This window comes from Nocardia sp. NPDC004278 (assembly GCF_053602975.1).
Map to the genome: position 1 here is coordinate 1 of NZ_JBSGEQ010000039.1, position 57,671 is coordinate 57,671.

At 66.1% G+C, this 57,671-nt stretch carries 46 protein-coding genes and 1 pseudogene (1 of these 47 running past the window's edge); 22 read left to right on the forward strand and 25 right to left on the reverse strand.

Going from position 1 to position 57,671, the window contains the following annotated elements; genetic code table 11:
• Both ACWEO2_RS36840 and ACWEO2_RS36845 read left to right on the forward strand, forming a co-directional pair.
• The coding region (locus ACWEO2_RS36840) for a non-ribosomal peptide synthase/polyketide synthase (protein WP_452409591.1) at window positions 1–17,648 on the forward strand (17,648 nt) is incomplete at its 5' end.
• The gene (locus ACWEO2_RS36845; protein WP_452409592.1) at window positions 17,620–17,892 is read left to right on the forward strand and encodes an MbtH family protein; all 273 of its coding nucleotides are present in this window, start codon (window positions 17,620–17,622) and stop codon (window positions 17,890–17,892) included. The genes ACWEO2_RS36840 and ACWEO2_RS36845, both read left to right, overlap by 29 nt.
• A 54-nt stretch (window positions 17,893–17,946) precedes the next feature.
• On the opposite strand, the gene ACWEO2_RS36850 is transcribed toward ACWEO2_RS36845, so the two are convergent.
• Entirely contained in the window at window positions 17,947–19,245 is a 1,299-nt protein-coding gene (locus ACWEO2_RS36850; RefSeq protein ID WP_452409593.1) for a helix-turn-helix domain-containing protein, read from the reverse strand.
• Between the two features lie 571 nt (window positions 19,246–19,816).
• Window positions 19,817–20,599, reverse strand: coding sequence for a helix-turn-helix domain-containing protein (locus ACWEO2_RS36855; RefSeq protein WP_452409594.1), 783 nt, complete (start codon window positions 20,597–20,599; stop codon window positions 19,817–19,819).
• A 76-nt stretch (window positions 20,600–20,675) separates the two neighbouring features.
• On the opposite strand from ACWEO2_RS36855, the gene ACWEO2_RS36860 reads away from it, so the two are divergent.
• Window positions 20,676–21,836, forward strand: a complete 1,161-nt coding sequence (locus ACWEO2_RS36860; RefSeq protein WP_452409595.1) for an MFS transporter — start codon at window positions 20,676–20,678, stop codon at window positions 21,834–21,836.
• Between the two features lie 5 nt (window positions 21,837–21,841).
• Here ACWEO2_RS36860 and ACWEO2_RS36865 read toward each other — a convergent pair whose 3' ends face one another.
• The 3 genes from ACWEO2_RS36865 to ACWEO2_RS36875 form a co-directional block, all read right to left on the reverse strand.
• Window positions 21,842–22,642: a carboxymuconolactone decarboxylase family protein gene (locus tag ACWEO2_RS36865; RefSeq protein ID WP_452409596.1), complete on the reverse strand. Its 801-nt coding sequence runs from the start codon at window positions 22,640–22,642 to the stop codon at window positions 21,842–21,844.
• Between the two features lie 470 nt (window positions 22,643–23,112).
• Window positions 23,113–23,424, reverse strand: coding sequence for a hypothetical protein (locus tag ACWEO2_RS36870; RefSeq protein WP_452409597.1), 312 nt, complete (start codon window positions 23,422–23,424; stop codon window positions 23,113–23,115).
• A complete protein-coding gene (locus ACWEO2_RS36875) occupies window positions 23,424–23,621 on the reverse strand; it encodes a hypothetical protein (protein ID WP_452409598.1) in 198 nt (65 codons plus the stop codon). Before ACWEO2_RS36875 ends, ACWEO2_RS36870 begins: the two co-directional genes overlap by 1 nt.
• Before the next feature lie 236 nt (window positions 23,622–23,857).
• On the opposite strand from ACWEO2_RS36875, the gene ACWEO2_RS36880 reads away from it, so the two are divergent.
• Genes ACWEO2_RS36880 through ACWEO2_RS36890 form a run of 3 tightly spaced genes read left to right on the forward strand, consistent with a single transcriptional unit; the run spans window position 23,858 to window position 24,952 of the window.
• On the forward strand, window positions 23,858–24,610 hold the full coding sequence (locus tag ACWEO2_RS36880; RefSeq protein WP_452409599.1) for a helix-turn-helix domain-containing protein: 753 nt from the start codon (window positions 23,858–23,860) through the stop codon (window positions 24,608–24,610).
• Window positions 24,535–24,753, forward strand: coding sequence for a Scr1 family TA system antitoxin-like transcriptional regulator (locus ACWEO2_RS36885; RefSeq protein WP_452409600.1), 219 nt, complete (start codon window positions 24,535–24,537; stop codon window positions 24,751–24,753). The genes ACWEO2_RS36880 and ACWEO2_RS36885 overlap by 76 nt, the downstream gene beginning before the upstream one ends.
• Complete coding sequence (locus tag ACWEO2_RS36890; RefSeq protein WP_452409601.1) at window positions 24,743–24,952, forward strand: DUF397 domain-containing protein; 210 nt, start codon at window positions 24,743–24,745, stop codon at window positions 24,950–24,952. Before ACWEO2_RS36885 ends, ACWEO2_RS36890 begins: the two co-directional genes overlap by 11 nt.
• A 120-nt stretch (window positions 24,953–25,072) precedes the next feature.
• Here the strand turns inward: ACWEO2_RS36890 and ACWEO2_RS36895 are convergent, their stop codons facing one another.
• Window positions 25,073–25,750 carry a DUF6461 domain-containing protein gene (locus ACWEO2_RS36895; protein WP_452409602.1) on the reverse strand — a complete coding sequence of 226 codons (678 nt, stop codon included), beginning with the start codon at window positions 25,748–25,750 and terminating at the stop codon, window positions 25,073–25,075.
• A gap of 125 nt (window positions 25,751–25,875) precedes the next feature.
• Here ACWEO2_RS36895 and ACWEO2_RS36900 point away from each other — a divergent pair.
• The 3 genes and pseudogenes from ACWEO2_RS36900 to ACWEO2_RS36910 all read left to right on the forward strand — a co-directional run.
• Window positions 25,876–26,079: pseudogene (locus ACWEO2_RS36900) on the forward strand (DUF6973 domain-containing protein); the annotation flags it as partial.
• Window positions 26,034–26,207 (forward strand): hypothetical protein, encoded by a 174-nt coding sequence (locus ACWEO2_RS36905; protein WP_452409603.1) that lies wholly within the window; start codon window positions 26,034–26,036, stop codon window positions 26,205–26,207. The pseudogene ACWEO2_RS36900 and the gene ACWEO2_RS36905, both read left to right, overlap by 46 nt.
• A gap of 7 nt (window positions 26,208–26,214) precedes the next feature.
• A complete protein-coding gene (locus ACWEO2_RS36910) occupies window positions 26,215–26,769 on the forward strand; it encodes a hypothetical protein (protein ID WP_452409604.1) in 555 nt (184 codons plus the stop codon).
• A gap of 242 nt (window positions 26,770–27,011) precedes the next feature.
• Here ACWEO2_RS36910 and ACWEO2_RS36915 read toward each other — a convergent pair whose 3' ends face one another.
• Together ACWEO2_RS36915 and acpM are read right to left on the reverse strand one after the other, a co-directional pair.
• Window positions 27,012–27,455: an SRPBCC family protein gene (locus ACWEO2_RS36915; protein ID WP_452409605.1), complete on the reverse strand. Its 444-nt coding sequence runs from the start codon at window positions 27,453–27,455 to the stop codon at window positions 27,012–27,014.
• 42 nt (window positions 27,456–27,497) lie between these two features.
• Window positions 27,498–27,803, reverse strand: a complete 306-nt coding sequence (acpM, locus tag ACWEO2_RS36920) for a meromycolate extension acyl carrier protein AcpM (protein WP_354958936.1) — start codon at window positions 27,801–27,803, stop codon at window positions 27,498–27,500.
• A 121-nt stretch (window positions 27,804–27,924) separates the two neighbouring features.
• Between acpM and ACWEO2_RS36925 the strand changes: the two genes are divergently transcribed.
• Entirely contained in the window at window positions 27,925–28,884 is a 960-nt protein-coding gene (locus ACWEO2_RS36925) for a MerR family transcriptional regulator (protein WP_452409606.1), read from the forward strand.
• A 175-nt stretch (window positions 28,885–29,059) separates the two neighbouring features.
• On the opposite strand, the gene ACWEO2_RS36930 is transcribed toward ACWEO2_RS36925, so the two are convergent.
• On the reverse strand, window positions 29,060–29,536 hold the full coding sequence (locus tag ACWEO2_RS36930; protein WP_452409607.1) for a winged helix-turn-helix transcriptional regulator: 477 nt from the start codon (window positions 29,534–29,536) through the stop codon (window positions 29,060–29,062).
• Between the two features lie 60 nt (window positions 29,537–29,596).
• Between ACWEO2_RS36930 and ACWEO2_RS36935 the strand changes: the two genes are divergently transcribed.
• Window positions 29,597–30,460 (forward strand): SRPBCC domain-containing protein, encoded by an 864-nt coding sequence (locus ACWEO2_RS36935; protein ID WP_452409608.1) that lies wholly within the window; start codon window positions 29,597–29,599, stop codon window positions 30,458–30,460.
• Here ACWEO2_RS36935 and ACWEO2_RS36940 read toward each other — a convergent pair.
• Window positions 30,433–30,801, reverse strand: a complete 369-nt coding sequence (locus ACWEO2_RS36940) for a hypothetical protein (RefSeq protein ID WP_452409609.1) — start codon at window positions 30,799–30,801, stop codon at window positions 30,433–30,435. The two genes, ACWEO2_RS36935 and ACWEO2_RS36940, sit on opposite strands and share 28 nt — an antisense overlap.
• 244 nt (window positions 30,802–31,045) lie before the next feature.
• On the opposite strand from ACWEO2_RS36940, the gene ACWEO2_RS36945 reads away from it, so the two are divergent.
• Window positions 31,046–31,465 (forward strand): SRPBCC family protein, encoded by a 420-nt coding sequence (locus tag ACWEO2_RS36945; RefSeq protein WP_452409610.1) that lies wholly within the window; start codon window positions 31,046–31,048, stop codon window positions 31,463–31,465.
• A 471-nt stretch (window positions 31,466–31,936) separates the two neighbouring features.
• Here the strand turns inward: ACWEO2_RS36945 and ACWEO2_RS36950 are convergent, their stop codons facing one another.
• Entirely contained in the window at window positions 31,937–32,839 is a 903-nt protein-coding gene (locus ACWEO2_RS36950; RefSeq protein WP_452409611.1) for a LysR family transcriptional regulator, read from the reverse strand.
• 188 nt (window positions 32,840–33,027) lie between these two features.
• Here ACWEO2_RS36950 and ACWEO2_RS36955 point away from each other — a divergent pair, with 188 nt between their 5' ends.
• From ACWEO2_RS36955 to ACWEO2_RS36965, 3 genes are all read left to right on the forward strand, one after another.
• Window positions 33,028–33,321: a DUF1330 domain-containing protein gene (locus ACWEO2_RS36955; protein ID WP_355184981.1), complete on the forward strand. Its 294-nt coding sequence runs from the start codon at window positions 33,028–33,030 to the stop codon at window positions 33,319–33,321.
• Entirely contained in the window at window positions 33,215–33,724 is a 510-nt protein-coding gene (locus ACWEO2_RS36960; RefSeq protein ID WP_452409612.1) for a zinc finger domain-containing protein, read from the forward strand. Before ACWEO2_RS36955 ends, ACWEO2_RS36960 begins: the two co-directional genes overlap by 107 nt.
• Window positions 33,725–34,072: 348 nt before the next feature.
• Window positions 34,073–34,753: a DUF3558 domain-containing protein gene (locus ACWEO2_RS36965; protein WP_452409645.1), complete on the forward strand. Its 681-nt coding sequence runs from the start codon at window positions 34,073–34,075 to the stop codon at window positions 34,751–34,753.
• A 282-nt stretch (window positions 34,754–35,035) separates the two neighbouring features.
• Here ACWEO2_RS36965 and ACWEO2_RS36970 read toward each other — a convergent pair whose 3' ends face one another.
• The gene (locus ACWEO2_RS36970; protein ID WP_452409613.1) at window positions 35,036–35,518 is read right to left on the reverse strand and encodes a hypothetical protein; all 483 of its coding nucleotides are present in this window, start codon (window positions 35,516–35,518) and stop codon (window positions 35,036–35,038) included.
• Window positions 35,515–35,949: a MarR family winged helix-turn-helix transcriptional regulator gene (locus ACWEO2_RS36975; protein ID WP_452409614.1), complete on the reverse strand. Its 435-nt coding sequence runs from the start codon at window positions 35,947–35,949 to the stop codon at window positions 35,515–35,517. Before ACWEO2_RS36975 ends, ACWEO2_RS36970 begins: the two co-directional genes overlap by 4 nt.
• Before the next feature lie 336 nt (window positions 35,950–36,285).
• Between ACWEO2_RS36975 and ACWEO2_RS36980 the strand changes: the two genes are divergently transcribed.
• From ACWEO2_RS36980 to ACWEO2_RS36990, 3 genes are all read left to right on the forward strand, one after another.
• Window positions 36,286–37,410 (forward strand): serine hydrolase domain-containing protein, encoded by a 1,125-nt coding sequence (locus ACWEO2_RS36980; protein WP_452409615.1) that lies wholly within the window; start codon window positions 36,286–36,288, stop codon window positions 37,408–37,410.
• A gap of 391 nt (window positions 37,411–37,801) precedes the next feature.
• A complete protein-coding gene (locus ACWEO2_RS36985; RefSeq protein WP_452409616.1) occupies window positions 37,802–39,556 on the forward strand; it encodes a hydroxysqualene dehydroxylase in 1,755 nt (584 codons plus the stop codon).
• Window positions 39,557–39,721: 165 nt separating this feature from the next.
• A complete protein-coding gene (locus tag ACWEO2_RS36990) occupies window positions 39,722–40,606 on the forward strand; it encodes a type IV toxin-antitoxin system AbiEi family antitoxin domain-containing protein (RefSeq protein ID WP_452409617.1) in 885 nt (294 codons plus the stop codon).
• 40 nt (window positions 40,607–40,646) lie between these two features.
• Here ACWEO2_RS36990 and ACWEO2_RS36995 read toward each other — a convergent pair whose 3' ends face one another.
• From ACWEO2_RS36995 to ACWEO2_RS37040, 10 genes are all read right to left on the reverse strand, one after another.
• Complete coding sequence (locus ACWEO2_RS36995; protein WP_452409618.1) at window positions 40,647–41,906, reverse strand: TetR/AcrR family transcriptional regulator; 1,260 nt, start codon at window positions 41,904–41,906, stop codon at window positions 40,647–40,649.
• A gap of 176 nt (window positions 41,907–42,082) precedes the next feature.
• Complete coding sequence (locus tag ACWEO2_RS37000) at window positions 42,083–43,369, reverse strand: TetR/AcrR family transcriptional regulator (RefSeq protein WP_452409619.1); 1,287 nt, start codon at window positions 43,367–43,369, stop codon at window positions 42,083–42,085.
• 159 nt (window positions 43,370–43,528) lie between these two features.
• Window positions 43,529–43,969 carry a type II toxin-antitoxin system VapC family toxin gene (locus ACWEO2_RS37005; RefSeq protein WP_452409620.1) on the reverse strand — a complete coding sequence of 147 codons (441 nt, stop codon included), beginning with the start codon at window positions 43,967–43,969 and terminating at the stop codon, window positions 43,529–43,531.
• Window positions 43,966–44,220 (reverse strand): type II toxin-antitoxin system Phd/YefM family antitoxin, encoded by a 255-nt coding sequence (locus ACWEO2_RS37010; protein WP_452409621.1) that lies wholly within the window; start codon window positions 44,218–44,220, stop codon window positions 43,966–43,968. The genes ACWEO2_RS37005 and ACWEO2_RS37010 overlap by 4 nt, the downstream gene beginning before the upstream one ends.
• A gap of 119 nt (window positions 44,221–44,339) precedes the next feature.
• Window positions 44,340–46,280: an acetoacetate--CoA ligase gene (locus ACWEO2_RS37015; RefSeq protein ID WP_452409622.1), complete on the reverse strand. Its 1,941-nt coding sequence runs from the start codon at window positions 46,278–46,280 to the stop codon at window positions 44,340–44,342.
• 33 nt (window positions 46,281–46,313) lie between these two features.
• Window positions 46,314–47,126, reverse strand: coding sequence for an HpcH/HpaI aldolase/citrate lyase family protein (locus ACWEO2_RS37020; protein ID WP_452409623.1), 813 nt, complete (start codon window positions 47,124–47,126; stop codon window positions 46,314–46,316).
• Window positions 47,123–47,617 carry a MaoC family dehydratase gene (locus ACWEO2_RS37025; RefSeq protein ID WP_354960534.1) on the reverse strand — a complete coding sequence of 165 codons (495 nt, stop codon included), beginning with the start codon at window positions 47,615–47,617 and terminating at the stop codon, window positions 47,123–47,125. The genes ACWEO2_RS37020 and ACWEO2_RS37025 overlap by 4 nt, the downstream gene beginning before the upstream one ends.
• Window positions 47,614–48,774 (reverse strand): acyl-CoA dehydrogenase family protein, encoded by a 1,161-nt coding sequence (locus tag ACWEO2_RS37030; RefSeq protein WP_452409624.1) that lies wholly within the window; start codon window positions 48,772–48,774, stop codon window positions 47,614–47,616. The genes ACWEO2_RS37025 and ACWEO2_RS37030 overlap by 4 nt, the downstream gene beginning before the upstream one ends.
• Window positions 48,771–50,813 (reverse strand): acetyl/propionyl/methylcrotonyl-CoA carboxylase subunit alpha, encoded by a 2,043-nt coding sequence (locus ACWEO2_RS37035; RefSeq protein WP_452409625.1) that lies wholly within the window; start codon window positions 50,811–50,813, stop codon window positions 48,771–48,773. Before ACWEO2_RS37035 ends, ACWEO2_RS37030 begins: the two co-directional genes overlap by 4 nt.
• Window positions 50,814–50,818: 5 nt before the next feature.
• Window positions 50,819–52,420, reverse strand: coding sequence for a carboxyl transferase domain-containing protein (locus ACWEO2_RS37040; RefSeq protein WP_452409626.1), 1,602 nt, complete (start codon window positions 52,418–52,420; stop codon window positions 50,819–50,821).
• Between the two features lie 93 nt (window positions 52,421–52,513).
• On the opposite strand from ACWEO2_RS37040, the gene ACWEO2_RS37045 reads away from it, so the two are divergent.
• Window positions 52,514–53,107 (forward strand): SACE_7040 family transcriptional regulator, encoded by a 594-nt coding sequence (locus ACWEO2_RS37045; RefSeq protein WP_452409627.1) that lies wholly within the window; start codon window positions 52,514–52,516, stop codon window positions 53,105–53,107.
• 26 nt (window positions 53,108–53,133) lie between these two features.
• Here ACWEO2_RS37045 and ACWEO2_RS37050 read toward each other — a convergent pair whose 3' ends face one another.
• Both ACWEO2_RS37050 and ACWEO2_RS37055 read right to left on the reverse strand, forming a co-directional pair.
• Entirely contained in the window at window positions 53,134–53,880 is a 747-nt protein-coding gene (locus tag ACWEO2_RS37050; protein ID WP_452409628.1) for a 3-hydroxybutyrate dehydrogenase, read from the reverse strand.
• The gene (locus tag ACWEO2_RS37055) at window positions 53,877–55,295 is read right to left on the reverse strand and encodes an MFS transporter (protein WP_452409629.1); all 1,419 of its coding nucleotides are present in this window, start codon (window positions 55,293–55,295) and stop codon (window positions 53,877–53,879) included. Before ACWEO2_RS37055 ends, ACWEO2_RS37050 begins: the two co-directional genes overlap by 4 nt.
• Window positions 55,296–55,435: 140 nt before the next feature.
• Between ACWEO2_RS37055 and ACWEO2_RS37060 the strand changes: the two genes are divergently transcribed.
• The 3 genes from ACWEO2_RS37060 to ACWEO2_RS37070 form a co-directional block, all read left to right on the forward strand.
• Window positions 55,436–56,350, forward strand: coding sequence for a LysR family transcriptional regulator (locus ACWEO2_RS37060; RefSeq protein WP_452409630.1), 915 nt, complete (start codon window positions 55,436–55,438; stop codon window positions 56,348–56,350).
• A 282-nt stretch (window positions 56,351–56,632) separates the two neighbouring features.
• Window positions 56,633–57,370 carry a hypothetical protein gene (locus ACWEO2_RS37065; protein ID WP_452409631.1) on the forward strand — a complete coding sequence of 246 codons (738 nt, stop codon included), beginning with the start codon at window positions 56,633–56,635 and terminating at the stop codon, window positions 57,368–57,370.
• Window positions 57,371–57,381: 11 nt separating this feature from the next.
• Window positions 57,382–57,671, forward strand: partial view of a hypothetical protein gene (locus ACWEO2_RS37070; RefSeq protein ID WP_452409632.1) — the start only. It continues 328 nt past the right edge of the window; the window shows 290 of its 618 coding nt (coding positions 1–290); its start codon is at window positions 57,382–57,384; its stop codon lies beyond the right edge, outside the window.

A 57,671-nucleotide genomic window follows, 5' to 3' on the forward strand; every position in this document is an offset into this window, starting at 1 on the left:
TAAGTTCGGTGCCGATCGGCGCCCCGGTGTTCAACACCCAGGTGTACGTGCTGGATTCGCGGTTGCGTCCGGTACCGGCCGGTGTTCCGGGTGAGTTGTATCTGGCGGGTGCGCAGTTGGCGCACGGTTATGTTGGTCGCCCCGATTTGACTACTGAGCGGTTTGTTGCGAATCCGTTCGGCACTGCCGAGCGTATGTACCGCACCGGTGACCTGGTCGTGTGGACCGCGCGTGGTGAGTTGGAGTATTTGGGCCGCACCGATTTCCAGGTGAAGTTGCGTGGTCTGCGTATCGAACTCGGGGAGATCGAATCGGCGCTGACCGCGCAGGACGCGGTGGCGCAGGCAGTCGTGCTGGCCCGAGACGATTACGGCACGGGCGATCAGCTGGTCGCTTATCTGGTGGCAGATGGTGGAGTCGATACCGATGTCGTCCGAGCCGAGCTGGTGCGGCGGCTGCCCGCCTACATGGTGCCGTCCGCCTTTGTCGTGCTCGACGATTTCCCGGTTACCGTCTCCGGCAAGCTGGACCGAAAAGCCCTGCCCGCACCGGCTTTGGTCGCCACCGAGTTCCACGCACCGAGTGGGCCGGCGCAAACCCTGGTCGCCGAGACCTTCACCGCCCTGCTCAATGTGGAGACCGTCGGTGCGGACGACGACTTCTTCGCCCTCGGCGGCAATTCGCTGATCGCCACCCAGCTCGCCGCCCGGCTCACCAGGGCGACCGGCGTGGATGTCCCGGTGCGCACCATTTTCGACGCCCCGACGGTGCGCGAACTGTCCCGCCGGATCACCATCACCCGCCCGGACGATATCGAAACCGCGCCACCGGCGGTGCCGCCATTGACCGCCCAGGAGCGCCGCGAGCCGATTCCGCTGTCCATCGCCCAGCAGCGCATGTGGTTCCTGAACCGATTCGATACGGCCAGTGGCGGATACAACATTCCGTTCGCGCTGAGCCTGACCGGTGTCCTGAATGTGCCAGCGCTGGAACGTGCCATTGCCGATGTCATCGCCAAGCACGAGACGCTGCGCACCATCTATCCCGAACACGATGGCGCCGCGACGCAGGTGGTGCTGCCCGCCGGAACCAAGCTGGTGGAGCTCGTGGCCCGCTCGGTACCGGCGGCCGAGCTGCCCGGACTCATCGCCACGGTGGCCCAGACCGGATTCGATGTCACGACCGAGGTGCCGCTGCGGGTGCGGCTGCTGCGCATCGACGACGAATCGGTGGCGTCGCAGTGCACCCCCGCCAAACAGGTGCACGTGCTGCTGTTCGTCGTGCACCATATCGCCGCGGACGGCTGGTCGTTCGCACCGCTGACCCGCGATCTGGCCACCGCCTATGTGGCCCGCTGTGCCGGTGTCGCCCCGTCCTCGGGCCCGCTCCCGGTGCAGTACGCGGACTTCGCGATCTGGCAGCGCGCCGCACTCGGCCGGGCCGACGAGCCGGGTTCGCTGCTCGCCCATCAACTGAAGTACTGGACCAAGCGGCTGGCCGGCGTCGCCGAGGTGCTGACCCTGCCCGCGGACCGGCAGCGGCCCGCGGTGGCCTCCAACCGCGGCGGCGCCATAACCGGCCGCCTGCACCGCGATCTGCACCAGGGCATCCAGGAGTTGGCGGCCACGCACCGGGTCACCCCGTTCATGGTGCTGCACACCGCACTCGCCGTACTGCTGAGCCGTCTGAGCGCGAGCAATGACATCGTGATCGGCACACCGGTCGCCGGTCGCGGCGACGAAGCCCTGGACGATCTGGTCGGCATGTTCGTCAATACCTTGGTGCTGCGCACCGAGGTGCGTGCCGAGGCCACGCTCGCCGACCTGCTCGCCACGGTCCGCACGGCCGACCTGGCCGCCTTCGATCATGCCGCCGTACCCTTCGAACAGCTCGTCGATGTGGTGAATCCGGTTCGTTCGCAGGCACATGCGCCGCTGTACCAGGTGGCCCTGACGCTGCAGAACCAGTCCAAGCCGGACTTCCAGCTGCACCGATTGACCATTGCCGCACTCGATATCGGTCCCGCGCCGATCCAGCTGGATCTGGACTGGACGCTGACCGACCGCTACGCCGCCGACGGTTCAGCCGACGGCATCGATATCCATGTGCACTACGCGCTGGACCTTTTCGACGAGGACACCGTCAGCGGGTTCCGCTCCGGTTTCGAACGGGTACTGCGCGCGATGGTCCGCGATATGCGCACACCCGTCGGCAATGTCGAGCTGATGTCGGTGGCCGAACGCGGACTGCTGCTCGCGGATCGCAATGCCACCGCCCGGTCGCTGCCGTCGGCGACCCTGGACGATCTGCTGACCGCCCGGGTGGCCGCGACCCCCGACGCCGTCGCGGTGCGTTTCGAGGACACCGCGGTGACCTACGCCGAATTCGAGTCCCGGGTGAACCGCCTGGCCCGGTGGCTGATTTCGGCGGATGTGCGACCGGAGACGATCGTCGGCCTTGCCGCGCTGCGGTCGGTCGACATGCTCGTGGCGATATACGCGATCGTGCGCGCGGGCGGTGCCTACCTGCCCTTGGATCCGACCCATCCGGCCGACCGGCTCGCGCAGGTGATCGACAGCGCCGCACCGGCTCTGGTGCTGGCGGTCGGCGGTGCGGCGCTGCCCGAACTCGATGGCGTGCGCGTGGTCGACCTCGCCGACCTCGACCTCACCGGCTTCGATGCCAGGACGCTTCCGGAGCGCCGCGCGCCACTGCGCCGGGACAATACGGCGTACGTGCTGTTCACATCCGGTTCGACCGGCCGCCCCAAGGGGGTCGCGGTCACCCACCGCGCCATCATGAATCAGCTGCGGTGGCTCGAATTCCGCTACGGCGTCAGCACGGATGACCGGATTCTGCAGCGGGCTCCGCTCACCTTCGACGTCTCGGTCTGGGAATGCTTCCTGCCCATCGCGGTCGGCGCACCACTGGTGATCGCCCGCCCGAGCGGCCATCTCGACCTGGCCTACTTCGCCGGACTATTGCGCGAGCACGGCATCACCATCGCCGAATATGTGCCGTCGGTACTCGCGGCGCTGATCGGTGAGGGCATGGGGGATGCGCTGGGTTCCTTCCGACACCTGCACTGCGGCGGTGAGGCGCTCACGCCGGATCTGCTCGCCGCGATTCGCGAACACGTCGGTGGGGCGGTGCACAATGCGTACGGCCCCACCGAGGCGGCGATTTCGGCGGTCTATCACGAATTCACCGATGCCGACGCCGAATCCGGCCGTGATGTCGCCATCGGCCGTCCGTGCTGGAATACCCGCGCCTATGTGCTGGATGCGCGGCTGCGACCGGTGCCGATCGGTGTGGCGGGTGAGCTGTATCTCGCGGGCGATCAATTGGCCCGCGGCTATCACGGACGGGCCGGGCTGACCGCCGAGCGGTTCGTGGCCGATCCGTTCGGGGTGCCCGGCAGATTGATGTATCGCACCGGTGATCTGGTGCGCTGGAATCGCGGGGGCGACCTGGTCTATCTGGGCCGCAATGATTTCCAGGTCAAGCTGCGCGGTCAGCGCATCGAACTCGGCGAGATCGAGTCCGCGCTGACCGCCGTTGCGGGCGTGACGAATGCCGCGGTGGTGCTGGTTCAGGACACCTCCGGCTACGACTGTTTGGTCGGTTATGTCACCGGGGCGCAGCTGTCGGCGGAGGCGGTGCTCGCCGAGGTGCGTGACCACCTGCCCGCGTATATGGTGCCCGCGCATCTGGTGGTGCTCGACGAGATGCCGCTCACCACGGTCGGCAAGCTCGATCGCGCCGCCCTGCCCGCCGTCGAAGTGTCCAGTACTACAACGGAATTCCGGGCACCCGGCGAAGGCGCCGAATCGGTGCTCGCCGTGCTCATCGCCGATCTCATCGGCGGTGGTGTGCGGATCGGTGCGGATGACGACTTCTTCGCCCGCGGCGGGAATTCGCTGCTGGCCATGCGTCTGGTCGCCCGCGCCAATGCCGCATTCGGGTGCGCATTGACCGTGCGCGAGATCTTCGAGGCTCCGACGGTGGCCGCATTGGCTCTTCGGGTGACCGATTCCGATAGCGCGAACGCCACCCGCCCCGCACTGGTGGCCAGGGCGCGTTCGGGCCGCATTCCCTTGTCGCTGGCCCAGACTCGGATGTGGCTGCTGAACCGACTCGATCCGGACTCGGCCGTCTACAACATTCCGATCACCATTCGCCTTACCGGCGCACTGGACGAGCGGGCGCTGCACCTGGCGCTGGGTGATGTCGTGACCCGGCACGAGTCGCTGCGCACCGTATTCCCCGATGACGGCACCGGTCCCGTACAGGTGGTGCTGGCCGAGGGCACCGGGCTGGCGCTGCCGCGCGTCGATATCGCCGAATCCGAACTCGCCGCAGCGGTTGTCGGCGTCGCGGCCGTCGGATTCGATTTGCGCACGCGAATGCCACTGCGCGCCGACCTGTTCCGGGTCGCGCCCGACGACCATGTGCTCGTCGTGGTGGTGCACCACATTGCCGCCGACGGCGTCTCGACGGCCCCGCTGGCCCGGGATCTGATGGTGGCCTATAGCGCCCGCACCGCGGGGGAAGCACCGCTGTGGCGGCCGCTGCCGGTCCAGTACGCGGACTTCACGCTGTGGCAGCACGATGTGCTCGGTTCGGCCGATGATCCGGAATCCGTGCTGGCCCGCCAGATCGCGCATTGGCGCACCGAACTCGACGGACTCGCCCCGGTCCTGGAACTGCCCGCCGATCGGCCGCGTCCGGCGGTCGCATCCGGGCGCGGGGCCGCGGTCGAGTTCGCGATCACCGCCGAGCTGACCGCCGCCATCGCGGAGCTGGCGCACAAGCACGGGGTCTCGTCGTTCATGGTCCTGCACGCCGCCTATGCGACCCTGCTGGCCCGCCTGGCGCGCGTGGACGATGTGGCGATCGGTACCCCGGTTGCCGGTCGGGCCGAAGAGGCGCTGGACGATCTCGTCGGCATGTTCGTCAACACCCTGGTACTGCGCACCGAGGTGGCGGCCGAGACAACCTTCGCCGAACTGCTTGGCCGGGTGCGGGCCACCGATATCCGCGCCTTCGCGCATGCCGATCTGCCATTCGAGCGGCTCGTCGATGAGCTGAATCCGATGCGTTCGCAGGCCCATGCACCGATCGTGCAGACGCTGCTGACCTACGAGCACCGCGACGATACGGTGTTGCGCCTGCCCGGTTTGGAGGTTGCCGCCTACCCGATCGACAACCAGGTCGCGCAATTCGACCTCGCGCTGGAACTCGCCGAGCACGCGGCGGGCGCTGGCACCGCATTGCGCGCGGTCATGCGCTATGCGACGGATCTGTTCGACCCGACGACGGTGGAATCGTTCGCGGCCCGCCTGGTGCGGTTGCTCGAGACGGTCGTGGTCGATGCCACCGTCCGCGTCGGCGATATCGAACTGCTCGATCACGCCGAGCGCGCGCTGGTGCTCGAACGGTGGAACGATACGTCGTTCCCGGTAGACGGCACGCAGACCCTGGTATCGCTGTTCGAGGAACAGGTGCTGCGGACACCCGACGCCATCGCGGTGACCTTCGAGGGACGCAGTCCTGCCGCCCCGTCGCCCGACGACCACCGCTCGACGCTGGCCCACCCGTCGCCCGACCACCATCCCTCAACGAGTCGCTCCGCGACGCTGACATATGCCGAATTCGCCGATCGGGTGCACCGACTGGCGCGCTGGCTGGTCGGCCAGGGCGTCGGACCGGATGCGATTGTCGCGCTCGGCATGCGGCGGTCGCTGGACCTGGTGGTCGGCATGTACGCGGTGACGGTTGCCGGTGGCGCGTACCTGCCGCTGGATCCCGACCACCCGGCGGATCGCATCGAATACGTACTGGAGACCGCGCGGCCGGTATTGGTGCTCACCGCGGGACAAGACCTGGAAGTCGGTGTGGCGCCGCAGGTCCGGATCGATCGACTCGATCTGACCCGATACTCGCCAGCACCGCTGACCACGGTGGATCGGCTCGGTGTGCTGGCGCCGGGGCACGCGGCGTATGTCATCTTCACCTCCGGATCGACGGGACGTCCGAAGGGGGTCGCGGTATCGCATGCCGCGATCGTCAATCGGCTGGTCTGGATGCAGGCGCAGTACGGTCTGGGCGCCGAGGACGCGGTATTGCAGAAGACCCCGGCGACCTTCGACGTTTCGGTCTGGGAGTTCTTCTGGCCGTTGCGGGTCGGCGCGCGTCTGGTGCTCGCGCGGCCCGACGGCCATCGTGATCCGGCCTATCTGGCTCGATTGATCGACGATGAGCGGATTACCGTCGCGCATTTCGTACCGTCGATGTTGGCGGTATTCCTCGCCGAACCGCGGGTGCGCGAATGTCGGACGCTGCGTGCGGTATTCGCCTCCGGTGAGGCGCTGCCCGCGACGATCGCGCAGCGGACCCGGGAACTGACCGGCGCCCGCATGCACAATCTGTACGGGCCGACCGAGGCCGCGGTCGATGTCAGCTTCCATGAGGTGACCGACGTCGATACGGTGTCGGTGCCGATCGGCAGGCCGGTGTTCAATACCCGGCTGCTGGTGCTGGATGCGCGCATGCGTCCGGCGCCGGTCGGCGTCCCCGGCGAGCTGTATCTGGCCGGTGCGCAATTGGCGCTCGGCTATGTGGCCAGGCCGGAATTGACCGCTGACCGGTTCGTTGCGAATCCGCATGGTGCCGCGGGCGAGCGGATGTATCGCACGGGTGATCTCGTCCGGTGGCATGCCGATGGCGAGCTGGAATACCTGGGCCGCACCGACTTCCAGGTGAAGGTGCGCGGGTTGCGGATCGAGCTCGGCGAGATCGAAGCCGTGCTCACCGCACTGGATGCGGTCGACCAGGCCGTTGTCGTCGTCCGATCCGACGATCGTCTCGGCGATCAGCTGGTGGGGTATCTGGTCGGCGGGTCTGTCGATATCGACGCGGTGCGTGTGGAGCTGGCGGCCGAGCTGCCCGCCTATATGGTGCCTTCGGCCTTCGTCGTGCTGGCTGCCTTCCCGCTCAATGCCTCCGGCAAGCTCGACCGCACCGCCCTGCCCGCACCGGTATTCGAGGTCGCCGCCTACCGGGCACCCGCGACCGAGACCGAGCAGACCGTCGCCGAGATCATCGGCGATCTGCTCGGCGTCGAGCGGATCGGCCTCGATGACAACTTCTTCGCCCTCGGCGGCAATTCGCTGCTCGCCACCCAGGTGGCGGCCCGGCTCGGCGCGGCACTGGATGCCGAAGTCCCCGTGCGGATGCTGTTCGAAGCCCCGAATGTTGCCGGATTGGCCGTGCGCGCCGCACGGCTCACCGGCACCGGCGGCCGTCCGCGACTGACCGCGCGACCACGTCCCGACCTGATCCCGCTCTCGCCAGCGCAGCAGCGCATGTGGTTCCTCAACCGGTTCGATCCGGGCGAGACGGTGAACAATATTCCGGTCGCCATCCGGCTCACCGGAGATCTCGATACCGGCGCGCTGCAGGCCGCCATCGCCGATGTGATCGCCAGGCATGAAACGCTGCGCACCATTTATCCGGATGTCGACGGCACCGGCTACCAACAGGTTCTGGACCGCACACAGGTGCCGGACATCGTTCGACTGGATCCGTCGAATATCGCTGCCACACTGGTCGATCTGGTCGCGACACCCTTCGACGTGAGCACCGAGGTACCGCTGCGCATCGGCCTGGCCACGCTGTCGAATCGGGAACACCTGCTCGCCCTGGTGGTGCATCACATTGCGGCGGACGGCTTTTCGATGACGCCGCTGGCCCGCGATATCGCCGTCGCGTACGCGGCGCGCGCCACCGGAACCACGCCCACCTGGACCGAGTTGGGTGTGCAGTACGCGGATTACGCACTCTGGCAACGAGAAGTCCTCGGTGCCGAGGACGATCCGGAATCGGTGGCCGCACGGCAACTGCGCTACTGGAAGGACGCGCTCGGCGGGCTGCCCGCACAACTGGATCTGCCATCGGATCGGCCGCGTCCCGCCGTCGCCAGCCATGCCGCCGCGAGCATCACCATCGGGCTCGATGCGGCGGTCCGCGACGGAATTGCCGCCGTCGCAACGCAATACGACGCCAGTCCGTTCATGGTGGTGCATGCCGCGCTGGCCGCCGTGCTCGCGCGCCTGTCCGGCACGGCCGATATCGCCATCGGCGCGCCCATCGCCGGTCGTGGCGCGGCGGCGCTCGATGATCTCGTCGGCATGTTCGTCAACACCCTGGTGCTGCGCACTCGGGTGCCCGGCGCCGACTCCTTCGCATCGGTATTGCGTCGCGTCCGCAATGGTGACCTCGATGCCTTCGCCAATGCCGATGTGCCGTTCGAGCGGCTGGTGGAGGTGCTGGATCCACCGCGCTCCGAGGCGCGCCATCCGCTGTTCCAGATCGCGCTGTTCTTCCAGAATCTCGCACCGGTATCGGTGGCGATGGCGGGCGTCGCGGTCACCGAATACGACATCGATTACGAGACGACCCGATTCGATCTGCAGTTGACCGTCACCGATGACGCGCTGCGGTTCACCTACGCCACCGACCTGTTCGACGAGACGACCATCGCGACCTTCGGCGCCCGCTTCACCCGGCTGCTCACCGCGGTGATCGGCGATCCGGAGCAGGTTGTCGGCGATATCGATCTGTTCGAATCCGGTGAGCTGGACCGGGTGGTGACCGCGTGGAACGACTCCGCGCATACCGCATTCGTCGCGGAGATGCTGCTCGACGAGTTCGAGGCGCAGGCCGCCGCGACACCAGAGGACACCGCGTTGGTCTTCGCGGCCGATGACGCGGGCACCGGCCACACCATGTCATACGGCGAATTGGACCGCAGGACCAATCAGCTGGCCCGGCATCTCATCGCGATCGGTGTCGGCCCGGAGTCACTGGTGGCCTTGGCGATTCGGCGTTCGACGGATCTGGTTGTCGCGATGTACGCGGTGCTCAAGGCGGGCGGTGCGTATGTGCCGATCGACCCGGATCATCCGGTGCAGCGCATTGCGCACATTATCGATACCGCGGCACCGGCCGTGCTGCTCACCACCGAGCGCGATCGCGCGGATTTCGGCTACACCGGTGCGACGGTGCTCGTCGATACCGTCGCACTCGACGGCTACACCGACGATCCGATCGCGGTGCACGAGCGCACCGCGCCGATCCACCCGTGCAACCCGGCCTATGTCATCTTCACCTCCGGCTCCACCGGAAAGCCCAAAGGCGTCAGCGTCTCCCATGCCGCGATCGTCAACCAGATGACGTGGATGCAGTCGGAGTACCGGCTCACTGCCGAAGATGTGTATCTGCAGAAGACGGCGACCACCTTCGATGTCTCGCTCTGGGGCTACTTCCTGCCGCTGCGCATCGGAGCGAGCCTGGTGCTGGCTACCCCGGACGGCCACCGCGATCCCGGCTACCTGAGCGCGGTGATCGGCGAATACGGCATTACCGTCACCGATTTCGTGCCATCGATGTTGAGCGCGTTCGCCGGGCATATCGGAACCGCCGGAGTGCGCGCTGATCTCGACACACTGCGGACGGTATTCGTCATCGGTGAGGCGCTGCCCGGCGAGACCGTGCGTGCCTTCGATGCGGTGAGCGACGCCCGTCTGCACAACCTGTACGGCCCGACGGAGGCGGCGGTGAGCATCACCTACCGCGATGTCACCGGCGATATCGACCGTGCCGTCCTGCCGATCGGCAATCCGGAGTGGAACAGCCGGGTATACGTGTTGGATTCCAGGCTCCGGCCGACCTTGCCGGGTGTGGCGGGGGAGTTGTACCTTGCGGGGACGCAGCTCGCCCGTGGCTATCACGGCAGGCCGGATCTGACGGCGGATCGCTTCGTCGCCAACCCGTTCGGCCCGGCGGGCGAGCGCATGTACCGCACGGGCGACCTGGTGCGCTGGGATACCAGCGGTGTCACCCCGGAACTGGTGTACCTGGGCCGCACCGATTTCCAGGTGAAATTCCGCGGCCAGCGCATCGAACTCGGCGAGATCGAGGCGGTACTCGCTGCAGTGCGCGGTGTTTCACAGGCGGCCGCCCGCGTCGTCGCCACGGATACCGGCGATCAGCTCGTCGGCTATGTCATCGGTACCGCGCCGGATGCGGACGGTCTCCGTGCCGCCGCCTCGGCCGCCGCGGCGGATGCGTTGCCGTCGTACATGATTCCGTCGGCAATCATTGTGCTCGCCGAATTCCCGCTGAATGCCTCCGGCAAGCTGGACCGAAATGCACTGCCCGAACCGGTATTCGACCGAGTTACCTACCGCGCGCCGGTCACCCCGGCCGAGCGACTGGTGACCGAGGCCTTCGCGACGGTCCTGGCGCGGACGCCGATCGGCGCCGACGACAACTTCTTCGACCTGGGCGGCAACTCACTGATCGCCACCCGGGTGCTGGCCAGGTTGAGCGAGCGGCTCGGTCGCCGCGTGCCGGTGCGGGTGCTGTTCGAGGCACCCACCGTGCACGCATTCGCCGCCCGGCTGGCCGCCGATGCCGACGCACACGAGCAGGTGCTGCCATTGCTCGCCGGACCACGCCCGGAGCTGATTCCGCTGGCGCCGGTGCAGCGCGGCATGTGGTTCCTCAACCGGCTCGATCCGGATTCGGCCGCGCACAATATCCCGGTCGCGGTGCGGCTCGGCGGTGACCTGGACGCGGCGGCGCTGTGTGCCGCGTTCGCGGATGTGGTCGCACGTCATGAGGTGCTGCGCACGGTGTATCCGGCCGATGCGGGCGGCACCGGCCACCAGGTGATCCTGCCCGCCGAATCGGCTCCGGTGCGGCTGACGGTCGAGACCCCGGACGGTCCGGTGGACCAGCGGATCGCCGAATTCCTCACTGCGGGCTTCGATGTCACCGCCGAGGTGCCGATGCGCGCGGTGCTGCTGCGTGAACATGCGACCAGCCATGTGCTCGTCGCGGTGCTGCACCATATCGCCGCGGACGGCTATTCGATGCAACCGCTGCTGCGAGATCTGTTGTCGGCCTATCTGTCCCGAGCGCTCGGCCGTACTCCCGGCTGGCCGGAACTCGCCGCGCAGTACGCCGACTACGCGCTGTGGCAGACGGCCGAGCTGGACGCGGTCGTGGCTCCGCAGCTCGCGTACTGGACCGAGGCGCTGCGCGATCTGCCGGATGAGCTGGCGCTGCCGACCGACCGGCCCCGCCCGGCCATTGCATCCAAGCGCGGCGGCAATGTGCACGCCCGGATCGGCGGCGGTGTCGGCGCCCGGGTGCACGAACTCGCGCTGCGGCACAACGCGACCCCGTTCATGGTCGTGCATGCCGCGCTGGCCGTACTGCTGGCCCGGCTCTCGGGTTCGGCCGATATCGCCATCGGCACCCCGGTCGCGGGACGCGGCGCCGCGGCGCTGGACGATCTGGTCGGCATGTTCGTCAATACCCTGGTGCTGCGCACGCATCCGGATCCGGAACGTTCGTTCGCCGATCTGCTCGCCGAGACCAGAACGGTCGATCTGGCCGCGTTCGCCCATGCCACCGTCCCCTTCGAACGCGTCGCCGACGAACTCGGCATCGAGCGCTCGCAGTCCAGGCATCCGCTGTTCACGGTGGCGCTGAGCTATCTGAATACCGGCGCGGAGGCATTCACGCTGTCCGGTCTGGAGCTGGCGGCCGTCGCCTTCGACGAGCCGGTGGCCCGGTTCGATCTGCAATTCACCGTCGCGGCCGAACTCGATGCCGACGGTCACCTCGCGGTGGAACTCAATTACGCCACCGACCTGTTCGACGCGGCCACCGCCGCTGCGCTGCTGCGTCGATTCGGCCGGGTCCTGGGCACACTCACCGCGGATCCGTCCGCGCCGGTCGGCACGACCGATGTGCTGGCTCCGGCCGAACGCGCCGAACTGCTCGGCAGGCGCGGCGACGCACCGGTCCCGCCGCGCACCCTCGCCGAGTTGATGGCCGAGGCCGTCGCAATGAATCCCGATGCGCTCGCACTGATTTCGGAGGATCGGGAACTCAGCTACCGCGCCTTGGACGAGCAGTCGTCCCGACTGGCGCGGATGCTCATCGGGCACGGCATCGGCGCCGAGGATTTCGTCGCCGTGGCGATCCCGCGTTCGGCCGAGTCCATCCTCGCGGTATGGGCGGTGGCCAAGACCGGTGCGGCCTTCGTACCGGTCGATCCCACCTATCCGGCCGACCGGATCGCGCATATGCTGTCCGATTCCGGTGCGACCGTCGGTCTTACCCTGACCGCCTGCCGATCGGCACTGCCGGAGACCGTGGAATGGCTGGTTCTCGACGCACCCGGCACGGCAGCGCGCATGCGGCATACGAGTGCGGCCCCACTCAGCGCGACGGAGCCGACGCGTCCGGTGCGGGTGGCCAATCCCGCCTGGATGATCTACACCTCGGGTTCCACCGGCATACCGAAGGGCGTGCTCGCCACGCACGGCGGAGTCGCGGGAGTGGCACGGGCACAACGGGATCGGTACGAGGTCACCGCGACGTCGCGAGTCCTGCATGTGGCATCGCCCAGCTTCGACGCGTCCATGCTCGAACTGCTCCTCGCACTGTCCGCAGGTGCCGCGCTGGTGATCGCGCCCGCCGGTGTCTACGGCGGGGCGGAATTGACCGCGCTGATCCGGGACCAGCGGGTCAGTCATGCGTTCATAACTCCCGCTGTGCTGCAGACATTGGATCCCGGCGAGCTGCCCGAACTGAAGCAGCTGATCGTCGGCGGCGAGTCCTACGGCCCGGATGTGGTGCAGCGCTGGGGGAGCGGGCGGGCCTTCCACAACGCCTACGGGCCGACCGAAACCACCATCATCACCAATATCAGCGCACCGCTGCGACCGGGCCGGTTCGATATCGGCACCACGATCCACGGCATGTCCGCGGTGGTGCTCGATACCCGGTTGCAGCCGGTCCCGAACGGGGTGACCGGCGAGTTGTATCTGCGCGGGCCGGGTCTGGCCCGCGGATACCACGCGCGGCCGGGACTTTCGGCGGATCGGTTCGTCGCCGATCCGTACGGCCCGGCGGGTGGGCGGTTGTATCGGACCGGTGATCTGGTGCGCTGGACCGCGACCGGCGCGATCCAGTACGTCGGACGCGCCGACTATCAGGTGAAGGTGCGCGGCCTGCGCATCGAACTCGGTGAGATCGACGCGGTGCTCTCGGCCCATGACACCGTCGAATTCGCGGTGACCGTCGGACATACCGACGCCGCTGGCACCGTCTCGCTGGTCGCGTATGTGGTCGCCGCGGCGGGCCGGACGATCGACACCGCCGAGCTGACCGCTTTCGCCGGACGCGCGCTCGCCGCGTATATGGTGCCCGCCGCCATCATGGTCCTGGACGAACTCCCGCTGACCCCCGTCGGCAAGCTGGATCGAAAGGCACTGCCTGAGCCGCAGTTCCGTATCGCGGCCTTCCGCACGCCGCAGACGGCGGCCGAACGGATCGTGGCCGAGGTCTTCGCCGATGTGCTCGGCCTGGACACCGTCGGTGCCGACGACGACTTCTTCGCCGTCGGCGGAAACTCGCTGACCGCAACACAATTGGCCGCGCGACTGGCTGCGCGCCTCGATGTGTCGGTCGGCGTGCGGCTGGTCTTCGAGAACTCGACGGTATCGGCCCTGGCTGCCGCCCTCGATACCGTCGCCACCGATCCGGCCGCGGTGCGCGCACGTCCGGCACTGACCCGGCGCACCGGAACCGATCCGGTGCCGCTATCGCTCGCCCAGCAGCGCATGTGGTTCCTGAACCGCCTCGACCGGCAGTCCACCGCCTACAACATTCCGCTCGCGGTGCGGCTCACTGGTGATCTGGATATCGCGGCGCTGAATGCGGCCATCACCGACGTGGTGCAGCGCCACGAGGTGCTGCGCACCGTCTACCCGCAGCGCGAGAGCGGTCCGGTGCAGGTGGTGCTGCCCATGGCGGAGGCGCAAGTGCCGGTGCTGGTGCCGATTCCGGTGCCGGTCGACGATATGACCTCGGCGGTGGTGGACTTCGTCGGCGGCGGATTCGATGTCACCGAGGCGGTTCCGGTGCGCGCCCGGCTGTTCCGTCCGGTCGAGGGGCCGACCGACCTCGGTGCGCATGTGCTCGTCGTGGTCGTGCACCACATCGCCGCGGATGGTTCGTCACTGGTCCCGCTGGCCCGTGACGTGATGGTCGCCTATGCCGCACGCAAACAGGGTGGGCAGCCCGGGTGGGCGCCACTGCCGGTGCAGTACGCGGATTACAGCCGCTGGCAGCGGGATCTGCTCGGCAGCGAGGACGATCCGGATTCGCTGCTCGCCCAGCAACTCCGGTTCTGGATCGACACCCTGACCGGACTACCCGCGCAACTCACCCTGCCGACCGACCGGCCGCGACCCGCCATCGTCTCCACCCGCGGCCGACATGTCGATTTCACCATCGACGCCGAAATGCAGGCGGCGCTGGCCGATCTGGGGCGCGGCACCGGCGCGACGCTGTTCATGGTGCTGCACGCCGCATTCGCGGTACTGCTGGCACGTCTGTCCGGAGCCGCCGATATCGCCGTCGGCACTCCGGTCGCGGGCCGGGGCGCGGCCGAACTCGATGATGTGGTCGGCATGTTCGTCAACACATTGGTGCTGCGCACGCCGGTCGATGCGGGCGCGGGCTTCACCGAACTGCTGGATCTGGTGCGTGCCGCGGACGTCGCCGCCTTCTCACATGCCGATGTGCCGTTCGAGCGGTTGGTGGAGGTGCTGAATCCGGAGCGCTCCACCGCCCGGCACCCGCTGTTCCAGGTCGGCTTCTCCTTCCACAACCAGGCCGAGGCCGCGTTCACACTGGACGGATTGACCGCTACCGCAGCCGATTTCGATTCCGAGATATCGCAATTCGATCTGCATCTGGTGGTGACCGACCGCTACGACGCGGATGGGGATCCGGCGGGGATGGCCGCATCGATCACCTACGCGACCGCACTGTTCGACGAATCGACCGTCGCCGGTTTCGCGGGTCGCCTGCAACGCCTGCTGGCCGCGATCTGTGCCGCACCGCAGGTGCCGGTCGGCGATCTCGACCTGCTCGACCCGGCCGAACGCGAACGCATGCTGGTGACCTGGAATCGAAGCGAGCACGAGGTGGCACCGGCCACGCTCATCGCGGCATTCCAGGCGCAGGCCGTGCGGACCCCCGATGCGGTGGCAATCGTCGACGACGGCGCGACGATCACCTACGGTCAGTTCGCCGCCCGGGTGAACCGGCTGGCCCGCGCACTGATCGGGCGCGGTATCGGCCCGGAATCGCTGGTAGCCCTGGCCATTCCGCGCAGTGTCGAGCTGCTGGCCGCAATGTACGCGGTGGTTACCGCTGGCGGTGCGTATGTACCGTTGGATCCGACCCATCCGTTGGACCGGACCGCGAGCGTACTCGCCGCCGCGAGCCCGGCGCTGGTGCTGACCTCGGCCGAGCGGCCGATGCTGCCCGATGGCGTGGCGGATCACGATGTGGTGCTGGATATCTCGATCGCGGCCGGTGTTCTCGACAGCAGTCCGGTGCGTGCCGAGGAACGGGTGACGCCGCTGACCCCGGCGAATACCGCCTATGTCATCTTCACCTCGGGTTCGACCGGAACGCCGAAGGGCGTGGCGGTCCCGCACGCCGCGGTGGCGCACCAATTGGACTGGCTGCAATCGGAATACGCACTCGACGCCGACGACGCCACCCTGCTGATGACCTCCGCCGCCTTCGATCTGTCGGTATGGGAATTCTGGCTGGCCTTGCGCACCGGTGCCCGCATTGTGCTGGCACCGCAGGGCGCGCAGCGTGATCCGGCGGGGGTACTGGATCTGATCCGGCGCGCCTCGGTGACCACCGTGACGCTGGTGCCATCGCTATTGGCCATGCTGGCGGAGGTCGGCGAGGACCGGCGGTTGCCGAGATCGCTGCGCCGGTTGCTCGTCATCGGTGAGGCACTGCCTGCAGACACCGTCGATCGCATTCGGGCGCTTACTGCGGCCCGGATCGATAATCTATACGGCCCCACCGAGGCCGCGGTCTCGGTGACCCGATTCCGTACCGGCCCGGCCCTTCGGCACGCGGTGGTCCCGATCGGCACACCGGAGGCGGGGAACCAGGTCTATGTGCTCGACGACCGGATGCATCCGGTCCCGGCCGGGGTGACCGGTGAGCTGTATCTCGGCGGTGCGCAACTGGCCCGCGGCTATTACGGCAGACCCGACCTGAGCGCGGAACGCTTCGTGGCCTCTCCGTTCGGCGCCCCGGGCACGCGAATCTATCGGACCGGCGATATGGTCCGCTGGGGTGCGGATGGCAATCTCGAATATGTGCAGCGCCGCGATTTCCAGGTGAAGGTGCGCGGCTATCGCATCGAACTCGCCGAGATCGAGCACGCGCTGCGTTCCCGTCCGATGGTGTCCGAGGCCATCGTCGTCGCCCATGAAGGTGGCGATAACGCCATGCTCGTCGGGTATTTCACCGCTACCGAGCCGGTCGATCCGACGGCGCTGCGCACCGCGCTGACCGAGGTGCTACCGAGCTATATGGTGCCAACGGTGCTGATGCGGTTGGAAACTCTGCCGCTCAATGTGAATGGCAAGGTCGATCGGACCGCGCTGCCCCGGCCCGAGCTGGGCACCCGGGAATTCCGCGCTCCGGAAACAGAATTGGAGCAGCTGGTCTGCACCGCCTTTGCCGAGGTGCTGGCGGCCGAGCGCATCGGTATGGACGACAACTTCTTCGAACGCGGCGGCAATTCGCTGCTCGCCACTCGACTGTCGACCCAACTGAGTTCGGCTCTCGCCGAGCAGATCCCGGTGGTGTGGCTGTTTGCCGCACCGACACCCGCCGATCTCATTACCCAACTCGAACTGCACCGCTCCGGTCGCGGCCGCGTCGACGCACAGGCCGCCTTCGATGTGCTACTTCCGTTGCGGCCCGGCGGGTCCCGCGAGCCGCTGTTCTGTATCCATCCGGTCGGCGGCGTCGCCTGGTCGTTCGCGGGTCTGGCCGCGCATATCGATCCCGAGCGCCCCATCTACGGTATTCAGTCCCCGGTATTGAATTCCACGGCGGCGCTGCCGGATTCGATCGAGAACTGGGCCGGGCACTATGTCCGCGAGATCCGCGCGGTACAGCCGGAAGGCCCCTACCACCTGCTGGGCTGGTCGCTCGGCGGTGTGCTCGCGCACGCCGTCGCGAACCAATTGCAGGACCAGGGCCAGCAGGTCGCGATATTGGCCATGATGGACAGTTCACTGCACGTCACGGTGGACGAGACGGCGACGGTCCCGGTGGCCGATCTGCTCGGCGGACTACTCGGCGAACAGGCCGACGAAACCGATACCGAACTCGACCGCACCCAACTCGCCCGCCGCATTGCCGATCTCCCGGAACCGTTCGCCTCCTTCGGCTTCGATCGACTCGGCCGCGTGCTCGATGCGGGTACCCATTCCCTGGAGCTCATCACCCGCTACCGCCCACGGCCCTATAAGGGCAATCTCGTCTATTTCACCGCCGCACTCGACGATCCGACCGGGGCCACCGGCGCGGCCAGCTGGTCCGACGCCATCGACGGCACCGTGCACAACCACGCCGTGCAGGCCTCGCACTGGCGCATGACCTCCGAATCCGCCCTCGCCCGCATCGGCCACGTCCTGACCAATGTCTTGGCGCACGCCGACCGGACCTGAACCCCTACCAGGAAGGCCAATTCCCGTGACCAACCCCTTCGACGACGATAACGCCCAGTTCTACGTCCTGATCAACGATGAGGGCGAGCACTCACTGTGGCCGATCTTCGCCGCCGTCCCCGGCGGCTGGACCATCGCCCACGGCGCGGCCCCCCGCCACTCCTGCCTCGACTACGTCGAATCCCACTGGCTCGATATGCGCCCGAATTCCCTGATCGCCGCAATGCACCCCGAAGCCAACTGAATAGGTGGGGCGCGCCGGTCCACATCCCCCCTGCCGACCGGTGCGCCCCGCCCCTCAAACTCGGGTGCGGGGGGAGTTGATGATCATTCGTGCTTGTTGGCGCCAGTCGGCGACGGCGCGGCCCTGGAAGGTCGACAGTGCAGAGTCGAATTGCTGGGCGCGCTTGGTGACGGTGAGGCCGACGTAGGTGTGGCCGTTGGTGATCGCGCGGGTGGCCACCGCACAGGCCTCGTCCACCTCGCCGGAGCCGAGCAGGGCGGTGGCGTGTTCGAACCGGACCAGCGCAGGCTCCATGGTCTCGCTGGGGTCGTAGAGTTCGATAGCTCGCGCGGCGGCGCGGGCGGTCTCCGCGGTGCGGCCCAGGCGGGAGTAGCCGATGGCCTGATAGAAGGCCAGCTTCTCCGGGCGGAAGGAAAAGATGCCGATCGAGAGTTGGTCTGCCGGAACATTTTCCAGCGCCTGCTCCGATCTTGCGATACTGCGGGCGAAGCCGTCGAAATTGCCGAGACTGGCGTGCGCGCGGGCCGCCATTCCCCACAGCCAGGCCGCCGCCGGACCATGGCCCGGATTTTCTTCGAGGCGCGGGCCGAGCAGGTTCAAAACTTCCTTCGGATTATCGCTATAGGTAGGTAAATACGCCAATCCCGCCAGTGCGATGTCCTCGGAATAGCGGTCGCCGATGTCCTGGGCGGCATGAATTGCGGTGGTGTACCACATTCGCGCCTGCCCGAAATGACCCTCATTGAACAGAATTTCGCCGACGACATTCGCCAGGCGGCCCGCGGTACGGACCAGTCGGATTTGATGGTGCGTGGCCTGGCGTTCCGCGAGACTGCCACGGACCGCGCGGAACTGGTCGAGCGTGAGTTGCAGCAACTCGTGCGGTGGCACCTGCACCACCCGGGCGCCGAGGGCTTCGACGGATTGCTCGAAGAAGCCGAGCCGCCGCTCGCTCATCGACCCGGCGTCCAGGGTCGCGAGCATCTTCTCCGGTTCGCTGGCGACCATATCGGCCGCCTGCCCCGCCAGGCCCGCGCCGATGCAGGCCAGCAGTAATCGCCTTCTCACGTCGTCATCCTCGACTTCCTTGTCGAGCCCGATGTCCCTACCGAGCTGTATCCGATCGAGCGCCGCGCTCGCATCTCCGATATCACGGGTTGTCAGTGGGTCTGGCGCGATCGCGCGTTCGAATCGCGCGATGACGACCGAATCGGCCTCCGATAGCACTCGATCGAGCAAACGTCGGCTTGCGGCATGCATCCGGGTTGTCCGGCCGTTCTCCCACAAGATCACGGTGCGCGGGGTGACGCCCACCAAGCGCGCGAACTCATAGCGACTTCGCTTCATCGCCATGCGAAGAGCGTGTACGTCTTCGCCGGTCCAGTCGACCTCAACCATAGGTCCCGCTTCCTCGTACCAGGCTGATTCAATCGGAAATTACTCGCATTTACCGCATTCGGCTCTGTTATCGATCGAATCGCAACGTGCACGCTGAAGCAGTACCCGGCACCGGGTTTGTGCCCCAAACCCTTTCGGGGGCGCTGACTCTGGCGTGGCCCGACGCACGGTCCCGACGCTGCTCCGATCCAACAGCGTTGAAGGCGGGCTTCGGCGGGGTTGCCGGTGCCGGGTGCACTTATCTTTTCGCGGAGGTGAACAATGGACGTTTTGCATTCGGATATCCGGGAATTGTGGCTGGTGCAGAGCCGTGATTGCGGTCAAGAACCAGTGGGTCTCAGCGACGACCGGGCCCGTTTCATCCTGTCTGTCCACGCTGGCCACGGCGCCCGCTGCCGGCAGTACCTGGCCGCGTCCGCACACTGCTTCCGGCGCACCGCCGAGAAGTAGCCCGATGCCCTGATGAGGGGTTCCGGTGCGGCGCTCAATTATTGAGCGCCGCACCGAGATCGGGCGCGCAGCATGCTCAGTGGCGTCGTTGGTAGGCGCCGGGCGTATGCCCGAGCGTGCGACGGTAGACATCGATAAAGGCGCTGGCGCTGGCCCAGCCGCAGCGGTGCGCGACGGCGGTGACCGGAAGTGATTCGGCCAGCAGCTGCACCGCGCGGTGCAGGCGCAGCTGGGTGCGCCATTGCGGATAGGTCATGGCGAGTTCGGTGCGGAACAGGCGGGCGAGGGTGCGTTCACTCGCACCGACGTGTCTGCCGAGCTCGGCCAGTGTCCACACCGTGGTGAGGTCGCGCTCCACCAATGTGCAGGCCCGGCGCAGTCGGGCGTCCTCGGCGGCGGGTAGGCGCAGGGGTTGTGCGGAGCTGCGGTGTATGCGGTCGAGTAGCACCTGGCGCAGGCGGGCGAGTTCGTCGGCGGGCAGGTCCTCGGGGGTCGAGCAGGCGATGATCAGTTCGCGCAGCAGCGGGTTCACCGCTATGACCGCGGCATCGCGCGGCGATTCGGCGACGGGTGGTCGGATGCCCGGTTGGTCCGCAGGGGTGATCTGGTCGGGTTGGAAAGCGACGCAATGGAATCGGGTGGGGCCGTAGAAGCGATGTTCGTGCCAGCATCCGGCCGGTATCCAGATGGCGCGGTCCGCGGGTGCGATCCAGCTGCCCGCGTCGGTGCGGACCTCCGCGACGCCCGCGCTCGGGTACACGATCTGATGTTCGGTGTGCCGATGCCGGTCGATCTGTGATCCGCCGGGCAGATCGCCGGTCGCCGTCGGCGCGCCCAGACTATGGCTGATAAGCGACACATTTTGGCACTTTATTGGAAGTCTGCCGCACCCGACCGTTCTTACGCTGACTGCGGACGACGAGAGGGGACAGGTCATGGTGGAGACCGTCGAGGCCGCACCGGCGGTATCGGACTGGCGGCGCATGCGGCACTGGGCCATCGCGCATATGGTCGACGATTTCTATCAGGGGCTGGTGCCCGCCAGCATTCCGTTCTTCGTGCTGGAACGGGACTACAGCTACGTCGCGGCCTCCGGTCTCGCATTGGCCGCGACACTGGGAAGTGCACTGCCGCAACCCATTCTGGGCGTGCTTGCCGATCGATGGCGCTTGTTGTGGTTGGCACCGGCCGGGGTATCGGTGGCCGGACTCGGGGCGGGCCTGGCCGGGTTGGCGCCGACCTATCCGCTGGTGTGGGCGCTGCTGCTGCTTTCCGGACTCGGTGTGGCCGCATTCCATCCGGCCGCCGGACGCGATGCGCGCGCGGCGGCGGGTGACAGTGCCCGCGCCATGAGCTTCTTCGCGGCGGGCGGCAGCGCCGGATTCTTCCTCGCACCCGCGCTGGCGACACCGGCACTGGTATCACTCGGTGTCGGGGCTACCGCGCTGTTCATCCCGCCAGCGGTTTTGATGGGGTTCGTGCTGTGGCGGCACCAGCAGCGACGCACGCGAAACACCTTGACGCCGAGGCGAATCGATGGACGTGACCGCTGGGTGCCGTTCTTCGTGCTGACCGCGGTAGAGGTCGTCCGCTCGGCCACGTACTCCGGTATGAACACCTTCATCGCGCTGTACTGGATCAATCATCTCGGGGCGTCGCGGACGCTCGGGGGCGTCGCCCTGGCCGCATTTCTGGTCGGCGGTCTCGCGGGAACGCTGGTCGGCGGCCGGATCGCCGATCGCATCGGCATGCTGCGCACTGTCCAAATCGGCAGTGCGGCAGCGATTCCCGCAATGATCGTGCTACGCATATGCCCGAATCCAGCACTCGGATCGATCGCCGCGGCCCTCGCCGGTATTGCTGTGAACATGCCGTTCGCGGTATTCGTCAAGCTGGGGCAGGACTATCTGCCGACGCGGCCGGGAACCGCCGCGGGCGTGACATTGGGTCTGGCGGTCAGCGCGGGCGGGCTGTTCGTGCCGGTGCTCGGGGCCATTGCCGATCGCCATGGTCCCCAAGCCGTCCTCACCACACTGTGTTTCATACCCGCCGTCGCGATCGCGTTGGCCGCTTTGCTGCCGGAACCAGCTCGCTGATGGCGTCAGTCGCGCTCGGCGAAAACCGCACGCGCCACGGCGATTCCGTTCAGCGCGGCGGGAAATCCGGCGTAACCCACCATCTGCGTGATGATTTCGACGACCTCGGTCTCGGTGCCGCCGACATTCAGCAGTCCGTGGATGTGCACGCCCAGTTGCGGCGCGACGGTGCCGAGTGCGGTGCACATGGCGATGGTGACCATTTCGCGGGTCTTCAGGTCCAGGCCCGGGCGCGAGTAGATATCGCCGAAGCTGTACTCGATGATGTAGCGCCCCAGATCCGGTGCGATATCGCGCAGCGAGTCGATAACTTGTTCGCCCGCGTGCCCATCGATCTCGGCGAGCTTCGCGCGCCCGCGCTCGAACCGGTCACCCGCCGGGGCGGGTGCCGGTTCGGCCGGTGCCGGGAGATCGGTGCGGGCGTCGAACACTTCGCGCGCCGCCGCCAGCCCGTTGAGCGCGGCAGGGAACCCCGCATACACGCTGACATGGATGAGCGTCTCGACGATCTCCTCCCGCGTGCACCCCACATTCAGCGCCCCGTCGATGTGGAACCGCAACTGTGGCGCCGCATTTCCCATCGCCGCCAGCGCCGACACGGTCGCCAACTGCCGCTGCCGCAAGGTCAGTCCGGGCCGCGACAGAATGTCGCCATACCCGAATTCGACGGTCAGCCGCCCCAGGTCCGGTGCGATATCCGCGAGGCTGTCCAGCACCGCGGGCCGCTCCTTTCCGCCGACCTGCCGAAGCAGCTCCAGTCCGCGCTCGAAGCGATCATTGCTGGTAGAGGCCTGTGTGTTCGTCATGCCCCGAACTCTAAAAGTTGGAGTGCACTCCAACGCAAGTGCTGATCCGCCCCGGCTGGCCGGGAGCCCTGACATGGCCCAGTCATCACCGACCGCAATCCCCAGATCTAGGCGACCGCAATCCCCAGATCTAAGCCACCGCGTGGCCCAGATCTCAGCCCCAGCGGCGGCTGTCGCACAAGCAGTGGCATCCCCGCACAAGTAGTGACGACCTCGGACAAACTGCAACTTATGCGAGGTGTGCAGTCGATCAGCGCGACGTTAATCCATTGGAGCAGGACGAGTTTCGTTGTATTCGATGGGCCAGCCGTCTTCGCCGACCTCGTATAGAGAGCCGTCTGCACTGTGGCACAGCGGGCGGCTGTCTGTCGGGGCGAGTTCGAGCTTGAACCAGGTTTCGCGGTGGAAGGCGACGAGCAGCGCTCTGACTGAAGGGGCGATTTCCTTTCGCGGTGGCCGAGACATATGCGTTACGGCTCCAACGAGTTCGGGACATCGGCCCAGCTCAAGAGGGCGGCCCAGTAGCCGTCGCGCAGGACGTTCCACAGATCCTCGTGTTGGGGAAGTAGTTCCCGGGCGTCGGCCAGGTCGGGGTAGGGATCGAAGATGATCGTGCCGGGTTGAGCGCTCGGCAGCGTCGTGCGCGATGGCAGACGGTAGGCGGTGAACGACGCACGGGGAAGCTGTAGCCGCAGGACACGCGCGGAACTGCCGATCAACTGCCAGACCGCGACCTTGCGGCCGTCCTGGGTTTGTGTGGTGCGCAAGGCATCTCGACGCATTACGAAACCTCGCCGATGGTGCGCCCGATGCCGGGGGAGTCGTCACCCCGGCACCAGGACGATTCGGTGGGTACGGGCTGGACCGCCCACTCACGTACCGCATCCGCGAACCGTTCGACCACATCGGATGGCGCACCGCGGTAGGCGGCTGGCGGGCCGATGAACGGATCTCGCTGCGGCAGTTCTCGATTCGGCACGTGCCGACCTCCGGGACTTCGACGGTGGTAGGTGCGCCCGAGCCTCGAAAACAACTCCTGATCTGGGAAAAGTTCTCTCCGAGCGCATGTTGAGCACACCATCGGGCGCATACCTGCTCGAGTGAAATCTGAATGTTCAGACGAACTCGCCGAAAGCCCCTGGACAGGATGCGAATGCGCTGTTAAACCGTGTTCGGAATTCGAGCGCAAGTGCATTCACTGTGGGGAGGAATTCGATGTCCGACGAATCGCCGACACTGCTGCGTCGCCAGCTGGGCCGTTTCCTGCGCGAGAAGCGCGAGGGGCGGGGCTTCGCGATTCAAGATGCTGCCAGGGCAGTTCAATTGAGTTACAACGGATTACAGCGCCTAGAGACGGGGCGCACCGTCAAACCGCGACGACAAGATGTGCGCGAGTTGTGTTCGCTGTACGAGGTGGACGACGGCGAGACGAAGCAGGCCGTCGATCTGGCCTTTCGTGCCGCTACTGCCAAGGACGAGGACGGCGTTACGTCTCTCGGCGGGATGTTCTCGGATGCGTTCAACATGTATGTCGGCTTGGAACGGTCGGCACGCAAGCTCTTGTCGTATCAAGTGCAGGTACCAGGCCTGCTGCAAACTGCGGACTACGCGCGTGCGTTGATCGGCGCGTTCCTTCATGACGGGACTCGCGACGAAATCGAGCGTCGGGTGGCGGTGCGTTTGCGCCGCCAAGTGCTTGTCACCCGAAAGACCACCCCGCTTGCGCTCGAAATACTGCTCGACGAGTCGGCTTTGCATCGGATCGTCGGAGGACCGAGGGTGATGGCCGCGCAGCTCCGGCAGCTTGCCGAGGTCAGCAAGCTCGACAATGTCTCCCTCCGAATCCATCCCTACTCGGCAGGTTTTCCCGTGGCATCCTGCAAAGTTCGTTCGTGCTCCTCGACTTCGGTACGGACAGCAAGGGACAGCCGATCGAACCGCCTGTGGTCTACCTCGACGGTGGCATGAGTAGCGACCTTTACTTCGAGAAGCCAGAGCTGGTACAGCGATACACTGAAATGGCTGAGTTCATCCAACGGATAGCACTGGATGAGAAGAGCACGCGAGACCTGCTGCGACAGGTAGCGAAGGAGAAGTACGGTGACCGTTGACCTATCCGAAGCGCGTTGGTTCAAGAGCAGCTACAGCGAGTCCAATGGTCAGTGCGTGGAGGTCGCCTTCCTCAGTGGCGGCAGGGTCGGTGTCCGCGATTCCAAGAACCCCACTGGCCCGGCGTTGGTCTTCACGCCCGGCGAATGGGCTGCCTTCACCGCGGGCGTCACGCACGGAGAGTTCGACCGCCACGCCTGAGCCTCGCGCAACACTGTAGGGTCTCAGAACTCGTGACGGAATCTCAGAATGAGTGGCGGTGATGTGGCGGATCCACCATGGTTGTGAGATTCCGTACTCGTCGCTGCGGCTACTGGACGATCACCTGTACGCGACGGGTCCGACGAGCATCGCGCGATCGAGGATTTCCGGGATGAACCGCACTTGGGTGAGCTTCGCGGCCAAGGCGAAAGCACTCGGCAGGGCAGAGAAGTAGTCGCTCTCGGCCCTGTCGTCCTCGTCGTCCCAGTCGTACTCGTCGTCGCGATCGTTCTCGTCGTCCCGCATGTCCAGCGTCATGCCGAGTTCCCGCATGAACCCGTTGAGCCGGTCGGGCTCGGAGCCGTGTCGAAGGTGGGGGCACTCCAAGGGGTTGTAGCCCGTGACAATCGTGCCGTCGATCGCGTACGCGAGGCTGTCCTCGGCGTAGTCGTGCCGAGTGATGGCCAGTACCGCACAATCACGCGACAATTCGGCCAGGACATCGGGGAGCGTGGCCATCCACCCGATCGGCTCGATGGCCACGCTCCACTCACCGACCTGCACGACACCCACGGTGCCTCCCCCGGATCCTCCGCCGGTTTTGATGGAGAACTCGCTGGCCTGCTCCATGAGCTCGTCGAAGCCCGATTCCTGGCCGTGGTCCTCGCCGCGGCTGAAGCGGCGCACCACCTCCGACGGGTCGAGCCCGCGGAAGAAGGCTACGGTGAAGATCTCGCCCAGCAGGCAGTCACCGCCGTGGAGCCACTGGAATGGGGCCAAGGGGTCGGAAGTCGTCATAGCGTGCATGATGGCAGGTGTTACCGACAGCCGGCGGCCTCGTTTCTTCCTTCGCCAGAGGACAATTCGAGCCCCGCGCTCATTACGGCTTGGCCTTGGCGTAGAGGTCGACGGCCTGTTTCGCTCTCATGTCGCAGCAATTCGGTGAGGACTGGGCGCAAACGTACGCCACGGCCCACGAAAAGACCGGCGGCAATACACCGCAACGCGAAGCAATGGACCTCTACAACAATGAAATCGGGCGCGCGATCGGGCAGCCAACCCCAAAGCCACTCCGGAGGAATTGGCCGCGCTGGTCGGACAGCAGATCAAAGATGGCAAAGCAGTAGTGATTCAGACTTCGAATGCCGATGGCAGTCAACTGCCCGCCCCGCAGATCACCTGGAGCAATCGAGTGATCGAGGCGATGACGGGATCACCAGCTGGCGTCGGTATTCCGCTACCCGGGAGCAAGTGATCATCTGATGAGAATCGGAACCCTGGCCCTCGCCGCCGGTTTGGTACCGGTGCTGCTGGCTGCCGGATGTGGACCGGACCGCTCCGCTGATAATCAGGAGACGGCAAGTACCGACTGTCGCGCTTCGTTCGACGCGCGGTCGGACGGATCATCGCCGAGTGGCGGTTTCACTCTTCTGACCGCCGCGAGGCACGCGGCTTCGGGTGAGGTGCCGGTCAAGATGGTGGAAATCACCCGAGCCGCCGGTCTCCAGGACGAATGGGACACCATGGTGGTCGTTACCCCGGGCATGAAAGCCGAAAAGTTGAACGAGCTCGCGAATATCCCCGGAATGTGCTGGCAGAACTTGCCCGGTCCGTACAGCGACGACAAGCCGACGACGGCCTACTATCTGTTCCTTCGTGGTGGGAATCCCTTTCGAGCTGCGACCTGGTGGTTCCCCACCGATGACGAACTGGACTTCCGTTGGACCAGTACGAAAGTCGTGTACCCGGACACTGTGCTCACCCCGCTCCACTCACCTGGAGCCGATCCCAAACTCCGTGTGGCACCCGCGAATTGAGCCGCTAGTGCCTTCAGAAAGTTTCAGCGCCCCACCGTGTCGTAGTCGCTCGTTTCCTCGCGGCCAGGCCAACATTCGTCACGCTCGAACCATGTCGTCCTGCAGCGCCTCACTGAGGCGGGGCGGGCGGAGCTGTTTCTGACGGTCGGCTCGAGCACAGTAGGTCCGACCGCCCTGTAATGTCGAATTCCGTGCATTCTGCGGGACAGTCAGGGTGCGTCGGCACAATCTCTGTACTCAGGTTAGTGGTGGATGACCTCACCGAGCCGCGGCAGGACGAGTCGCTTCCAACTGCGCTCCGTAGCATTGCGCACCATCTTCTGTCGACGATCTTCGATGTCGAAACCTGTCTGCGTCAACAGAAGTCGTGTGCCACGCCCCTGCGGCTGCAGTGTCCAGTCGACAGTCCACCGGGCGGGATGCTCAGCCTGCAGATACATCCAGCTGTACGTCAACTGCCTGCACGGCCGGGCCGCCAGTACCTCGCAGGTGATTTCGTTGATCGATGAGTCCGGGATGGTGAATCGGAAGTGGGTTCCGACCGAGGCGGCGAACCCGGTCGGTCGAAGCAGCCATCGCTCCAGCAGCTCCGGCTCCGTCAACGCGCGCCATACAGCGTCCGGTGGCTGTCGGAAGAAGCTGCCGAGCTCGACTGCGGCGGGATTCAACTGTGGATCAGCAATCACCGGCTCACCACCTCAACGCGGGGCGAGACTGCCCAGTGCTGCTCAATTCGCCTGGCCTTCCTTGTATTTCGCTTCCATCTCCGCGGCGAGTTGCGGCTGTTCGGCCTCCATCTTCTGGACGTAGGCGACCGCATCGCCGACGGTTCGCAGACTCGCCAGGTCCTCGTCGGGGATCTTCACCTCGTACTTGTCCTCCAACTGCACCGCGATCTCCACCAGCGACAGCGAGTCGATGTCCAGATCGTCGACGAAGGACTTCTCGAGCACCACCTCTGCAGCGTCGATGCCGGTAACCTCCTCGACGATCTCCGCTATGCCGGCGACGATTTCTTCCTGCGTGGTAGCCACGAATCACCCTTTCCTCGGTGCAATCACCTATCCGCATCGGCCGGAGGCCCGGTGCCTCGGTGGGGTCGAGCGGCAGTCCCAGTACGCTAAAAGTTCCAGTGGGGTGGAGGTGCAATAGGTTGTGACGGACGACACGCAATCCCGTGTACTGGTGAGCATCGGGGAGTTGGCGCGCAGCACCGGGCTCGCGGTGCGAACGATCCGGTTCTACTGCGACGAAGGCATTGTGGAATCCCAGCGCAGCGCAGGCGGGCATCGGATGTTCGACGCCGACAGCGCCACCGAACGGCTGCTATTGGTGCGGCGGTTGCGCGCGCTGGGTCTCGGGCTGAGTTCGATCATCGATGTGCTGCACGGCGAACGGTCGGTCGCCGAAGCCATTGCTGCCGAAAGTGCGCGGCTCGATATCGAATTCAGGTCGCTGGCGTGGCGGCGGGCGTCATTGCGGGCTATCGAGACGGCTACCCCGACGCAGCGGGCCGAGCGGCTCGCGTTGCTGGCCGCCGCGCAGGACGGTGGCGTCGTGCACGATTGCCTCGTCCAGTTCTGGCGGCGCATCCTCGCACCGATACCCCGGCGCGACATCGACATGTGGTTGTACTGGAATGTCCCGGAGCCGCCTGCTGATCCGTCCATCGACGAGGTCGTCGCGTATGCCGAGTTGGCTGCTCTTGTCGCCGATCCAGGCATGAATGGTGCTGTACGACAGCAATACTGGCGAAATCAGTCGGAGCTGATCCGCGACTGTCGCGGACTGTACACCGACGTAGACGACGTGTTGAGGGACGTGGTGCCACTCGTATCGGAGGGCGTGCGACCGCACGCCGGAAGCGAACTCGATCGGTTCGTCGACGCCCATGCTCACGCGCGAGGGGCACGTGATTCCCCGCGTTTCCGCGAGCAGTTGCTGATCAACGCAACCGATTCCGACCACCGGATTCACCGTTACTGGGCTGTGACAGAACAGTTCTTCGGAACTCGTGTCACTGTAGGACGAGCCCACGACTGGTTGTACAACGCGCTGGCTCACTCCACCAACCTCGCCGATGCACAGCACTCCAACCAGCCTTCACCCCCATGAATTCACCACGCTGATCCACGTCACCGACCATCCGTCATACCTGGCCGCGCATCTCATGCCGCTCGGCGTGCTATCACCTGCGCGGAGGCTCGTTGGCCAGCGGTGTGGCACGGTTTCTGGCCAAGAGAAGCCCGTTCGACCGGATTGCGGTGCGGGCCGTCGCGCGGCCCGGATGTCAAGATTTCTGCGGTATGCGTTCGGGGGGCATCCCGGGGCCGATGTTGGCCTGGATTTCGTTGGGGTCGTGCACGCGACCGCAGTCGGCGCACACCGTTTGCTGGCTGATTCCCGCGCCGCATACCGAGTGGGTGTAGAGGATCGGGGGCTCGCCGTCGGTCGCCCATTCGTCGCCCCATTCGGTGAGCGCGACCAGCGCGGGTGCGAGCGCACGCCCCTTGTCGGTCAGTAGGTACTCATACAGGTCGGGCTGCTCGGAATACTTGCGGCGCACCATGATTCCGGCCTCCACGAAACCATTGAGGCGGGTCTTGAGAATGTTGGTCGCCACGCCCAGGCTGCGCTGGAAGTCGTTGTAACGGGTCGAACCCCCGAACACGGCATCACGAATGATGAGCAGGCTCCAGCGTTCGCCGATCACCTCTAGTGCGCGCGCGATCGAGCACACCTGCGAGTCGTAGGTCTTCCCGAGCATGCGAACCAGTCTACCGATCCCACTTGCGTCATGAAAGTTGCCGTGGTTATGCTCACTTGCATGATGCAAGTAGATGCGAAGCAGAACTTCACCACCACTTTTTCGGTGGATCGAACTCCCCAGGAAGCCTTCGAGGCCATCGTCAATGTCCGCGGTTGGTGGTCGGAGGATGCCGAGGGCGTCACCGATCAGGTCGGCGGCGAGTTCGTCCACCGCTACCAGGATGTGCATCGCTGCAAGGTCCGCGTCACGGAGTTGGTGCCCGGCCGCAAGGTCGCATGGCTCGTCCTGGACAACTACTTCAACTTCATCGAAGACCAGGCCGAGTGGAAGGGCACCGAGATCGTCTTCGAAATCTCCGAAAACGACGGTGGCGCCGAGGTTCGATTCACCCACGTGGGTCTGGTTCCGCAGTACGAGTGCTACGACGTGTGCTCCAACGCATGGGGTGGCTATATCGACGGCAGTCTGCGGAATCTGATCAATACCGGTGTGGGACAACCCAACCCGAAGGAGGGTGGCAACGCCCCGGCCCATCAGGACGCCGCCTCCGAGCTGCGCGCCGAGCGCTCACCTCAGGCCGTCACACTGAAACCGGGCAGCATCCTGCTCGGCAGCAGTCGGCCCGCGGAACTGCGGGACTGGTACCGCAGCACGCTCGCGCCGGAATACACCGGCGAAGGACCGATCGATCTCGGCGGCTTCCTACTGGTCATCGACCAGCGCGACGACCTCGGGACGAAGAACAACGAGCCGGGCCGGATGATCCTCAACTTCCATGTCGAGGACTTCGACGCCATCGAGGCGCGGCTGCGGGCGGCCGACGTGGACTGGCTCGCTCCCGGTGAGGATCGCCCCTCCGGCCGCTTCGGGACCTTCGTGGACCCTGACGGGAACTACCTCCAGATAATCCAATTCAAGTAGCGAGGATGCACCGTCAGGCTGCCGCCGGGATCGGGGATGCGGCGGCAGCCGCCAGCAAGCATGGCGTCGTGGTCCGCGCGCGGCTTGTCGGAGCTGAAGAGGAGGGTCGGTAGCGGGCCGGCGAGCGATTCCTGCACGGTGACCTCGGTGCGAGTTTCGCCGACCGTGGTCAGCCGGAGGCGATCGACAGCCTTCCGGTAGCCCATGGAGCGCTGCGGCTCGAAGGTCGCTTTGATGGTGGTGCCGTGCGGGTTCCACCGGAACGAGGGGTCGACCTTCATGCCACCCATTGCTGCGTTGTTGTGGTGAGCGATGAAGAAAAAGGCGTCCGTTGGAGGCAATGGACAACGCCTTCACTGAAGTTGAGACGCCGCTTGGCGCGGCCGGGATCGACCTGTTGCACGACTGCGCAGATGCCGATGAACGGTCCCTGCGGGAAATAGACGACGTCCCAACCTCAACCCGATTGAATAGCGACTACACGAATAGCGGTCTCTGACGGTTCGGAACCCCTTAACACGGCCGGGACTTCGGTTTTGAACATCTACCGGCGGAGCGTACGCATTCGTGCCACGCTCATATGTCATGCACTTCGAGATCACCATCGATATCGATGCGAGCCCCGAAACGGTCTGGCGGACCCTCACGGATGTCGAGACCTGGCCGGAATGGACCGAATCCATACGCAGTGTGCGACGGCTGGACAGCGGCGAGTTCACCGTCGGCAGCCGGGCCGAGGTCCGCCAGCCTCGGCTGCCCACGGCCATCTGGACAGTCACGGAACTGATCCCAGGCAGAAGCTTCACCTGGCGTGCGACAAGTCCCGGTGTCACCACTACCGCAGGCCATGAGCTGATCGACCGGATCGGCTCGGTCACCGTCCGCCTCGTCGTCGACCAGACAGGCTCGTTGGGATGGCTGTTCGGGTGGGCCACTGCGCGCCTCACCCGTCGCTACCTCGAGTTGGAATCTCGAGGCTTGAAGCAGCGCGCCGAATCGGGATAGGGCAGCATCCGCCAGAAACCCGGCCCGGAAAGGTCGGGGAACCGAATAGCAGGAAAGGGGCGTAACCACTGGAAGAAGGTGGCGGCACGATCGCTCACGCCGCCGCCGACTCCGCTCGATATCTCGCGGTGACATCCCAGCCAGGGCGCCCATGATCTTGTGATCCGAGTGCCGACTCCGCCCTCTTGATGGGTAGACCCGAAAGTGGGTCAGCCAACCGTTACGTCACCCGCCACATGGGGCAGCCACTCGGTTCAATCTATCGGCGGCACCTCCTTACGGAGGAGGAATGTCGCCGCCATGATAGTCGAACATACTGTCGAACAAATGGCGATGGCTGAGATTTGGCTCGAGCGGGTGGTTGTTGCGGCAGATTCGCTACCAGGTCTTGGTATTTCGCCGCCTGCCCGGTGTCGATACCGGTGATGCGCTCGCGGACGTGCTTGTCCGTCTCGCGTGACCTGCTGCGCGTCAGTCCGGCAGCCAGTACAGCTCGTGCGCCAGGGTTTTGGCGACGGCACGGATGCGGCGGTGTAGTGGTGACTGCACGCGTGGGAGGACCAGGTGGATCGTCAAGGTGGGTGCGCCCTGCAGCGGTCGCCACGTGAGACCGGCCGGTGTTACCGTGACCGCGGCTTCACCGGCCGGGGCGAGGGTGAGCCCGTCGCGTAGGTCGCGCTGAGACATGTCGAAAGAGACTGCGGGCGTGTGGAATCGGGGGTGTGGTCGGGTGTCGCGGAACAGTGCGGACAGCTGATCGTGGATCACGGGGTTGGCCGTACGGTCGGGGAGTCGCAGCGGATACGCGGCCGCATCGGCGATCTCGATCTCCGGGTGGTCGGCCAGCGGATGATGCTGTGCCAATTGGACCCCGATGCGCTGACGCCGCAGCAGGAACCGGCGCACGCCACGGCCCGGCTGTTCACCGCGGGTGATCCCCGCATCGATGCGGCCGTCGGCGACCGCGGGGGAGATCTCCGGTGTCGCCATCGGGACCGCGCCGACCTCGAGTCCGCTGTTGCCGCGAATGAGCCTGTCCACCAGGGCCGGTGCCGTCTCGGCCCCCGTGCTGAGGCTGTATCCGATGCGCAGCGTGCCCAGTTCACCGGCCCCCGCGTTCCGGGCGGTGTCCCATGCCCGGTCCAGCGCCGCCAGCGCGGGCGGCGCGGACTCCGCCAAAGCCGCACCGGCCGTGGTCAATACGACGCTACGCGTGTTACGAACCAGCAGGCTCGTACCGAGTTCCGCCTCCAATCGGCGCATCCGGGCACTGAGTGCGGGCTGCGCGATACCGATCCGTGCGGCCGCGCGGGTGAAGTTCAACTCCTGCGCCAGCACCAGGAAGTACCGCAGGCTCACCGTATCCGGCGCCACATGCCCTCCCTGTCGATTGATAACGATCCGTTCTGAGCCTATCCCGTTCCGGTCTTTCCCTCGACCACACATCAAGCCCTAACCTGCGCATATGACGATTCAACCGACCGCAGTACCCGTCGCCGGGATCGATCGATCTGAGTGTCAATTCGAAGTCGGACGTGTCCGGCCGAACACAGGAGGTTTCCATGGCTAAGGGCTACTGGGTCAGTGTCTACCCCGCCATTTCCGACCCTGAGCGGCTGACTGCCTACAACAAGCTGGCCCGTCCGGCTGTCCAGGCTGGGGGCGGGCGCGTCCTGTCCCGTGGCGGTCGAGTCGTCGCCCACGAGGCCGGAATCACGCAACGCGTCGTTCTGATCGAGTTCGACAGCTTTGAACAGGCCGTCGCGGCATACGAGAGCGAGGCATACCAGAAGGCGCTGGTGGCCCTCCCCGACGGCGTCGAGCGCGACTTCCGCATCATCGAAGGCATCGACTGACCGGCGGGCCCCGGCGGGCAGCACCTGCCGCACCCGCGGCGGCAAGACCGCGGCGAAGTACCACACCGCGCGGTTCATCCTCGTCCCCGCAATGCGCGAGGAACTGGAGATCCCGGTGCCCGACGACCGCGGTCGCGGCCGGCTCTGGGCGCCCCGCGCTCCTGTCGACCCGAGCCCAGCGGTCGCCGCCGCTCGACCGATCCGGATCGGGTACGCCCGCTGCTCGACCGCCAGCAGGAACTCCAAAGCCAGCTCGACGCCCTGGAGGCCGCCCGCTGCAAACGGGTTTACTCCGAGAAGATCAGCACCCGGATCGCAGAATGGATCGCATTGGTGGGCTGTTTCCGCACGATTCTGGTTGAGCCAAGGCATCCTCCAGAGATGTCGTCAAAGGATCATTTGAAGACATCAAACGGATGCCTCGGGCGTGAGTCCGCGCCGGAAATCGCTGAACCGATAGGAGGAGAAGACCGACCGGTTACCGATCTCGGTCGGGTCCAAGCACATCGAGGCGCTACCGCACTGTGGTTCTGGCCACAGTCAATTCAACGGCATAACCGCTGTTCGGACCATTGTGGTTGTTTTCGCGCGATTACTACTGGAACCCCTTGTTACATCCTTCATTTGGGGGCATAGGTGGTGTCGATGCCGCCAGTAGGGTAGAGCCCCCGAGGGAGGTTGTTGCTCCCCCAAAACGGTTGGCAGTGAAGGGGTTTTGCGAATGCCGGGTAGAGGGAAGTCGATGGGTGCCATGGTCGTGGCGGTCGGAGCTGCGGTGCTGCTCACGGGGTGCAACGACAGTTCCACCGGCAGTGAGCCGACCGCGAGCAACACGAAGGCAGCGACCGCAACCGCCGCGGCCACGACTACATCCACCGGGGGTGCGAACACGTCCGCCGGGGGTGAGAGCCCGAGCACCGGAGGTGGGAGCTCGAACGCCGGGGGTGGTAGCTCGAACAGCGGGGGTGGGAACACGTCTGCCGATAGCGAGAGCCCGGATACCGCGGGTCAGGGCACAAGGGGTGAGCTCTTGGACCCCTGCGGGATATCCGACGCCGACATCACCAAGCAGGGATTCCGCGCCGACAGCAAGGAGGCGACCACCGGACCCGGTACCGATAAGAACTGCCGATGGCAGTCGGTTGGGGGCAATTCCGAATTGACGATCGTGTCGACCCGGAAAATGGTGGAGGACTTCCAGCAGACCGGGCGCTACCGGGATTTCAGTCAAGTGCAGGTCGGCGGCCGGGCCGCCAACCAGTATCGTGCGGCCCAGGACACGAACAACATCGGGTGCTACGTCAACATTGCGGTGCCGAGCGGCTCCGTCGTATTCGTCACGCGGAATCTGAAGCCCGGTGCGCCAGAAGAACCGTGTGCCGGTGCGCGTCGTATCAGCGGCGCACTGGTCGGGTATCTGCCTCCGCGCTGACCCCTGGCGGGAAACGACCGATGATGACCGGAATACGTTGCGCGGCAACGGCTGCCGGTTGACCTGAGACGATGGCCATGCCGGTGGAGCGCGGGCATTCGCACCCGGTTTCGAAAATCGGTTATCCGCCGGATAGCGGTGTCGTCGGTTCCCGTCCCGGCGGTGCGGGAGCCGGTGTCGTCGGCGGCATCTCGGACCGCCGACCGGTGTCCGAGAATTCGGGACTGTCGAATATGCGATTCCACCAGTCGGCGATCCCAGGTCGGCGGACGCGCCGGGGTATCACTCGTACTCGGAAATGTGCGCCGCGTCGTCCGTCCCGACATGTCGCCAGGGAAAGGGGGCGAGGTCGGGTTCGATCCAGCCGCTCCGGGCCGGGACGCCTGCCAGCGTGGCGGGTCGATAGAAGCGGGTGAGCAGCTTCTTGTTCAGCAGTGCGGGATTCCGGTCGAGGAAGACGTCGAAGTCGGCGGTATCCGCGTCCTGCGCGTGATGACCGACGAGCTCGACCCAAGCCCGGCTGACGGTCACGTTGTACTTCTGCGGGGCGCCCGCGTACCGGGCGGTGCGCTGGATGCCGTCGCTGACCAGATCCACCGCAGCAACAGTGCCGTAACGCTGTACCGCCATCCAGGTCAGGTGGATGTGCTCGCGGTGGCCGAAACGCTCGGCAGTAGCCATCACCTCGTCCATTAGCTCCGTGAACGGCGAGGATTCCTCGTTCGTGCCGTGGCCGGAGTGTGGACTGTGGCCGTGTGCGGTCATGCCCCCTCCTTGATCAATGCGTCCAGGACTTTGTAGAAGCCGGTGATCGCCTCGCCGGGCAGGCCATTGAGTGCTCGGTTCTCGAGATCGGCCAGGGCTCGCCCGATCGCGACGGCCGCCGCACGCCCGGAATCGGTGAGCTCGATCAACACCGAGCGTCGGTCGCCCGCGTGCGTAGCGCGGGTGATGTGACCGCGGCGCTCCAGGCGGTCCAGCACGCTGGTCAGCGTCGTGGGGCGGGTGCCGATGGCGGCGCCGAGCTGGGACACGGTGCGCCCGCGTCCGTCGGCGAGGTTGGCCAGTGCGTTGATCTCGGAGGCGGTCAGATCGAGGTCGACGAGTTCGGCGGCAATCAGGTGCACGGTGGCGTGGGTCGCGCGCTGCAGGGTCAGCAGCACCGACCGATCCGGTGGTACGAATTCGGAGTTCACGATTTCGGATATTACGATCTCGTACTAACCAGTGCAAGACTGCCAGCGCGGTCACTGTCCCTTGTCGGGAACAATCTGGTGACCAATCGGTCCACGTGGTCCTCCTCCAGTCCATTTGACTGCCGCTAGGCTTCGAAGCTCGGATCGGAGCGATAGCTGAACACGGTCGGGTAGTCACTCTGCTGGTTGCCCACGGGTGCCGGCCGAGGGCGATGATCGTCTAGATCCGGGGCCGGCCAACACGCGATCACCCGGTGGTGCTAGGGGGCCTCCCCGGGTGTGGTCTCAGGGACCGACCCCGATGCGTGGGCTGGGGAGGATCCCTACCGTCGAGGTATGCGGGTCGTGAAGATAGGTATTGCTGCTGGCTTGGTTGCTCTACTCGTGGGATGTGCGCAGGATGCGGACAAGGATGCGTCGGAGGGGGTGTCGCAGGACCGCATTCGGGTGGTGCAGGGGGATATCGATCGGGAGGTGGCGGGTGGGGTCACCGGGATGATCGCGACGCTGACCGAGAACGGGAAGACGGTGACGCTCACCAGTGGTGTCGCCGATATCGGCACCCGTGCGCCGATTCCGACGGCACCGCCGCAGCGGGTGCGGATCGGCAGTGTCAGCAAGACGTTCACCAGTGCGGTGGTGCTGCAGTTGGTGGCGGAGGGCAGGGTGCGGCTCGACGAGCCGGTGGATACGTATCTGCCGGGGTTGTTGCGGGGCGATGGGATCGATGGGCGGGCGATTACGGTGCGTCAGATCCTGCGGCACCAGAGCGGTTTGCCGGACTTCGCCGAAGACCCGCGCATCGACGAATATCGGGCGGGCCTGGAAGGCCGCATCATGACGCCCGCGGAAGAGATCGCGATAATCCTCAGCAGGCCAGCGGATTTCGCGCCGGGTGCGCGGTTCGAGTACAGCAATTCCAACTACATCGTGGCGGATGTGCTCATCGAACGGGTCACAGGCGCACCATATGTCGATGAGTTGAACCGGCGGATCCTGAAGCCGTTTCGGCTCGATGACACCTACTTGCCGGGGCCGGGCGAGCTCGATATCCGGGGGCCACATCCCGAGGGGTACGCCGATATCGACGGCGTGATCACCGATGTGTCGCGCGTCGAACCCTCGCTGCCGTGGGGTGCGGGCGGGATGGTCTCCACCGGCGACGATCTGAATCGCTTCTATCGAGCGCTACTGGCCGGACAGGTGGTACCCGCGGCCGAGCTGCGCGAGATGCGCGACGGTGTGCCGATGGGAATGCTCGACATGTCCTACGGACTCGGCATCGGCTCCGCCCATTTGCCGTGCGGCGCAGAGTATGTCGGACACACCGGTGGCATCTACGGCTACCTCACGATATCCGGCGCGACACCGGACGGCCGAGCAGTGACCTACTCCTACACCAAGCCGCCGAAACAGCAGCCCGATCAGACCGCCATGCTGTCGGACGCTCTTTGTAGATAGACAGAATACCCATCAACATCAACGCGCCGGCGCCCCAGTCCGAGACCAGCTGATCTCGAGCCACTCGCAACCAATCTTCACCCCAGCCCCGTCCAGCTGGATTGCTGCGCTACCCCCTCCGACTGCTCGCTGAGCGTAGTCATATGGACGTCGAATACGGCCTGGCGACCGCCATTCGGCTACGTTCGGCAGACCCCGGCTTCGGGGCTGGAGGTATCTGGAGGCGGCGCTGGCTGCATGTGCTAAATCGCCCACGTGCAGTGAGAATCTTCAGTAACATATTGCGGCAATGCAGGATGCCTGCGCGGCGCACAGGAACGTGCGGGCCGGATGGTCGGGAGATTCAGCAATGCAGCAGACGCCGTACCCGTCGCACTCGCGACGCACATTCATGAAGAACGCAGCCCTGGCCGGTGGTATCGCCGCCGCGATGACCCTGGCGCCCACCGGCCGCCGTGCCAGTGCTCAGCCGGGCCGGTCCGTGGCCGTCTTCGGCGCGGGCCCCGCGGGGCTGACCGCGGCGCACGAACTCGCCGAGCGCGGATTCGCCGTCACGGTGTACGAGAAACTCGATGCTTTCGGCGGTAAGACCCGCAGCATCTACGCCGACTCCGGCGGCGGCCAGCTGCCCGGTGAGCACGGCTTCCGGAGCTTCTTCGGCTTCTATCACAATCTGCCCGACACGCTGCGCCGAATCCCGTTCCCCGGCAATGCGAACGGCGTATGGGACAACCTGGTCCGCCTCAATGCGGCGATGATCGCGGGCATGAATCGGCACAACCTCACCGTGCCCCTGCCGTTCCCGCTACCGTTCTCCCAATTTCCCATGACTCCACAGGGATTCATCGATTCCGTCGCCTCGGTCTTCGAGTCGCTGTTCCGCCTGCCGTTGCCCGAGGCGGTCTTCGCCGCGGAACGACTGGCCGTCTACGTCTCGAGCAGCACCGAGCGCAAATTCGGGCAGTGGGAGCGAATGACCTGGACCGATTTCGCGCGCCTGGACAATTCGTCCCCGGAGTACAACCGCTTCCTCGGCGACGGTTTCATTCGCGAACTCGTCGCCACCAAATCCCGTAACTGCAGCGCACATTCGATCGGCCTGGTCGGCGAGGAATATGTCTGGTCGCTGCTGAACCTCAACAACGACACCGACGGCAAGGGCAATGACCGCGTACTCAATGGTCCGACTACCGAGACGTGGATCAACCCGTGGATCGACTACCTGCGCTCGATCGGCGTGACCTTCCAACTGGGCCAACGCCTTTCGGGCTTCAGCAGCGACGGCGCACACATCACCGCGGCCACCGTGACCGACCGGAGCGGCGCCCGTCAGACGGTCGAGGCCGACTACTACCTCTCGGCGATCCCGCTCGACAAATTCCCGGACGTGCTCTCCGGCGACCTATCCGCCGCCGACCCCACCCTGGACCGCATCCGAAACCTCCAGTCCGCCTGGATGGTCGGCATCCAGTTCTTCCTGCGCAAACGCGTCGACCTGGCCAACGGCCACGTCGGCTACAACGACGCCCCCTGGGGCCTGACCTCGATCAGTGAGGCCCAGTTCTGGCGGCGCCCCTTGACCACCTACGGCGACGGCACTGTCCAGGATGTGCTCTCCGCCATCATCTCCGAATGGGAAGAGCCGGGCACCTTCAACCGCAAGAGCGCCGAACAATGCACACCCGAGGAGATCGCCCGCGAAACCTGGGCGCAGATCAAGGCGCACGTCAATGATGACGGCGACATCCAGCTCACCGACGATATGCTGCACTCCTGGATGATCGACCCTGCCCTCACCGGTGCCGGCACCCCCGAGATCAGCTACGACGACGCCATTTTCATCCAGAATCCGGGCTCCTGGTCCGACCGCCCCGACGCCTATACCGCCATCGACAACCTGTTCCTGGCGGGCGACTGGATCAAAACCGGTATGAACGTCGCCTGCATGGAGGGCGCCAACGAAGGCGGCCGCCTCGCCGCCAACGCCATCCTGCACGCCTCCGGCTCCCCTTCCGCACCCGCCACCATCACCCCCCGCTTCACCATGCCCCTCTGGGACCCCCTCAAACTCATCGACCGCGAACTCTACAAAGCAGGCCAGCCCAACATCTTCGACGTCATCGACCGCCGCTACCCCACCCGCTAGCCATGCCCCAGTCGACGGTAGTCAAAGGGTCGCTAGAACGCAGTGCACAAGCCGCCCTTTGACTACCGTCAGGGAACTATCCACAGGGTGGTGGGTGTGGACAGGGGTGGGTAGAGGTGCTGGTGGGCGGGGTGTGGGGTGGGCGGGGTGGTTGATGCTGGGTGGATGCGACCAGAATTGGAGCAGTTCTGCGACCGGCAGTTCGGCGTGTTCACCACACGGCAGGTATTTCTGGAGTACACGCGTGCCGAGTTGCGTGCTCTGCTGGCGCGTGGCGAGTGGGTCCGGGTCTTTCACGGGGTGTATCGCGAGGCGACGACACCATCGTCAGCGACGCTGCGTGTGGCGGCGGCGCGGCTTTCGATGGGCCTGACCTTTCTCGCGGCCTCGTATCACACTGCTGCTGAGCTGCACGGGTTTTCGGTGATCAACGATGGCCTCACCCATGTGCTCGGCATTCAGGCATCGAGGTCGCAGCGGCTGATCGTGCACCGTGATCGGGTCGACCCCGCACAGCTGGAGCCGATCAACGGCATCGTAACAACCAACGCTGCCCGGACATGTGTGGATCTGGCCCGTGCACTGCCGCGGATGGACGCGCTGGCGACCCTGGATCTGGCCCTGCGCCAAGGGCTCTCGCGTGCGGAGTTGGGTGTTGAGATCGAAAGGCAGGCGGGCAGGCGCGGCTGCAGACAAGCGGCCGAGTTGATTCCGCTAGCCGATTGCCGAGCGGAATCCCCCATGGAGTCGCGCACGCGCCTGCAGTGCATCGACGCGCGCCTCCCCCACCCCGTGCCACAACTGGAGGTACAAACACAGGACGGTCCACGCCGCATAGACCTCGGCTGGCGCCAATGGCAAATCGGCCTCGAATACGACAGCGCCACTTGGCACTCCGGCGAACCCGCAGCCGTCCGCGACAACCCCCGCCACAACTCCCTAACCACCCAAGGCTGGACCATCTTCTACACCGCCGCCCCCCACGTCTACCACCACCCCCACACCTTCACCGAACCCATCCGCCAAGCCATAGCCGCGCGCCGAGCGTAGTCATCTGGTCGCTCTTTGAGCCGCTTGACCGACCTTTCGACTACGGTCGCGAACTCTTGGGCCGACCGAAGAGGATGACCCGCATCAGGTGCGCGATCCGCTGCTGTGAGCAGAGCGGGTTGGCGGGGCCGAGCCACTGGCCGAGGTCGACCACCAGGGCCAGCGCCGCATGGACGAGCACCCGTGCCTCGGCGGGGGACAGCTCGGGCCGGACGCCGATGAGCAGCTTGGCCCACTCCTCGACATTGAGCCGCTGGATATTGCGCAGCACGGTGCGATCCTCCGGCGGCACATTGCTGATCTCCGCGTAGTAGACGAAGGTCAGCTCGCGCTCGGCGAACGAGCCCTGCACGTACAACTCGATGAGGGTGCCCAGCGCCTGCTCCGGACGCTCCGATGCCGCGATGGCGGGCCCGATGGCCGCCGAAACCCGGTCCGCCGCACGGCGAAACGCCGCCGCCAGCAGATCGCCCTTGCTGCGGTAGAAGCGGTACACCGCCGAGGAGGCGGGCAGGCCCGCCGCATTGGCGATATCCTCCACGCTCACATTGGGATACCCGTGCTCATGGAACAGTGCGATGGCCCGCACCAATAACAGCTCATGTTTGAAGGTGAGCGGAACCTCTTTCGCCCCAAGGGGTTCGGCCGCATCGCCGGGGGCGGGCAGCTCGCACGCGATGACCGCGTCACAGGCCGAGCGCAGCAGGGCCGTCAGCGCGCGCACCGGAACCGCGACCTGGTGATCGGAGATGCTGCCGATCACGCTCATCGCGGCGGCGGAGAGCACCCCCCGATCCCCGGCGGGCAGCTCGGGCCGGATCTGCGCCAGCAGGTCGCGGGCCGCCGCATCGGTGGCTTTCAGGTGATCGATGAGGATCTGGCGGTCGGCATCCGCCAGGTAGCGGTTCTGCCAGCGCAGCAGCGCGGCGCTGCGGCGGTTGGCAATGGAGGCCGCGATCAGGGCATCGAGGATGTGGTCGAGGCGTTCGGCGGCGGGCCGGTCGCGCAGCCGCTCCGGCAGGTGCACGGCCTCGGTGCTCAGCGCGGCCAGCCGCAGCGCCTCCTCGCGGAATAGCGCGTACTTGCTCGGGTAGTGCCGGTAGAGCGCGGTGGAGCTGATATCGAGGCGCGAGGCGATGTCCTCCATGCTCACACCGTGGTAGCCGAATGATCCGAAGGCCTCGGCGGAGGCGGCGGCGATCTGCGCCCTGCGGTCGCGCGGTCGACGGCGTACCGCACGCGACCGAGTGGCGCGATCTGCGCTCGCGTCCTCCGTTGCGCGACGGTCCTCGGCATCCATTCCGCGATGTTAGCCCAATCGGACGCTTGCTATGCAGATCTTCCCAGGGCTGAAATTGAATATAACGGAAGATCACAAAGATACCTGTAATTAGGTTTTCACGTCGCTATATTATGCTCAAACAGTTAGAATAGTCGATAACATAACTGTGGTCGGCGAGGCCTGATATCGAAGGACTACGAGCGGGCCGGACGGCCGAATAGGACGAGCTGCATGAGCAATCGAACCCGGGCCGGGGAGGCGATCGGTTCGGCACTGAAGGTCCGTCCGAGATCGACCACCAATGCGAACGCCGCGTGAATGAGGAATCGGGCCTCGGCGGGCGAGAGCTCCGGTCGGACCTCGCGCAGCAGCCGCGCCCACTCTTCGACGCTGAGCCGCTGGATATTTCGCAGCACCGTGCGCTCCTCGGGCGGAACGTGCTGGAACTCCGTGTAATACACGAAGGTCAGTGCCCGTTCGGTGAACGAGCCCTCGACGTACTGCTCGATCAGTGTGGTCAGCGCCGCCTCGGAGTCGGGGGCGGCCGCCACCGCCGGACCGATCGCGCCGGAGACCCGGTCGGCGGCCCTGCGGAACGCGGCGGCGAGCAGATCGCTCTTGCCGCGATAGAACCGGTACACCGCCGATGCCGCGGAAAGCCCTGCGGCAGTGGCGATCTCCTCGACACTGACATTCGGATAGCCGCGATCGTGGAAGAGTTCGACGGCCTTGCGCAGCAACAGCTCGTGCTTGAACGAATCCGGAATCTCCGCGGCCACCGGCAGTTCCGCATCCGCGTCGATTGCCGGCAGGTCGGCGGGCACCAGTGACCAACAGGCCGAATCCAACAGTCGGGCAAGGGATTTCGCGGGCAAGGTGGCATGGTGATCGGCAATGCTGGTGATCACGCTCAGCAGCGCGCCGCGCAGTACCCGAAGGTCGTCCTCCGCGAGTTCCGGTCGCAGCGCGCCCAGTTGCGTGCCGATCGCGCCGACGACGGCGAGCTGCTGTTCGGTGAGGACCGCGAGATCCTCCGGCTCGAGATAGCGGCCCTCCCAGCGCACCAGGGTGATGGTCGGCCGGTTCTCGATGGTGACGCCGATGAGCGCGTCGAGCACATGGCGCAGCCGCCGCTCCGGCGACCAGGGTTCACCCACCCCGTCGACTCCGTCGGCTGCCATCCCCCTGCCCGCCGCCTCCTGCGGCAGCTCGACCGATTCCGTCATGGCCCGCCCCACCCGCAGCAATTCCTCCCGGAACAGCGCGTACTTGCTCGGGTAGTGCCGGTACAGCGCGGCCGAGCTGATGCCGAGCCCGGAGGCGATATCGTCCATGCTCACGCCGTGATAGCCCAGCGCGCCGAAGGCGGCCGCCGAGGCCGCCGCGATCTGGGCTCGCCGATTCTTCGGCCTGCGCCGAATCTCTCGCGGTGCCGAGTCGCCGCTGACCTTGCGCGCCGTACGGCGATTGTCGACACCCATGCCCGACATCGTAACGACCACCTCAGTTCACCGAGCTGTCCAGGTCGGTCTGATTTGCCCAGGTGGGGCGTCCGCCGTGCGGCCGAAGCCGAGCCGTGGTCCGTAGTTCAGGTGTTGCGGCATCGTCGAAGTCAGGGTGGCATCCCGCATCGCAGTCCTTCAGGCGGCATCTTCAGGTGCATTGGTGTCGAAGGTGGCCAACCCCAGTGTCTTCCATGCCTCGAGTAGACGTTTGTCGCCCGAGGCTACGACAAGGTCGGTGTCCTCCAATTGCTCGGCGGAGGCGCAGTGGACGGCGTCGTATCCACGCAACGCGAGGAGATCCGCCAGTTCAGCAGCGCGCGATATCGAGGCTTCGTCCACCTCGACGACATCGAGCTGTGGCCAGAGCTGGTCCAGGAGATGTCGGCACGCTGCGTACTCTCGATCGTCGAGTCGCGAGAGTCGGTGCGCCTGAGCCAGTGCGGCGGCGGTCTCGACATAGAGCAGTCTGCTCGAGACCACGGCATCGGCATCATCCCAAAATCGGCGGCAGGCGTGGCTGCTCGGTTCGGCGACGAGCAGGGGGACGAAGGCGGAGGTGTCCAGGTAGCCGATCAACGGCGCTGCTCATCGATGAGGTCGCTGACGATGCCCGTGCCGTGGATCGGCTCGGGTGCCGGTTGCTTCCTCTTCCGCGCAGGATGTACCCGTCCCTCGTCGCGCAACTGTTCCAGCTTCGTTAAACGCTCGACGGGAACGATGCGGGCAATTGGTCGCCCATGGTCGGTAACGGTGACGGTGTGCCCAGTGCGAACCTCGGCCAGGTGGCGGCTGAGGTTCGCACGCAGTTCCCTGATCCCAACATCCATGACCGGCTCCTTTGTGGCTACATTTTGATAGGTAGATTGTAGCTACAAATGGCCTGATCTGCCGTGCTGACCGGGAACATCTGCAGCTACATTTCATCGGTAGATGTAGCCACGAATGTCTATGCGGACCGCGGGTGCACGGCGGCGTACCAGTCCAGCAGGTCCGGGTTGTCGACGGCGCTGCGTTCGACGACGCGGGCCGGGTCGGCGCCCTGGAAGAGTTTCTTGATGGGAACCTCGAGCTTTTTGCCGGTGCGGGTATGCGGGATGCCGGGGGCCAGGATGATTTCGTCCGGGACGTGGCGGGGGGAGACCTCGGTGCGGATGGTGGTGTTGATGCGGGTCTTCAGGTCGTCGGTGAGTTCGGTGCCGGGCGTGAGGGTGACGAACAGCGGCATCCAGTAGCCGCCGTCGGGTTGTTCGGCACCGATGACCAGGGCCTCGGTGATTTCCGGGAGCCGTTCGACGGATTGGTAGATATCGGCGCTGCCCATGCGGATGCCGTGCCGGTTGAGGGTGGAATCGGAGCGGCCGTGCACCACGACACTGCCGCGATCGGTAATGGTGATCCAGTCGCCGTGTCGCCAGATGCCGGGGAACATATCGAAATACGCGTCGTGGTAACGAGTTCCGTCCGCATCGCCCCAGAAGCGCACCGGCATGGACGGCATGGGCTTGGTGATGACGAGTTCGCCGACCTCGTCGCGCACCGGCTTGCCGTCGGCGTCGAATGCCTCCAGCGCGACACCCAGATAGGGCGCGGACAGCTCACCGGGCCAGGTCGGCACCGTGCGCGCGCCACCGATGAAGGCGGAGACCATATCGGTGCCGCCGCTGATCGAGGCGACCTGGACGTGGTCACCGACGTTCTCGCCCAACCACACCGCCGATGCGGGCGGCAGCGATGAACCGGTGATGCCGACCTGCCGCAGCGCGGACAGATCGTGGTCCGTGCGCGGCACCGCACCCGCCTTGATGCAGGCGAGCACATAGCCCGGACTCGTGCCGAGCACGGTCGCGCCCACCTGGGATGCGATGTGCCACAGCGCATCCGCGGCGGGGTAGGTGGGGCTGCCGTCGTAGCAGACGATGGTCGCGCCGACGAGCAGACCGGCGATCTGGAAGTTCCACATCATCCAGCTCGGGCTGGTGTACCAGAAGAAGGTGTCATCGGGACCGATATCGGCCTGCAGCGCAACGGCTTTGAGGTGTTCCAGCAGCACGCCGCCGTGGCCGTGCACAATGCCCTTGGGCAGTCCGGTGGTGCCGGAGGAGAATACGATCCACAGCGGATGGTCGAAATCGACGGTCTCGGTCTCGATGACGGCGGCCTCGGTATTGGTGGTGGCCTCGGTCCAGGACAGTGCGTCCGGCACCGGCAGGCCGAGCTGGGAGACCGCCACGGTGGCCTGCACCGTATCGAGTCCGGCCCGCAGCGCCGCGATATCCTCGCGCTTATCGTGGGTCTTGCCGCCGAAGCGGTAGCCATCGGCGGTGACCAATACGGTGGGTTCGAGCGGGCCGAGCCGGTCCAGTGCCGCCTTGGGCGAATAGTCCTGGCCGCAGGCGCTCCACACCGCGCCGATGCTCGCGGTGGCCAGGAAGGCGATCACCGTCTCCGGAATATTCGGCAGATATCCGGCCACCCGATCACCCGGGCGCACACCGAGCGAGCGCAGCGTGCGCGCGAATGCCGCGGTGCTGTCGATCAATTCGCTCCAGGACACCTCCCGCACCGGAGCGTCCTCGGTCACCGCGACAATGGCGGGGCGATCGGCGCGGAACTGCCGAATGACCTGATCCACATAATTCAGCCGGGTACCCGGAAACCACTGCGCACCAGGCATTTCGGCGCTCGCGAGCACATCGCCCGCGACCGGGCCGAGCTCGAAGTAGTCCCACAGCGCACCCCAGAAGCCGGGCAGATCATCGACTGACCACTGCCACAGCGTCCGGTAATCCGGCGCGGACACTCCGGTGCGCGCCGTGACGAATCTGGCGAAGTCGGTGATGCGCGCCTTCGCGATATCGGATTCGGTCGGCACCCATTGTGGTTGCACCGCAGTACCTCCTGGCTGAATATCTTTCGGAAATCAGGTGTGGTTCGCGCGTCGCACGATCTGCTCGGCATGCCGCAGCACCGGGGCATCGACCATGCGGCCCTCGAAGGCGAAGACGCCGCGATGCTTCGGCACCTCGTCGAGTACCCTTCGGGCCCAGTCGATTTCATCCGCCGACGGCGCGTAGGCGGCCCGGATGACCGGCACCTGGCTCGGATGGATCGCCACCTTCGCGTCGAAGCCGACGGCGACCGCGTCCAGTGCCTCGGCGCGCAGTCCGTCGAGATCGCGAATGTTCAGATACACCGAGTCGAGCGCGAACTTCCCGTATGCCTTGGCCGCGAGCAGTGTGCTCGACCGAACATGCCGTGCCACATCGCGATAGCCGCCGTCGGCATGTCTGCTGGAGTTGCCGCCGAGTCCGGCAACCAGATCCTCCGCACCCCACATCACCCCGATCGCATTGGGCGCCAGCACCGTGCGCTCGACCGCGACGGCGCCGAGCGGCGATTCGATCAGCGCGATCACCTCGTAGTCGGTGAGCGAGCCGAGTTGTTCGGCGGATTCGGCCTTCGGCAGCATGATCCGCCGGTATTCGGTGCGGGCCAGCGCCGCGAGATCCAACGCGTGCTCGTCGGTGCCGACGGCATTGATCCGGACGACGGTGGTTTCCGGAGCCAGTGGGGTATCGATGAGTGCCTTGCGCGCGCCCGCCTTGTCCCCGGCGGCGACACCGTCTTCGAGATCGATGATCACCACATCGGCCGCCGCGGCGGCCTTCGCATAGCGTTCGGGGCGGTCGGCCGGGCAGAACAGCCAGGCCGGTCCCGGTGGCTGCCAACTCATGCTGGCCTCGATTCCTTGCGCACCAGCGTTTTGCGTATCGCGGTGGCCACGATATCGCCGTGTTGATTGCGCGCGGTATGGGCGAAGGTGACGATGCCCTCGCCGGGACGGCTCTTCGATTCGCGCTTATCGGTGACCACGGTCTCGGCGTACATGGTGTCGCCGTGGAACAGCGGCTTCGGGAAGGCGATTTCGGAGAAGCCGAGGTTGGCCACGATCGTGCCCTGGGTCAGCTGCGCGACCGAGAGGCCGATCAGGGTGGACAGCGTGAACATCGAATTCACCAGCCGCTGGTGGAACGGTGCCAGCTGCTCGCTGAACGCCGCATCCAGGTGCAGCGCCTGGGTGTTCATGGTCAGCGTGGTGAACAGGACGTTATCGGCCTCGGTAATGGTCCGGCCCGGCCGGTGCTCGTACACGACGCCGATCTCGAACTCGTCGAACCACAGACCGCGCTGTACTACCCGGCGCGTGGCGTCGGCGTCGCTCACAGGCCCAACTCCCGCCCGATCAGCATCAACTGCACCTCCGTTGTGCCCTCGCCGATTTCGAGGATCTTGCTGTCGCGATAGTGCCTGGCCACAGCGTATTCGTTCATGAAGCCGTAGCCACCGAAGATCTGGGTGGCATCGCGGGCATTGTCCATCGCGGCCTCACTCGCCACCAGCTTGGCGATCGAGGCCTCCTTCTTGAACGGCTTACCCGCCAACATGAGTGCGGCGGCGTCATAGTAGGCGGTGCGGGCCGCGTGGGCGCGCGCCTCCATCCTGGCGATCTTGAAGGCGATGGCCTGGTTGCGGCCGATGGCCTGGCCGAAGGCCTCGCGTTCCTTGGCGTAGCGCACGCTTTCGTCGACGCAGCCCTGGGCCGCGCCCACCGAGAGCGCCGCGATGGCGATCCGGCCCTCGTCGAGAATGCGCAGGAAGTTGGCATAACCGCGACCGCGCTCGCCGAGCAGATTCTCTTCGGGCACCCGGACGTCGGTGAAGCTCAGCGGATGGGTGTCCGAGGCGTTCCAGCCGACCTTGTTGTAGGCGGGTTCGGCCACGAAGCCGGGGGTGTCGGTGGGGACGAGGATGGTGGAGATCTCCTTCTTGCCGCCCGACTGGCCGGTCACCGCGGTCACCGTCACCAGTGTGGTGATATCGGTGCCGGAGTTGGTGATGAACTGCTTGCTGCCATTGATGATCCATTCGCCGCTATCGGCGACCGCGGTGGTCCTGGTGCCACCCGCATCGCTGCCCGCACCGGGTTCGGTGAGCCCGAACGCGGCGAGGTTGCGCCCGCTGGTCAGCTGCGGCAGCCATTCCTGCTTCTGCTTATCGTTGCCGAAGCGGTAGATGGGCATGGCGCCGAGCGAGACACCGGCCTCCAGGGTGATCGCGACGCTCTGATCCACCTTGCCGAGTTCTTCCAGCGCCAGGCACAGTGCGAAGTAGTCGCCGCCCATGCCCCCGTACTCCTCGGGGAACGGCAGACCGAACAGGCCCATATCGGCCATACCGGCGACGACCTCATACGGGAAGGTGTGGTTCGCATCGTGTTCGGCGGCGACCGGGGCGACCACCGACCTGGCGAAATCACGCACCGTCAGTGCGAGGTCGCGGTACTCCTCGGGCAGGGTGCCGGTGGACAAAAACTCGGTCATGCGGAAGTTCCTTCTCGCTCGGCGGTTTCGGGTTCGGTGGCAGCCGCGGCAATGCGCACCAGCGGCTGATCGAGGCGGACCTGGGTGCCCGGTTCGACCAGGACTTCGACGGTGCCCGCGACCGGTGCGGTGAGGGTGTGCTCCATCTTCATGGCCTCGACCACGACGACCGGCGCGCCCGCGGCCACGGTGGCGCCATTGTCGACCGGCACCGCGATTACCGAACCAGGCATGGGACTGCGGATCTCGGCGTCACCGACGTGTTCGGCACCGCCGCGGACATTCACCTCGGCCACTTCGCGCAGCACCGAGATACCGGATGGTCCGGCGACCCAGAGCTGTCCGTCGTATTCGGCGACGCGGTAGTCCCGGCGCAGGCCGCCCAGCGTCAGGACCAGCACCCCGGAAGCTGCTCCGGTGAATTCGGCACTGAGCGAGGCGGATTCGCTGCTGTTGAGGTGTACTTCGGCGGCATCGGGGGAGCCGGTCAGATAGACGTGTTCGGTGCGGTCACCGCTGGCCAGCCTGATGGTGGTCGGCGCGGCCGTGCCGATGCGCCAACCGGACGGAATATCCCACGGCTCGCTCGGGGCCGCTGGCCAGCGCCGCAGCCAGTGATAGGCGGCGGCGGCGATGAATTCGTCGTCTCCGACCGCGGCGGGCTGGAAGTCGCCGACGCGGCGATCCAGTAGTCCGGTATCGAGCCGGCCCGCGGCCACATCCGGATCCGCCAGCAGGAATCGCAGGAACTCGATATTGCTGGTGACGCCGAGTAACAAGGTATCGCCGAGGGCCCGATCGAGTTTCGCGAGTGCGGCGTCGCGGTCGGCCGCGTGCGCGATGACCTTCGAGAGCATCGGATCGTAATCGCTGCCGACCACGGTACCGATGCGCAATCCCGAATCCACTCGCACGCCAGCGCCTGCGGGCTCGGACAGGTCCAGGACCGTGCCGCCGGTCGGCAGGAAGCCGCGTCCGGGATCCTCGGCATAGACCCGGGCCTCGATCGCGTGCCCGACCAGCCGCAACTCGTCCTGGTTGAACGCGAGCTTCTGTCCGGCCGCGATCCGCACCTGGCACTCCACCAGGTCGATTCCGGTGACCAGCTCGGTGACCGGATGTTCCACCTGCAGGCGGGTATTCATCTCCATGAAGAAGAACTCGTCCGGCCGATCGGCGGAGACGATGAATTCGACCGTGCCCGCACCGACGTAATTCACACTGCGTGCGGTATTGCACGCGGCGGCGCCGATGCGCGCCCGCGTCGCGGCGTCCAGCAGCGGCGAGGGCGCTTCCTCGATGACCTTCTGATGCCGCCGCTGCAGACTGCATTCACGTTCGCCGAGGTGGATCACGTGGCCGAACTGGTCGGCGAGGATCTGCACCTCGATATGCCGCGGGCGGGTGACGAATCGCTCCAGGAACAGGGTGTCGTCGCCGAATGCCGCTGCCGCCTCGCGCCGGGCACTGGCCAGCGCGGCCGGTAGCGCCGCGGGCTCCTCGACCAGGCGCATGCCCTTGCCGCCACCACCGGCCGACGGCTTGACCAACACCGGATAGCCGATATCGGTTGCGGCGTCGATCAATTCGGCGTCGGTGAGTCCCGGTCGGGCGATACCGGGGACAACAGGCACATCGAAGGCAGCGACGGTATTCTTCGCCGCGATCTTGTCGCCCATGACCTCGATCGCCTTCGCGGGCGGTCCCAGGAAAACGATGCCGGCCTCGGCGAGCGCGGCGGCGAAGGCGGCATTCTCGGAGAGGAAGCCGTAGCCCGGATGCACGGCCTGCGCACCGGTGCGCACCGCCGCGGCGACCACCTTCTCGATATCGAGATAGCTCTCCCTGGCCGGGGCCGGGCCGAGGCGCACCGCGGTATCGGCCTCGCGCACATGCCTGGCCTGTGCGTCCGCATCGCTGTAGACCGCGACCGAGCGAATACCCATGGTGCGCAGGGTGCGGATGACCCGCACCGCGATCTCGCCGCGATTGGCGACCAGCACGGTGTCGAATTCAATGGGATGGGATTTGTTCATCATCGCGATCACATCCGGAAGACGCCGTAGGAAACGGGTTCGAGCGGCGCCTGTGCGCACACCGAAAGGGCAAGTCCGAGCACGGTTCTGGTGTCGGCGGGGTCGATGACGCCGTCATCCCAGAGCCGCGCGGTCGAGTAGTACGGATTGCCCTGATATTCGTACTGTTCCCGAATCGGCGCCTTGAATGCCTCCTCGTCCGCGGCCGACCACGGCTGTCCGGAGCTGTCGAGCTGATCCCCGCGCACCGTCGACAGCACCGAGGCGGCCTGTTCGCCACCCATGACCGAGATGCGCGCATTGGGCCACATCCACAGGAAGCGCGGCGAATACGCGCGTCCACACATCGAATAGTTGCCCGCGCCATATGATCCGCCGATCACCACGGTGAGCTTCGGCACCCGCGCACACGCCACCGCGGTGACCATCTTGGCGCCGTGCTTGGCGATACCGCCCGCCTCATAGTCACGTCCGACCATGAAACCGGTGATGTTCTGCAGGAACAGCAGCGGAATCTTGCGCTTATCGCACAGCTCGATGAAATGTGCGCCCTTCATGGCAGATTCGCTGAACAGCACGCCGTTATTGGCGACGATGCCGACCGGGTGTCCGTGGATGCGGGCGAATCCGGTGACCAGGGTCTTGCCGTATTCGGCCTTGAATTCGTGGAATCCGCCGTCGCCATTGGCGCCGCCGTCGACCAGCCGATCGATGACCTCGCGGACGTCATATGGCGTGCGCAGATCGACCGGGACCACGTCGTACAGCTCCGATTCCGGCTTCGCGGTCGCGACGGTCGGCGTCACCTCCCACGGGCTGGCCGAACGGGGGCCGAGGGTGGCCACAATGCGGCGCACGATGCGCAGCGCGTCCTGGTCGTCCTCGGCCAGGTGGTCGGTCACGCCCGATGTGCGCGAATGCAATTCGCCGCCGCCGAGTTCCTCGGCGGTGACCACCTCGCCGGTCGCCGCCTTTACCAGCGGCGGTCCGCCGAGGAAGATCGTGCCCTGATTGCGCACGATGACCGCCTCATCGCTCATCGCCGGTACATACGCACCACCGGCGGTGCACGAGCCGAGAACCGCCGCGATCTGCGGTATGCCCTTGGCGCTCATGGTCGCCTGGTTGTAGAAGATGCGGCCGAAATGCTCCCGGTCCGGGAAGACCTCGTCCTGGCGCGGCAGGAACGCGCCACCGGAGTCGACCAGATAGACGCAGGGCAGCTGGTTCTGCAGCGCGACTTCCTGGGCGCGCAGATGTTTCTTCACCGTCATCGGGTAGTAGGTGCCGCCCTTGACCGTGGCGTCATTGGCCACGATCACGCATTCGCGCCCGGAGATCCGGCCGATGCCGGTAATGATCCCCGCGCCGGGGCATTCGTCGTCGTACATCCCGGTCGCGGCCAGCGGCGAGAGTTCGAGAAACGGGCTGCCCGGATCGAGTAGCTGATCCACCCGCTGCCGGGGCAGCAGCTTGCCGCGGGCCACATGCCGCTCGCGCGCCTTCGCTGGCCCGCCGAGCGCCGTCGTGGTCAGCCGGGCACGCAGATCTGCCAGCAGCGCCACATGCGCCGTGCGATTGTCGACTCCGACCTGTTCGGTCACCGTCATCCCGCCGTCCTGCCATCCAGTTAGTCGCCGATAACTGGAATTCAGGTTAATGTTGATTAACCGAGATGTCCAGGTGTGCAGAAAGGAGCGCGTGTGACCAGCACCGACGCCGTCGCGCTCACCCGCAGGGAACAACTGAAACTGCAGCGAAGGGGGCAACTGCTGGATGCGGGCGCCCGGCTCATCGCCGACCGCGGCTTCCTCGGCATGCGCCTGGACGACCTCGGCGCGGCCGTCGGGATCAGCGGGCCCGCGGTCTACCGGCACTTCCCGAATAAGGAGGCGCTGCTGGTCGAACTGCTGGTCGGGGTCAGCCAGCGGCTGCTCGACGGTGGGAAGTCGGTGGTGGCACGGACCGAATCGGCGCAGGAGGCGCTGGCCGGGCTGGTCGACTTCCATCTGGACTTCGCGCTCGGCGAGCCCGAACTCATTCGGATCCAGGACCGCGACCTGGACAATGTTCCGTCCGGTCCCCGGCGCGAACTGCGTCGCACCCAGCGTCAGTACGTCGAGATCTGGGTGGCGGTGCTGCGGGAGGTGCATCCGGAACTGCCGGAGGAGACCGCGCGGGTGCAGGCGCACGCGGGCTTCGGGTTGATGAACTCCACCCCGCACAGCGCCACCGATGCCACCGCCACCCGGGCCCGGCCGGTCCTGCGTCGCATGGCGCTGTCGGCCTTCGGATAGGCCGGTCCGGCCCGGGCCCGCCGGAATCACCGTGCGGTCCACCCACCATCCATGGTGTAGGACGCACCGGTGACCATGCCCGCATCGGCGGAGGCGAGCCAGCCGACCAGCGACGCGACCTCCTCCGGCTCCACCAGGCGTTTGATCGCACTCTCGGTGAGCAGCACCTGCTCGAGCACCTGCTGCTCGTCGATGCCGTGCGCCTTGGCCTGATCGGCGATCTGCTTGTCCACCAATGGTGTTCGCACATAGCCGGGATTGACGCAATTGCTGGTGACGCCGTGCCGGCCGCCCTCGAGCGCGGTCACCTTGGACAGGCCCTCCAGTGCGTGCTTGGCGGTCACATATGCGACCTTGTACTCCGACGCCCGCAACCCGTGCACCGAGGACAGATTGATGATCCGGCCGAAGCCGCGCTGGTACATCCGCGGCAGGGCCGCGCGGATGAGCAGGAACGGCGCTTCGACCATGAGGGTCATCAGATTCCGGAACCGCTCCGGCGGGAAGTCCTCGATCGGGTTGATGCTCTGCACACCGGCGTTGTTCACCAGGATGTCCACATCCAAGGTGAGCTCTTCCAGTGCGGCGACATCGAGAAGGTCTACCGCCCAGACCTTTCCATTGATCTCGCTGGCCAATGCCTTCGCGCCGATGTCATCGATATCGGCGACGGTGACGGTGGCCCCGCGTGCCGCGAGTTCCCTGGCGCAGGCGGCGCCGATGCCGCTCGCGCCGCCGGTGATCAGTGCGGAACGTCCGGTCAGTTCCCTCATGTGAGCTCCGCTCTCAGGGTATCGGCCGGCGCGACCTGCGCTGCCGGGGATGGTTGGTTTGCCAGGCTTTCCGCATCCGCGTTGTCGATACCCTCCAGCGCGATACCTTTCGTCTCACGGGCGAACAGGACCGCAATGGCGGTGACGGCGGCGGCCGCCGCCAGATATATGGCAATGGGTACCGCGGACTTGTAGGTGTTGAGCAGGCGCACGGCGATGATCGGTGCGAGCGATCCGGCGACGATCGAGGTGACCTGATAGCCGAGGGAAACACCGGAATACCGCATGCGGGTGGGGAACATCTCGGCCATGATCGCGGGCTGTCCCGCGTACATGAAGGCATGGAATACCAGGCCGATAATGATCGCGGCCATGATGATCGCGTTGTGGCCGCTGTCCATCATCGGGAAGGCGAAGAAGCCCCAGGTGCCCGCGGTGAGCGCGCCGATCAGATAGATCGGCCGCCGGCCGAAGCGGTCGGACAGACTGCCCGCCAGCGGAACCATCACGAAATGCACGGCGTGCGCGGCGAGCAGCCACCACAGGATGACCTTGGTGTCGACGTGCACCTGCACCTTGAGATAGGTGATGGTGAAGGTGACCACCAGGTAGTAGAGGATGTTCTCGCCGAACCGCAGCCCCATGGCGGTGAGGACACCGCGCGGGTAGCGCCGCAGTACCTCGACCACGCTCAGCGAATTCGCCTTGATCTGTGCGACTTCCTGCTGTGCCGCAACGAAAATGGGTGCGTCGGTGACCTTGGTGCGGATGTAGTAGCCGACCAGTACGACCACCGCGGACAGCCAGAACGCGACGCGCCAGCCCCAGCTCAGGAACGCCGCATCCGATAGCGTCGAGGTCAGCACCAGCAGTGCGACCGTCGCCAGCATATTGCCGAGCGGCACACCCGCCTGCGGCCAACTCGCCCAGAAGCCGCGGCTGCGGCTCGGACTGTGTTCGGCCACCAGCAGCACCGCACCACCCCATTCGCCGCCGACCGCGAAGCCCTGGATGAACCGGAGCACGACCAGCAGTGCCGGTGCCCAGTAGCCGATCTGGGTGAAGGTCGGCAGACAGCCCATCAGGAAGGTCGCGGATCCGACCAGCACGAGACTGAATTGCAGCAATTTCTTGCGGCCGTGCTTATCGCCGAAATGCCCGAAGACGATGCCGCCGAGCGGGCGCGCGGCGAAGCCAACGGCGTAGGTGATGAATGCCGCGAGGATGGCGTCGAGATCGGCGGTGCCCTTGGCGAAGAACACCTTGCTGAAGACTAGCGTCGCAGCCGTGCCGTAGAGGAAGAACTCGTACCACTCGACCACGGTGCCCGCCATCGAGGCGGCCACCACCCGCCTCAGACCGGCCGGTACACCGCCGGGATCACCGGTCGGCCGTACTGCACTGCGCACGCTCATCGAACATCTCCTTCATGACCGGGGCCACATCATGTTGCGAATGTGACGGCCCCCACATTGCGTGGTCAGGACGAGTATTCGTGCACATATCTGCGGCCGCAATAACCAGTTGTGCAGTGCGCGTCTGCAAGAATGCAGAAATGACTCCGGCTGCCTATCCCAGCGCGGACGATCTGCTGGTTCTGCTCGCCGTTGGGCGCTCCGGGCGCTTCGTCACCGCCGCCGAGGAACTCGGCCTCAACCACACCACCATCTCCCGCCGCATCGCCGCACTGGAGCGCACGCTCGGCGGTCGCGTGCTCACCCGGGTGACCGGCGGGTGGGAGCTCACCGATCTCGGGCGCGAGGCGCTCGCCGCGGCCGAGGCGGTGGAATCGGCGGTCAGATCGCTGGCCACCGATGCCGACGGCACTCGGGTGCTGGAGGGGGTGGTCCGGATTTCGGCGACCGACGGATTCAGTGCCTATCTGGCCGCGCCGGCCGCCGCCGAGGTGCAGCGGCGACATCCGAAGATCGCCGTCGAGATCGTCGCCGCGACCCGTCGTGCCTCCCAGCAGCGTTCGGGTCTCGATATCGAAGTGGTGGTAGGTGAACCACAGGTGCACCGCGCCAAGGCGATTCGGCTGGCCGACTACTGCCTCGGGCTCTACGGCTCCCGCGACTATCTGCGTGAACACGGAACTCCAACGGCCATCGGCGATCTCGCGCGCCACTCCCTGGTCTACTTCATCGATTCGATGCTCCAGGTGGACGATCTGGATCTGGCCAACAGTTTCGCGCCCACCGCCATGCGCGAATCCGTCACGTCCACAAATGTTTTCGTACATGTCGAGGCGACTCGTGCGGCCGCGGGCCTGGGTCTGCTGCCCTGCTTCATGGCCGACCGCCATGACGATCTGGTCCGGGTGCTCAGCAAGGAGGTCTCGGTTCGGCTCACCTATTGGCTCGTCATCCGCACCGAGACGCTGCGTAGGCCGGAGGTGGCGGCGGTGGTGGACGCGATTCAGATTCGGGTTCGGGAGCAGCGGGATATGCTGCTCGGCTTGTCGCAGTGATGGTATCGGCAATGGAATGCGCTGTCGGGCTTGACAACTCGGCGTGTGCTAGCGGTCATTGATAGCTCGCATTATCGAAATGTGATGCGCGCCGCAACGGTAGCGGTCGGGTTGACACCTCGCGGAAAGCCTCGATGTACTCGGTGCGACTTCTTGCATAACCCGTGCCTGCCAACGGGTTCGGGCGAGGTCGTGAAGGGTTGGGGTTCGTGCGGTCCGGCCGGGGCGGGTGCATGCGTCGGCTGTGATCGGCGCGGCATAAATAGGAAAGGTGGGGGACAGTTGTCCGGTCGCCATCGCAAACAACCAGGTAGACACCGTAAACCCGATATCGGACGCAATTCCGCGCGCATGATGGTCGGCGTTGTGCCGATGAGCGTCGCGGTCGCGTATGCCGGTGTCGCGAATGCGGGACAGATCGAATTCATCGCGCCGCAACCGGGTGTGACCACTCCGGCACCGGCGCCGGATGCGCCGAAGAAGCAGCCGGGGGTGACGACGGAGGCGCCGCCGCCGATGGCGTATGTCGCGCCGCAGGATGACCGCCGCGGCGTCGCACCGGAGACCGACTACCTGCCGGTTCGGCAGGTGCCCTCGCCGCGGCCGGTCGCGCCGCTGGAGATGGGCAGCCTGCACGCGCCAGCGCCGTCACCACAGGTTGCGGTGATCGTGCCGGAGCCCGCGGTGGTGCGGTTCGGCGATCTGTCCATGCCCGCACCGGATTTCCTGTCGGCCGAACAGGTCGCGCAGGTGAATTCGATCGGCGCGGGTCCGGAGGCCGAGATCTCCCGGTTCGCGCGCTCGGTCGGTGTCGCGCCGAGCCGCGCCGACAGCGTTGCCTCGGCCGCCATCGCGGGTGCGGCGCAGGGTGCGGCGATCGGATGTGGTGTCGGTGCCGCGATGGGTGCCATCACGATCGTCGCCGCGCCGATCCTTTCGCCGATCGGCTGTGTGTCCTGGGCCTTGATGGGTGGTATGACCGGTGCCCTGGTGGGTGCGGGACAGGGTGGTCTGCGATGAGAAGGTCCGGGATGAAATCGAAGAAGATCGTCGCGACGGCGCTGCTCGCCCTCGCCGCAACGGGTTCGGCCGCCGGCACGGCCACCGCGCAGCCGGTACCGGAGCCCGCCGCGTCGCAGCAGGTCCTCGACCCGTCGGTGCCGGTCCTCGGCACCGATCACGGCATCGGATACACGATGCAGTTCGCCGCGGACGCCAAAGCCGTGACGACGACGCTGGATTCGGGCGCATTCACCGCCACCCCGGACGGGATCGCCATTGCCGACAAGGCCGGTCAGGTGGTCACCACGGTGCCGCTGGT

Bases quoted from the DNA above. Each gene is read 5' to 3' on its own strand.
- ACWEO2_RS36845 (WP_452409592.1), top strand. From the start codon at position 17,620: ATGTCTTGGCGCACGCCGACCGGACCTGAACCCCTACCAGGAAGGCCA.
- ACWEO2_RS36850 (WP_452409593.1), bottom strand. From the start codon at position 19,245: ATGGCGATGAAGCGAAGTCGCTATGAGTTCGCGCGCTTGGTGGGCGTC.
- ACWEO2_RS36860 (WP_452409595.1), top strand. From the start codon at position 20,676: ATGGTGGAGACCGTCGAGGCCGCACCGGCGGTATCGGACTGGCGGCGC.
- ACWEO2_RS36865 (WP_452409596.1), bottom strand. From the start codon at position 22,642: ATGACGAACACACAGGCCTCTACCAGCAATGATCGCTTCGAGCGCGGA.
- ACWEO2_RS36870 (WP_452409597.1), bottom strand. From the start codon at position 23,424: ATGCGTCGAGATGCCTTGCGCACCACACAAACCCAGGACGGCCGCAAG.
- ACWEO2_RS36880 (WP_452409599.1), top strand. From the start codon at position 23,858: ATGTCCGACGAATCGCCGACACTGCTGCGTCGCCAGCTGGGCCGTTTC.
- ACWEO2_RS36895 (WP_452409602.1), bottom strand. From the start codon at position 25,750: ATGACGACTTCCGACCCCTTGGCCCCATTCCAGTGGCTCCACGGCGGT.
- ACWEO2_RS36910 (WP_452409604.1), top strand. From the start codon at position 26,215: ATGAGAATCGGAACCCTGGCCCTCGCCGCCGGTTTGGTACCGGTGCTG.
- ACWEO2_RS36930 (WP_452409607.1), bottom strand. From the start codon at position 29,536: ATGCTCGGGAAGACCTACGACTCGCAGGTGTGCTCGATCGCGCGCGCA.
- ACWEO2_RS36935 (WP_452409608.1), top strand. From the start codon at position 29,597: ATGATGCAAGTAGATGCGAAGCAGAACTTCACCACCACTTTTTCGGTG.
- ACWEO2_RS36945 (WP_452409610.1), top strand. From the start codon at position 31,046: ATGCACTTCGAGATCACCATCGATATCGATGCGAGCCCCGAAACGGTC.
- ACWEO2_RS36955 (WP_355184981.1), top strand. From the start codon at position 33,028: ATGGCTAAGGGCTACTGGGTCAGTGTCTACCCCGCCATTTCCGACCCT.
- ACWEO2_RS36965 (WP_452409645.1), top strand. From the start codon at position 34,073: ATGGTCGTGGCGGTCGGAGCTGCGGTGCTGCTCACGGGGTGCAACGAC.
- ACWEO2_RS36970 (WP_452409613.1), bottom strand. From the start codon at position 35,518: ATGACCGCACACGGCCACAGTCCACACTCCGGCCACGGCACGAACGAG.
- ACWEO2_RS36980 (WP_452409615.1), top strand. From the start codon at position 36,286: ATGCGGGTCGTGAAGATAGGTATTGCTGCTGGCTTGGTTGCTCTACTC.
- ACWEO2_RS36985 (WP_452409616.1), top strand. From the start codon at position 37,802: ATGAAGAACGCAGCCCTGGCCGGTGGTATCGCCGCCGCGATGACCCTG.
- ACWEO2_RS36990 (WP_452409617.1), top strand. From the start codon at position 39,722: ATGCGACCAGAATTGGAGCAGTTCTGCGACCGGCAGTTCGGCGTGTTC.
- ACWEO2_RS36995 (WP_452409618.1), bottom strand. From the start codon at position 41,906: ATGGATGCCGAGGACCGTCGCGCAACGGAGGACGCGAGCGCAGATCGC.
- ACWEO2_RS37000 (WP_452409619.1), bottom strand. From the start codon at position 43,369: ATGGGTGTCGACAATCGCCGTACGGCGCGCAAGGTCAGCGGCGACTCG.
- ACWEO2_RS37010 (WP_452409621.1), bottom strand. From the start codon at position 44,220: ATGGATGTTGGGATCAGGGAACTGCGTGCGAACCTCAGCCGCCACCTG.
- ACWEO2_RS37020 (WP_452409623.1), bottom strand. From the start codon at position 47,126: ATGAGTTGGCAGCCACCGGGACCGGCCTGGCTGTTCTGCCCGGCCGAC.
- ACWEO2_RS37030 (WP_452409624.1), bottom strand. From the start codon at position 48,774: ATGACCGAGTTTTTGTCCACCGGCACCCTGCCCGAGGAGTACCGCGAC.
- ACWEO2_RS37035 (WP_452409625.1), bottom strand. From the start codon at position 50,813: ATGATGAACAAATCCCATCCCATTGAATTCGACACCGTGCTGGTCGCC.
- ACWEO2_RS37040 (WP_452409626.1), bottom strand. From the start codon at position 52,420: ATGACGGTGACCGAACAGGTCGGAGTCGACAATCGCACGGCGCATGTG.
- ACWEO2_RS37050 (WP_452409628.1), bottom strand. From the start codon at position 53,880: ATGAGGGAACTGACCGGACGTTCCGCACTGATCACCGGCGGCGCGAGC.
- ACWEO2_RS37055 (WP_452409629.1), bottom strand. From the start codon at position 55,295: ATGAGCGTGCGCAGTGCAGTACGGCCGACCGGTGATCCCGGCGGTGTA.
- ACWEO2_RS37060 (WP_452409630.1), top strand. From the start codon at position 55,436: ATGACTCCGGCTGCCTATCCCAGCGCGGACGATCTGCTGGTTCTGCTC.